Genomic DNA, 55,629 nt, shown 5'->3' with positions numbered 1-55,629 from the left:
GGAGTTCCCCGGCGAGCTGGCCAGCTACGCCGGCAATGAGCTGGCCCAGCTGGCGAAGGTGTCGCCCTCGACGGTGAGCCGCTTTATCCGCCGCCTGGGCTATGAGAACTACGAAGAAGCGCGCCGCCAGGTGCGCGAGGACAAGCAAAGCGGCTCGCCGCTGTTCCAGTCGGCGGCCCAGGCTTTTCAGCGCGGGCAGATGCTGGCAACCCACCGCGAGCGCTCGCTGGCCAACCTGACAAACACCCTGGACCAGCTGAGCGAGCCGCAGCTGAGCGAGATCGTGCAGGCCATCATCGCCGCGCGCCAGGTGCTCATCTTTGGCAGCCGCAGCAGCCATGCCTTTGCCCAGTACCTGCGTTGGCAAATCATCCAGGTGGTGCCCCAGGTCATCAGCCTGCCCGGCCCGGGCGAGACCCTGGCCGAATACACCGCCCAGCTGGGCAAGAACGACTGCGTCATCCTCTTCGGCATGCGCCGCCAGACCCGGCAGATGGCCGCACTGCTGGCCAGCGCCAGCAAGGCCGGCGCCTCGGTGCTGCTGGTCAGCGACCAGGCTTCCCCGCACTACGCCGCCGCCACCTGGTCCATCCAGTGCGATTGCCATGGCCCAGGCCTGTTGGACAACCATGTGGCCGTGATGGCCGTCTGCGACCTGCTGGCCACGATGGTGCTGGAGGCCGCCGGCGCGCCCGGCCGCAAGCGCCTGGCTGCCATTGAGCAGCAGCATGAGCAGCATCGGGAGTTTTGAGGCTGGCTGGGCTGCACCATGTAGCAAACCTGCAGAGAGCGAGAACTTGCGTATGGGCGATTGATCAGACAGCTGGCGAATGGACTCGTAGGGGTCGCCGGCCAAGGGCGCTGGCAGCGTCTGAAGTGCATGTGACATTAGGCTGACGGCAGCCAGCCGGATTAGACCTTCGTTTGGCCAGCGAGAAGGCTCACATCGGTGCGAGCTGGCTCATTCGCCGCTGGGTCATAATCGGCCGATCGCGAAGCCCCATGGGGCTCGATCAGCAGTTTCCTACACCAACTTCCTACCTGGAGCCCTAAATCTGATGGCTGCCATCTTCGCATTCAAATGCAGTTGCTGCGGCGACATCCATGAGGGGTCCCCCAGCATTGCCTTCAGGGCGCCGGATCATTACGCAAGCCTGTCGGATGAACAGAAGGCGTCCATCGGGGAACTCAGCAGCGACTTCTGCACAATCACTCACGACGACGGTACGGACTACTTTGTACGAGCAGTTCTAGAGGTACCGATTCATGGAATCGAGGAACCATTTCTCTGGGGGATCTGGGTCTCTCTCAGCCAAAAAAGCTTCGAACGCTATTACGAGACATACGAAGCTCCCGTTGAGGGAGAGGGATTCTTCGGCTGGGTTTGCAACAACATCAGTGTCTATCCGTACGCGTCGTACAGGCCCGCCGATGTTGTGGTTCAACTTGGCGGTCAACGTCCAAAGGTGATCCTTCACACAGGCGATCCCGAGGATGATCAACTCGTCATGGACCAGACTGAAGGCATTTCAGTGGCCCGTGCCCAAGAGCTGGCAGAAAAGGCAATGCACAACGGCTGAGACCTGCTTGAAAACCTCTTGAGCCAAGCTGCTCGATCAGGGCCGCTATTGAAGGCTGGCGACTTACCCTCAACGTCGTAAAGGGGCCGGCAGAAGCGATCGCCCTATTCTCAAAATACTGCCGCTTAGTCGATCGCCAGTTCCAACGCTGGCGGTTGCAGTTTTTGCGCCCTGATGCCCTCAGCCCTCACCTTATAGACCTCGGCTAATCTCGCTACAGCTATGTACGCTGCCGATGCATCAGCTGCTGCGGCCTTGCTTTCAGAAAACGCCCCCACCACCCTGATCCCCAACGCCACCCTGGATGGCACGTTGCTTGCTTTAGCTTGGCTGGTGCATGAAATTTCAATTTCACATGCACCATATTAGTGAAATACCTATACCAAACTTCGATGAACTGCCCAACACTGGCGCAGCGATCCGAATCGAGCAAGTACGACTCTTCTCAAGGAGCTTTCAATGGCTGGTGGACCTGCACTTTCCTCTGCACCCGACTCTCCCAAGGTGGCCGAACTCGACCAGGCCCTGGACAAGATAGGGGTGACCCGCTCGCACCACACGATCATCTTTTTGATCCTGATTGGCTGCCTGTTTGACAGCTTCGAGCAGAATGCGGTCGGCATCATCGGGCCCATGCTCAAGGAGCAATGGGGGCTGACGGCGTCGGACATCGGCATGCTCAACTCGGTGACCTTTGCCTGCGCGGCGATTGGCCGTATCGTCTCGGGCTATATCGCCGACCGCTATGGCCGCCGCGTGATGCTGTCGGTGGACTTGTTGCTGTTCACCATTGGTGCGGGCATCTGCGCGATGGCGCCCAACTTGGCGGTGATGGCACTGGGCCGGGCGGTGGTGGGCTTTGGCCTGGGGGGTGAGATTGCGATTGCGGTCACGATGCTGTCAGAGTTCTGCTCGTCCAAGTTCCGGGGCACGGCGGTTGGCCTGGTCAACGTGGGCGCGGGCGGGCTGGGCAATTTTCTGGCGCCGGCCTTTGGCCTGCTGGTGTTCTGGATCTTCCCCGGCGACAACGGCTGGCGCTGGCTCTTTGTCTGCCTGATGGTGCCGGCACTGCTGGCTGCGTTCTACCGCCGCTATATCCCCGAGACGCCGCGTTTTCTGCTGTCGCAAGGCCGCATTGCCGAGACCAATGCGGTGCTGACGCGCCTGGCATCGGGCAAGCTGGCGGGCGCTGCGCAAGCCAGCCACCCCTATATCAGCGATGACGGCAGCAGCACCACGGCGGCCAAGATCAAGGTGCGCATCACCGAGATTTTCCGGGGCGCGCTGGGCCGCCGCACCGTGCCGCTGTGCATCACCATCTGGATGACCTATGGCGCGCAGATTTCGGTGCTGACCTTGATGCCGACGATTCTGGTGGGCCTGGGCTACAGCATGTCCAAGAGCCTGCTGTTCACGATGGTGATGCAAAGCGGCAGCCTGCTGGGCGCGATTGCGGCCTCGGCGCTGGGCTTTCACTTTCCGCGCAAACGGGTGCTGACCGCCGGCGCCATCTGCGCCTGCCTGGCAGCACTGACGATTGGCTTTGCGGCCAAGAGCATTGTGGTGCTGCTGATGGCCGGGGCTACCTTCCAGTTCTTTGTGCTGCTGCTCAACACCACCATCTGGATCTATGCGCCCGAGCTCTACCCCACCCGTGTGCGCGCCTTTGGCACTGCCTTCATTCTGGCCACCGGTACGGCAGCCGGTGCGCTGATGCCGCTGGTAGCAGGCCGTCTGTTTGATGGCTTTGGCCTGGGCGGCGTGTTTGGCCTGGCCGCTGCGATGTACCTGGTGTTCATCATCAGTGTGCAATGCGTACCCGAAACCTATGGCCGCTCCCCCGATGCCGAGCCCCTGGCTGGCACGTCTGCCGCGGCCCAATCCTAGTTTTGCTGCATGCCCAAAATCCTGCTGATCAACCCCAATGCCTCCGAGGCCACCACCTCGATGATGGCCGACATTGCCCAGCGCTCGGCGCCTGCGCAGTGGCAGATTCTGCCCCGCACCGCCGGCAAGGGGCCGCCAATGATCGTCAATGCGACCGAGCTGGCGCAAGCCGCGCTGGAAGTGGAAGACTGCTGGCGCGAGGCGCCCAGCGACTGCGCTGGCACCATCATCAGCGCCTTTGGCGACCCGGGGCTGGAGCGGCTGCGGGCCTTGAGCGCCGTGCCGGTGGTGGGCATTGCCGAGGCATCGATGCTGGAAGCGGCCAGCGGCTGCCGGCGCTTTGGCGTAGCCACCGTGACGCCGGACCTGGTGGAGCCGATTGCCGGGCGGGTGGCTGCGGTGGGTTTGACCCATCTTTACACCGGCATCCGCCTGACCGAGGGCGACCCGCGCGCCCTGAGTGGCGATGCCCCGGCACTGGAAGCCGCATTGGCACAAGCAGTGCAGCGCTGTGTGGACGAGGATGGCGCGCAGGCCGTGATCATTGGCGGCGGCCCGCTGGGCCAGGCCGCCATTGCGCTGGCCGAGCGCCTGCACCTGCCGGTGATTGCGCCGATACCGGCGGCGGTGCGCAGGCTCGCGCAGCTGATGGGCTGAGCGCGCCTGCGATCTGCCAAGCGCCTGCTAATTGGTTCATTAGCCCGCAGTACGCAGTTGCCAGAACGGCAGCGCCTGCGGCCCGCACATGCCGGTTGCAATGCGCTGGGCCGTGGGCAGCGAGCCGGTCAGCCCCAGATGGCCATGGCCCACGGCCAGCCACAGGCCCTGGATCGCATCGATATGGCCCACCACCGGCACGGAGCCCGGCAGGCAGGGGCGGTGGCCCATCCAGTGCTGGGCTTCCAGGCCGGCCAGGGCAGGGAAGGCCTCGCGGGCAATGCGCTCGATGCCAGCGACGCGGCGCGGGTTGGGGGGCGCCGTCAGGCCAGCGATCTCGACCGTGCCGCCGACGCGCAGCCCGCCTTCCATCGGCGCGATAAACACTTTCTTGTCGGCCAGCACCACGGTGCGTTCCACCAGATGCTGGGCACCGCCAAACTGGGCGTGGTAGCCACGCTGTGATTCGATCGGCAGCAGCATGCCCAGCGGCTTGAGCAGCGCGGGTGCCCAGGCGCCAGCGGCCACCACCACATGTGGCCAGCGCTGCGCATCCAGCGCGGCTTCGCCGGTGCGCACGGCCCAGCCCTTGTCATCGGGGCGGATGGCTTTGACCTCCGCCTGCACCAGCTTGCCGCCGCGCTGCACAAAGGCATGTAACATGCTTTGCACATAGCGCAGCGGGTTCAGGATGGTGCCGTGATCCGCCAGGTAGCGGCCATGGGCATAGCCCTGGGGCGCATGGGGCTCCAGCGCCTCGATGCCGGCGCGGTCCAGCTCCTCGACCTGGTAGCCGTATTGGGCGCGCAGCTGCCAGCCAGTGGCATCCTTTTGCGCATAACCGGCATCGGGGTAGAGGTGCAGATGGCCGCGCCGCATGAAGAGCTCGGACACGCCCAGGTTCTGCGCCAGCGCCGCATGCGCATCGACGGCGCCCTGGTACAGGTCGTTGAGGCGCTCGGCCGCAGCGGCCACGCGCTTGGGCTCGGCCGATTGCGCAAAGGCCACCAGCCAGGATGCCGCCTTGGGCAGGTGCTTCCAGCCAATCGACAGCGGGCCGTCCTGGTCCATCAGCATGCCGGGCACGGTCTTCAAGATGCCGGGCAGGGCCAGCGGCGCGACCGAGCCGGGGCTGATCGCGCCCGAGTTGCCGTAGCTGCATTCCATGCCAGGCTCGCCCCGGTCGATCAGGGTGACTGCCACGCCATAGCTTTGCAGCGCCAAGGCCGTGGCCACGCCGACCACACCGGCACCCACCACCACCACCTGCTTGGGCGCCTGCACCGGGGCGCCCTGCTTGTTCGCTGTCTCTGTCATGTCATCCAATCTGCAAAACCGGCCCAGACCAAGGCGGCCTCGGGCGTGAATCGTGCCTGCGCCAGCTGCTGCTCGACCTCGCCGGCCTGCCACAGCGCAAACTGCGCCACTTCGCCATCCTGGTTGCGGGGTGCCATGCCGTCAGGCACGGTGGCGGCATACCAGTGGATGTCTTCGTACATATAGCCCAGGTCGCCGCCGCCATCGCTGTCGGGCTGGCGAAAGCGCAGCACGCCGCCATGGCGCAGGCCTTGCAGGTCGGCGATCTGCAGACCGGCCTCTTCCCAGGTCTCGCGGGCCAGCGCTTGCTCCAGGCTGTCCTGGGCCGAGACCATGCCGCCCATCAAGGTGTCCCAGTGCAGCGGGTAGTTGGCCTTGTTGGCCGCGCGCTGCTGCACCCACAGGCGCCCATCCGGGGCCATGCCCACCAGGTGCACCGCCAGGGTGGCAATGCCCAGCACGCGCACTGCCCCGCGCTCCACCGTACCAATGCGGCTGCCATCGACCGCCTGCACAGCCAGCTGCTCATTGCGCCAGGGGCCGCTGCGGCCCGCATCGCGCAACGCATCGGCCAGGCGCCCCATCAAGGTGGTGGCATCTTGCGTGGGCGATTCCAGCAGCCACACCGCCATGCCCGAGCGCTCGCGCTTGGACAGCAGTGCATCGCCGCCCAGGCGCCCTGCGATACCGGTCTCGATCAAGAAATGCTCGACCAGCGAGCCGACCGCCTGGCCGTTGACCCAGAGCGGCAGCCTGGCCTTGCGCGGTGGCGACTGCATGGCCGTGCGCGCAGCAGCCAGCCAGGCGGGCGGCTGGGGCGCAAACGGCGGGGGAGAAACAGGGGACATGGGGCACTATCAAAATAAAAGCAGATGGATGTTAGTCCATCTGCACCTGTGGGCCACCAAGCCCCGCCCCAAAACCCGATGCGGGCATCGGCTACGGGACTATCAAGGCAGCAGGATGCTGCTGCCCGTGGTCTTGCGCGCCTCCAGCGCGCGGTGCGCGGCCTGCACTTCGGACAGCGCAAAGCGCTGCGCGATGTGGATCTTGACCTGGCCCGAGCCGACGACGGCGAACAGGTCATTGGCCATCGCCTGGCAGGCCTCGCGCGAGCGCAGGTGGGTGAACAGCCCCTGGCGGGTAACATAGAGGCTCTTGGCCGCCAGGATGGCCGGCGCAAAAGGCGGCACCGGGCCGGAGGCGTTGCCAAACGAGACCATCAGGCCAAAGGCGCGCAGGCATTGCAGCGAGCCATCCCAGGTGTCCTTGCCGACCGAGTCATAGACGACCTTGACGCCCTTGCCCCCAGTGATGTCCTTGACCCGCTCGGCAAAGTTTTCCGTGCGGTAGTTGATGGCCACCTCGGCGCCATTGGCCAGCGCCAGCTGGCATTTTTCATCGGAACCGGCCGTGGCAATCAGGCGCAGGCCCAGCGCCTTGGCCCATTGGCAGGCGATCAGCCCCACCCCGCCAGCGGCGGCATGGAACAGCACAAAGTCGCCCGAATGCAGGCCTTCGGCCGGCTTGGCCTGGCGCAGCAGGTACTGGGCCGTCAGGCCTTTGAGCATCATCGCCGCGCCGGTTTCAAAATCAATGCTGTCGGGCAGCTGGCAGACATAGGTGGCGGGCATCACGCGCACTTCGCTGTAGCTGCCCGGCGGGTTGCTGGCATAGGCGACCCGGTCGCCCGGCTGCAGGTGCTGCACGCCATCGCCCACGGCCTCGACGACACCAGCGCCTTCCATGCCCAGGTTCAGCGGCATCGGCAAGGTGTAGAGGCCGGTGCGCTGGTAGACGTCGATGAAATTGAGCCCGATCGCATGGTGGCGGATGCGCACCTCGCCCGGGCCGGGCGCGCCGACGTCCACGTCGACCAGCTTCATCTCCTCGGGTCCGCCATTGCGGGCAATCTGTACTGCCAAAGACATGGAAATTCTCCTGTGTGAACTGGGATAGGGTCTGGCCAGGCTCCTGGTGCCGTCAGTCACCATGCTGCCACGCTTTCAGGCGGACCGCTGTCACGGGGATGTACAGTCTGGCGATGCAACAAAAACTGACACCTTCGACGATGGCGCTGCTGACCACCGCGCCACTGATGTGGGCCGGCAATGCCGTGGTCGGCCGGCTGGTGCATGAGCTGGTCTCCCCGATGCTGCTGAACTTTGTGCGCTGGCTGCTGGCCTTTGCGATCATGCTGCCGCTGGCCTACCCGCTGCTGCGCCGGGGCAGCCCGCTGTGGCCGCACTGGAAGCGCTGGTCCGTCATCGGCCTGCTGGGCATTGGCTGCTACAACGCCTTCCAGTACATGGCACTGAAGACCTCGGGGCCCATCAATGTGACCTTGGTCGCATCCAGCATGCCGCTGTGGATGATGGCTTTTGGCGCGCTGTTCTTCCAGACCCGCATCACCCGGCCGCAGATGCTGGGCGCGCTGTTTTCGGTCAGCGGCGTGCTGCTGGTGCTCAGCCATGGCGACTGGCAGCAGCTGAGCCAGCTGCGCCTGGTGCCGGGGGATCTGTTCATGCTGCTGTCCACCGCCTGCTGGTCGCTCTACAGCTGGCTGCTGGTGCGCACCCATGAGCCCGCCGGCATCAAAAGCCAGTGGGCGCTGCTGCTGATGGCCCAGCTGGCGTTTGGCCTGCTGTGGTCGGGCCTGTTTGCCGGCACCGAATGGGCGGTTGGCGCCAGCCAGCTGCAGATGAACAGCACCCTGCTCTGGGCGATTGCCTATATCGTCATCGGCCCGGCGATCCTGGCCTACCGCTGCTGGGGCATCGGCGTGCAGCGGGTGGGCCCGACGGTGGCGGGCTTTTTCACCAACCTGACGCCGCTGTTTGCCGCCGTGCTGTCGGCCGCATTTCTGGGCGAGCCGCCCCGGCTCTACCACGGTGTGGCCTTTGTGCTGGTCGTCGCCGGCATTGTGATCTCGTCGCGCCGGGCGTGATGCGGGCCCGCCGCGCCGCTTACAACCTGCTACCGATAGAACGCAGGCTTCACACTGGCGCCCTTGTGCAGGCGCACAGTGCATCCCATATGCGGTGACACCACCATCGCAAGGATGCCGAGATGAATGCGCAAGAACAAACCCTGATCGAGAACCTCTTCCAGCAACTGCGCCAGCGCGATGGCCAGCCCAAGGATGGCCAGGCAGAAGCCTGGGTACGCCAGCAGGCCCAGCAAACCCCGGATGCGCTCTATTGGCTGACCCAGCGTGGTCTGCTGCTGGAGCAGGCGTTGCAGCAGGCGCAGCAGCAAGAGGCGCAGTTGCAGGCACAACTGGTCGAGGCCCGGGCTGCTGCCGCCCCACCGGCCAGCGGCAGTGGTGGCAGCTTTTTAGGTGCCGGGCTGGACACGCATTTTGGCCGTACCCCCGATGCCAATCTGGCCAGCCGCAGCCCAGCGGGCTATGCGCCGAGTTATCCGCCCAACAGCGCTGCCCCTGCTGGCTATGCCGATACGCCCGCCCCGGCCAGCAGTGGGCGCTGGTTTGGTGCAGCCCCGGCAGCGCCTGCGCCCATTCCCGCCCCGATGCCTGCGCAGCCCAGTGCTGGATCGGCAGCAGGCGGCTTTCTGGGCCAAGCTGCTGCTTCGGCCGCCGGTGTGGCGGGCGGCATGCTGCTGTTCAATGGCCTGAGCCACCTCTGGAGCAACCCCGCCCAGGCAGCAACCACCCCCAGCCACGCGGCCGGCAGCAGCGGCCCGGCCGCAGACAGCGCCAGCACGGCCAGCGCCAGTTCCACCGGCAGCGGCGATAACAGCGGCCTGGACCAGCTCGCCCAGCAAGCCGGGCGCGACCATGTGGACTCCTCCGTCAACCGCTGGATGCCCGAGCAGGACAGCCGCAACAACAGCAGCGACAGCAACAGCCAGGACATCGCCGACTATGACAGCGGCGACGATGGCTTTGACTTCTTGGACGACGACCAGGCTTGATCACTGCCAGCCTCCATGTCAGACGTAAAAAAACCGCCCGGGCATCTGCCCGGGCGGTTCTGCTTTGGGTGACAGGTGCTTAGAAAGTACCTGTGTAGGAGCCGCCATCCGGCAGGATGTTCTGGCCGGTGATATAGGCGGCCTGCTGGCTGCACAGGAACGCGCAGATCGCGCCAAACTCATCGGCGGTGCCGTAGCGGCCGGCAGGAATCTGCTTTTGCTGCGCCTCGCGGATATCGGCTTCGCTCTTGCCGGTCTTGCTGGCAGTGGCGGAGATGGTGGCCGCAATGCGGTCGGTATCGAACTTGCCGGGCAGGATGTTGTTGATGGTCACGCCCTTGGCGGCAATGGCGCTGCGTGCCACACCGGCCACAAAGCCGGTCAGGCCGCTGCGCGCGCCGTTGGACAGGCCCAGGATGTCGATGGGCGCCTTCACGGAGCTGGAGGTGATGTTGACGATGCGGCCAAAACCGCGCTCGGCCATGCCGTCGATCAAGGTCTGGATCAGCGCAATGGGGGTGAGCATGTTGGCGTCCAGTGCCTTGACCCAGGCTTCACGGTCCCAGTCGCGGAAATCGCCGGGAGGTGGGCCGCCGGCGTTGTTCACCAGAATGTCAAAGCGCTGGCCAGGGCCGCCTTCGGCACTCAGCACGGCGGCACGGCCGGCTTCGGTGGTGATGTCTGCGGCCACGGCGATCACCTGGGGGGCCACGCGGCCCGGGGCGGCGGCTGCCCACATGGCGGCCATCACCTTGAGCTGGCGGGCGGTGTCCTTCAGCGCTTCTTCGCCGCGGGAGTTGATGACCACGTTGACGCCTTCATTGACCAGCGCCTGCGCGCAACCACGGCCCAGGCCTTTGCTGGCCGCGCAGACCAGGGCCCATTTGTTGGCAATTCCAAAATCCATATTCAAATCTCCTTGTGGGTACCGATGCTATGCGACAAATGGCAATGGCGTTGGGGCACATGCCCATGCCCTTTATGGCCTCTTGACTTGGTGGGTGAATACGTAGATGCCGGTCAGCACCAAGGCTGTGCCGCCCACCATCACCGGGGTCAGCGGCTCGCCGAGCAGCCACACGCCCATCAGGATGGTGGACAAGGGGCCAATCATGCCGGTCTGGGCGACCGTGGCCGCACCCAGGCGTTCGACCGCCAGCATCACCAGCAACACGGGCACGGCAGTACACAACGTGGCGTTCAAGACGGACAGCCAGATGACGGCCGCATCCACCTGGGCGGCCTGCAGCGGCCTGGTCAGCAGAAACTGCGCAATGCAGAACAGGCAGGCAAAGCTGGTGGCCAGGCCCACCAGGCGCAGGGCACCCAGGCGCTTCACATACTGGGCGCTGTAGACCAGGTAGACGGCATAGCTCACGGCGCTCAGGAACACCAAGGTGGCGCCCCAGCCGACCTGCTGGCCGGCGCCGTGGGTGTACAACTCCATGCCGAACACCAGCATCACGCCGGCATAGCTGATAGCCAGGCCCAGCAGCTGGCGGCCGCTGGCCACCTTGCGGTACAGCAGCCAGCCCAGCGCCAGCACCAAAGTGGGGTTGAGGTAGAGGATCAGCCGCTCCAGCCCCGCGCTGATATAGCTCAGCCCGGCGAAATCGAGGTAGCTGGAGAGGTAGTAGCCGCAAAAGCCCAGCGCGATGACGGCGAGCCAGTCACGCAGCGACAGCGCCGGTTTGCCCCGCCCGGCCCACCAGGCCATGATGACAAACAGCGGCAGCGCAAACAGCATGCGGTACATGATCAAGGTGACCGCATCGACCCCATGGCGGTAGGCCAGCTTGACGATGATGGCCTTGCCGCTGAAGGCGATGGCGCCGACGACGGCGCAGACCATGCCGGCGCGGCGCACGCTGGGCGTGAGCACCGCAGCCGGTGCAACAGAAACAGACAAGATAACTCTCCAACAATCAGTGCGGGTCCGCCGCGCCGTGGAACAAGCGATGGTGCATGCGGCGAATCGACCACCAGACGCCCAAGCCTATCACCGGGATGGCCAGCGCCGCCGTCGTTTCTGGCGACAGTGGCCACCCCCATTTCTGCAGGCCCTTGGCGAGATAGCTGATGAGGCCGGTGAAGTAGTAGGTGATGGCCGCCACCGACAGGCCCTCGACGGTGGACTGCATCTTGAGCTGCAGACCCTGGCGCTCATTCATCGCTTTGAGCACCGCCTGGCGGCCCTGCTTCTGGCTGATGTCGACCCGCGTCTGCAGCAGGTTGCTGATGCGCGAGACGCGCTGGGACAGGGCCTCCAGCCGCTGGTGCGCCGACACGCAGGTATTGCGCGCGGGGGTCAGGCGCCGGTCCATGAAATCGCCAATGGTCTGGTAGCTGCCCAGGCGCGTTTCCTGGATATCGCCCACCCGCTGGCGCACCAGTGCAAAGTAGGCGCTGCTGGCTGAGAAGCGCGAGTGGTGGGCGGCGTACTGGCTCTCGACCTGGGCGGCCAGGCGCGTGAGCTGGTCGAGCAGTTGCGGCTCGCTGGCGGCACCGGCGCTGCGGATGGCCGATGACAGCTCGGCCAGCTCGGACTCGGTGCTGGCGAGCTTTTCCATGGTCTCCCGCGCCGCAGGCAGGCCCAGCAAGGCGGCCATGCGGTAGGTCTCAATCTCGAGCAGGCGCTGCACCAGGCGGCCATTGCGCGCCGCCGACAGGCCCTGGTTCAGCACAAACAGGCGCGATGCGCCATCCGAGTGGATGGAGAAATCGGTATAAATCTGCGCCTTTTGGTCGGAGGCCTTGGATGCCACGAGCTTGTCCTCATACAGCCAGCGCTGCTCGACCTTTTTCTCCAGCGCGGGCGATGCGGGCAGCACCCAGGCGTTCATCGCCAGCAGGCAGCGGCCCGGCAGCCCGGCCAGCCACTGGGCGGGCACCAGGTCGCTGGCAGACGGCAGCTCGGCCTCATCGAGCGCCTCAGGGCGGATGGGCACCATCCAGGTCCAGGAGACAAACTCGGTGTGCAGCTCCCAGCGCAACCGGCCATTGCCCAGGTCCAGGCGCAGGTGGTTGGCCTCGGCATCGGGCACGGGCAGCTGCAGATCGCGCAGCAGCTGGTGCAGCCACTGGCGGCTGGCTGCGCGCTCGGCGGCATCGGCCCACATCACCGTGCAGAACACGGCGGTGTGGTCGGGCAGCGCTTCAGGCGGGCGGGAATGGACTTCGTTGTGCAGCGCACGGCGCAGGTCGTGCTGCTGCAGCAGGGGCAGGTTTTTCATGAAGGACAAAATGCGGCAATCACCAGACGGCAAGCCGTCGAACTGCCGCAATTGTCGTGCCAAGCCAATACTTGTGCAGGCGCCAGCGCAAAAGCGGCGCACCTGCCGCTGCGGGCAAGGGCCGCTTTATAGCCTTACTGCGGCACCTCAAAGCTCAAGGTGGCGGTGTGGCGCACCTCGTCGTACTGCTTGTCGCCCAGCTTCACGCTGCCGTTGTTGACCCGGGCCGTGACCTCCATCACATAGAGGCCGGGGAAGGATGGCATAAAGCTCACCGTGCCATCCTTGGCGGGGGCCAGCACGCGGCGCCAGCCTTCGCTGGTGTCCACATTCACCTGGCTGGCTGCCACCGGCCGGCCCTTGAACATCAGCTGGTAGGTGTTGCCCTGGGGCGTTGTCGGCACCAGTTCCAGGTCATGGACGGCCCGGGTCTCCTGGCGGCCAAAGCGGGCCTGGTAGTAGGTCAGCACACCATCGCTGCCGGCACGGGTGGCCGCAAAGCGCTGGTCGGCCGGGGCACCCTCTTCCTTGGCCAGGACATAGGGGTCGGCCGATGCAGGCACGGTCTTGCCCTCTGCCACCACCTGGCGCGGCTCGCTCAGTTCGCTGAGTTGTCCTGGCGTCTTGTGCAGCTCGCCCACTTGGGCGCGCGTCTGGCCGTTCTCAGTTTGCAGCCACAGGTAATCGGCATGGGCGGGCAAGACAGCGCCGATGCTGGCAGACACGGCCAAGGCCGCTGCCAGCAATGGGCGAAACAGGGTGGATGGTTGGGTTTTATTGGACATAAGCTCCTCCTCTTGGGCTGGATGGGATGGCTGGCGGGTTCCCGGCGGCGGCGTGCGCAGCGGCGTGCACATCGGTATGCGCCATGGCACGCGCGGGGAAAGCTGGCTCTGGGGTTGGCCATCGCGGGGCGCTGCGGGCAGGCCCCGATGCAAACAGGATGGGGACTAGCCATGCAAGGCCCGCCCATCCGCTTGCGGATCGCAACGCGCAGCCTAACGCAGTTTGTGCGCTGCAAAACCCGAACACTGCCGTTTTTGGACAAGGCCGGGCGCTGCCAAGGTGCGTTGGCAGCTCAGCCTGCAATTAGAGCTTGGGCGTGTACTTCAGGGTCAGCATCGCATTGCGCGGATCGCCATAGGTGCCGCCGGTGTAGCCGACAAAGCCCGGCAGGATGTAGTGCTTGTCAAACACGTTGTTCACGTTGAGGGCAACACTGACCTCGGGCGTCGCCTGGTAGGCCAGCCGCAGGCTGGTGATGGTGTTGCCGGCAACCTGGAAGGAGCGGTCATAGCTCAAGGTATGGCTTTGCGCGACGACGCCAGCGCCCACACTCATGCGGTGCCAATCGCCAGGCAGCTGGTAGGACAGCCAGGCACGCAGCATGTGCTTGGGCGTCCAGGTGCTGAAGACCTGGCCCTGGTTGGTCGGGTCGTTCAGGAACTTGCTGGTGTTGAAGGTGTAGCCCACCATGGCTTGCAGGCCGCGTGCCACTTCGCCGCTGACTTCGGCCTCCACCCCCTGGCTGCGCACCTTGCCGGCCGAGGTGGAGCAGTACCAGCCGTCGCAGGCATAGCCGGAGGCCAGGTCGTTGACGGCGCGGTTCTTGTGGTCGTAACGGAACAGCGCCAGCGAGGTGTTGAGCTTGCCGTTCATCAGCGCGCCCTTGATGCCCAACTCGTAGTTGGTGCCGGTGATCGGATCGAGCACCTTGCCCTCCACCGTGCGCTCGGATTGGGGCTCGAACACGCTGGTATAGCTGCCGTACAGCGACCATTCGGGGGTGAGTGCATACACCAGGCCCGCATAGGGCGTGATCTCACCGGAGGTGGTGGTGAGCTGGCGCTCGTCGTTGAGCGCATTGGTGTAGAGCGAGTCATACCAGCTGGAGCGAGCGCCCACAATCGCCGTGAGCGGCTCGGTCAGGCGGGTGCGCAGGCTGCCATAGATGCCCTTTTGCCGCACATCGTAGGCAGACTTCCACTGCCGGCCACCGGCGGCCAGCAGGCTGGCCAGGCTGGGCTCGGGCCGGTGGTGGTCGATGTTGAAAATATCGGCCCCGGCCGTGAAGGTGCGGGCATAGACATCGTTGGAGCGGTATTTGGAATAGTTGGCGCCCACTGTCACATCGTGGTGCAAGCCCGCCAGCTCAAAGCGGCCGTTGACGAAGGCATCGAAGGCGACCTTCTTCAGGTCGAAATCGGTGTACCAGTCGTCATAGGTCACATCGCCACCACCGGCTGCCACCGTGCCGGTCATGCGCTGGTGCAAGGAGGCATTTTGCTCGCGCACCTGCAGCGCCGAGACCTTGAGCTTCCAGTCGTTGTTGATGCGGTGGTTCAGGTCGGCATAGACCGTCGTCTGCTTCACGTTCGAGCGGTTCCAGTCGGAGCCGGTGAAGGTCGAGCGCGGCAGGTCGGGCATGCTGCCATCGGCGTACAGCGGCAGGCCCATGATGAAGGGGCGGCCCTTGCTGTCGAGCTGGCTCACGCCCAAGCCGACCGTTGTGTCAGGGCTGATGTCGTAATCCAACGCGGCATAGAGCGAGCGTGTGCGCTCATTCACATAGTCGACAAAGGAGTGGCCACGCGACTCGTCCACCACCAGCCGGCCCCGCAAACTGCCCTCGTCGTTCAGTGGGCCGCCGGCATCGAGCTGCAGGCCGTAGCGGTCCCAGGAGCCGGCACGGGCGGTGACAGTGATGGTCTTCTCACGCTGGCCGCGCTTGCGCACCAGGTTGACGGCGCCCCCGGGGCTGCCGGTGCCCTGCAGCAGGCCCGAGGCACCGCGCAGCACCTCCAGCCGGTCATAAAAGACCATGCCCTCGGTTCCCCAGTTGCCCAGCGAGTAATGGTTGCGCGGAATGGCCGCGCCATCGTACTGCCAGGCATCGATCTGGAAGCCGCGCGCGGACAGCACCATGCCCTGGCCCACGCCCTGCACTCCCATCGTGCCGGTCACCTTGTTCATCGCATCGCGCAAGTCGCTCACGCCCTGCTCATCGAGCTGCTTGCGCGTCATCACGCTGATGGACTGCGGAATGTCCTTGAGCGACTGGTCGCCCTTGTTGAGGCTCACGGCCGAGGCCGCCAGCGAGCCCGAACCTTCGCTGGTCGCGTTGCGCTCGCCTTGCGCGGTGACCGTCACGGTCGGCAAGGTGCTGGTGTCGGATGCCGAGGGCATTGCCTTGATGACCATGGCCTCGCCTTGGCGCACTGCCATCAGGCCGCTGCCGGCCAGCAGGCGGTCGGCCGCCTGCTGCGCGGTGAGCGTACCGGAGACGGCGGGGGCTGTCTTGCCCTCCACCAACGCGGGGGCAAAGCCGATGGACACGCCGGTGGCTGCCGACAGCGCCTGCAGCGCCGGCCCCAGCGGCTGGGACGCAATCGACAGGCTGCTGGCCTCGTTGGCCTGATGGGCCGGTGTGGCCGATTGGGCATAGGCAGCCTGCGGCATCGCCAGCACCAGCGCGGCGGCCAGCGCCAGCGGTGCGGGGTGGAAGCGGGCGATTCGGGATACCGCGCGAGTGTGCAACGCTGAGCGCAAAGAGAAGGACAAACGGGTTGGGGACATGGTCAGGCAAAGCAGTAAATAAATCTCATTACCTTCTATGACGCACCGTAGGCGCAGAACTGCACCCCGCTTGTCGCATTTTCTGGAATTATTTTTCCAGGCAGGCTCTGCCACCCTCACCCAGGCCCGAGTTCAGCCGGCCTAATGTCTGGCCACAATCTCGGCCCGGCCATCGGCGCTCGGCACCAGGCGCACCGGCAGCACCAGGGTCAGCATATGGGCGAACTCGGCCGGCTTGGCGGTCGCGTAGCTGCCGCCCATCGGCAGTGCGGCGACGGCCGGGTCGTGCACCACCAGGCCGGTAGGGCCGTAACGCTCCATCTCCTGCAAGGCCTGGGCAAGGGGGGTGTGGTCAAAGCGCAGCAGGCCCTTGCGCCACAGGCCCACGCTGTCGGGGGCAACCTGGCCCACCGGCGACAGCAGACCATTGGCCGCCACCTGGGTGGCTTGGCCAGCGGTCAGCAACTGCGCGGCCGCTGGCGTTTGCACGGCGGCCACGCGCACCCGCCCCTCCTGCACCTCCACCCGCACCTGGCCCGCATCGATGCCATCCTGGCCAGGGTCTCCATCGGCGGTCCAGCTTTCGCGCCTCAGATGGGAATAACTCTCATTATCACCGACAAGCCCTTGCCCTCCTGGGCCGCAGACATAGAAAAAGGCATCCGAAGATGCCTTTTGCAGGGTGCAGCGGGGCTGCGGGCGATCAGTCTTCCTCGACGAAGGCTTCCTCGCGCTTCTTGCTCACCGCTGGCAGGCAGACCACCACCAGCAGGATGGCAGCTGCGATCAGCAGGCCGGCAGAGATCGGACGGGTGACGAACACCGACCAGTCACCCCGCGAGAGCAGCAGCGCACGGCGCAGGTTTTCTTCCATCATCGGGCCCAGGATGAAGCCCAGCAGCAACGGAGCAGGTTCGGTACCCAGCTTGTGGAACACATAGCCCACGAAACCGAAGATACCCACCATCCACACATCCCAGCTGTTGTTGTTGGTACCGTACACACCGACAGCGCAGAACAGCACGATCGATGGGAACAACCAGCGGTAAGGCACGGTCAGCAGCTTGATCCAGACGCCGATCAGCGGCAGGTTCAGGATGATCAGCATCAGGTTGCCGATCCACATCGAGGCAATCAGACCCCAGAACAGTTCCGGGTTGCTGGTCATCACCTGGGGACCAGGCTGGATGTTGTGGATGGTCATCGCACCCACCATCAGTGCCATCACGGCGTTGGGTGGAATACCCAGGGTCAGCAGCGGAATGAACGAGGTCTGCGAGCCGGCGTTGTTGGCCGATTCAGGCGAGCACACACCACGGATATTGCCTTGGCCGAAAGGAACTTCACCAGGACGCAGCTTGGTCTTCTTCTCGATCGTGTAGGCCGCAAAAGCCGACAGCATCGCACCGCCACCAGGCAGGATACCCAGGGCCGAACCCAGCGCCGTACCACGCAGCATCGCGGGGAACATCAGCTTGAAGTCTTCCTTGGTGGGCAACAGGCCGGTCACCTTGGCAGCAAACACTTCGCGCTCATCGTCAGGCTTGGACAGGTTGGCGATGATTTCACCGTAGCCGAACACACCCATGGCGATCACGACGAAGTCGATACCGTCGGTCAGCTCAGGAATGTCGAACGAGTAACGGGCCACGCCGGAGTTCACGTCGGTACCCACCAGGCCCAGCAGCAGACCCAGCACAATCATGCCCACAGCCTTGAGCAGCGAGCCCGAAGCCAGCACCACGGCGCCAATCAGGCCCAGGGTCATCAGCGAGAAGTACTCGGCAGGGCCGAACATGAAGGCCACTTCGGTCAGCGGAGGTGCGAACGCAGCCAGAATCACGGTGCCCACGCAGCCGGCAAAGAACGAGCCAATGCCCGCTGCCGCCAGTGCCGGACCGGCGCGTCCCTTGCGGGCCATCTGGTAGCCGTCGATCACGGTCACAACCGATGATGATTCCCCCGGGAGATTCACCAGAATCGCCGTGGTAGAGCCGCCGTACTGGGCGCCGTAGTAAATACCGGCCAGCATGATCAGCGCGGCCACGGGAGGCAGCGCGTAGGTGGCAGGCAGCAGCATGGCGATGGTGGCCACCGGGCCGATACCAGGCAACACGCCGATCAGGGTACCCAACAGACAGCCGACAAAGCAGTAAATCAGGTTTTGAAAGGTGAAGGCAACACCGAAACCGGTGGCCAGGTTGTCAAACAATTCCATGGTCCTGGCCCCTCTTAACCGGTAATAAAGCTAGGCCACACGGGGAACTGAAGGTTCAGTGCCCAGACGAAAGCGACGTAACTGCCAACGGCCAGGATGGTGGCCAGAATGAAGACCGACTTGGCACGGAACTCCGAACCCGCCATGCTGGCGATGAAGACCAGTGCGTAGATGGCGACGATCAGGCCCATGGCCGGGATGCCGATGCTGGGCACGCCCACGAGCAGGATGCCGAAGGAAAAGTTGGCCAGCAAGATGAAGAACACCTGCTTCCAGGCCCATTTGCCGATCGGGTCCCCATCTGCAGGGCCTGCCGTCAGGCCCTTGAAGGCCACGGCTGCACCGATCAGCGTCAGCAGGACGCCGAGAATCAACGGGAAGTACCCCGGACCCATGCGAGCACCTGTACCGATCGAGTAGTTCTGGGCGCCAACGGCGAACCCAATACCCACTGCCATGTACATGATGCCCGCCCAGAAGTCTTTCTGGCTTTTGAGCTTCATTACCTTTGTCTCCAAACAATTTTAGGGATGCAGCGCATTGTCAACGCTGACGGGCAGCTGACGCATGTGGATTCCACTTACGATTCCACACAGGAAAACCCCTATGGTGACAGTGGGCCCTGCAGCGCCGAAACCCAAGCTGGGCGCGGCTTGCAGCCCGGTGCCAGCCCTGTCACTGCTGAAGACTGGACAGGGTGATCCCTTAGTCTGGAGGCGCCTCGCCCGCGCCCTGGCGTTGGGGCAGCGGGCGGCGCAGCCGCTTTTTAGCGGTCGCCCATTTCGATGGGCGGCGTGTTGGCCATCACCTCTTCGATGGTGGTCAGGCCTTCGGACACGCGCAGCGCACCCGCCAGGCGCAGCGGGTGCATGCCGTCCTTCACTGCCTGGCGGCGCAGCACCGACATCGATGGCGAGGCGTGCACCTGGTCCTTGAGCGCCTCGGATACGGTGAGCAGTTCGTACAAGCCCATGCGCCCACGAAAGCCGGTGTCACGGCACTCCTCGCAGCCCACCGGTTTGTAGGGGCGGTAGTCACGCTTGATCTTCCAGGGCTGGATGGCGCTGGTCAGCGCCTCAGTCGATGCCTCCTCATCGGGCTGCTTGCACTGCGGGCACAGGGTGCGCACCAGGCGCTGGGCCAGCACGCCCAGCAAGGTGGCATTGATGAGGTATGGCGGCACACCCAGTTCCATCAAGCGGCTGATGGCGCTGGGCGCATCGTTGGTGTGCAGGGTCGAGAACACCAAGTGGCCGGTCAGCGCGGACTGCACCGCCATTTCGGCGGTTTCCAGATCGCGGATTTCGCCGACCATGATGATGTCCGGGTCCTGGCGCATCAGCGCGCGCAGGCCTTCGACAAAGCTGAAATCGAGCGCCGGCTGCACCTGGGTCTGGTTGAAGGCCGGCTCGATCATTTCGATCGGGTCCTCGACGGTCGAGACATTGACCTCTTCGGTGGCCAGGCGCTTCAACGTGGAGTACAAGGTGGTGGTCTTGCCCGAGCCGGTCGGGCCGGTGACCAGAATGATGCCGTGCGGGCGCTCGACCAGTGTCTCCCAGCGCTGCGCATCGTGCGGGGTAAAGCCCAGCGCCGACAGGTCCTTGACGGTGTTTTCCGGGTCAAAGATACGCATCACCATCTTTTCGCCAAAGGCGGTGGGCAACGTGGACAGGCGCATTTCCACCTCGTCGCCCAAGGTGTTGCGGGTCTTGATGCGGCCGTCCTGCGGGCGGCGCTTTTCGACCACGTCGATGCGGCCAAGCAGCTTGACGCGCGAGACGATGGCGTTGTGCACCCCGAGTGGCATCTGGTAGACCTTGTGCAGCACCCCGTCAATGCGGAAGCGGATCACCGACTGGTCGCGGCGCGGCTCCAGATGGATATCGCTGGCGCGCTGCGCAAAGGCAAACTGCCACAGCCAGTCCACCAGGCGAATGATGCCCTGGTCGTTGGCATCGAACTGTTGGTTGCTGTTGCTGAGGTCGACCAGCTGCTCGAAGTTGCCGAGCGAACTGAGCGAGCCGCCCAGCTTGCTGGCGGCCTTGACCGATTTGGCCAGTGCAAAGAACTCGCTGCGGTAGCGGTCGATGTCCTTGGGGTTGGCCAGCACCCGGCGCACCTTGCGCCGCGCCTGGCGCTCGACCTCGCCGACCCACTCGTCAATCCAGGGCTCCTTGACCGCAATCACCACCTCGTGCGGCGTCACCTGCACCGGCAGAATGCCGTGGCGCTGCGCATACGGCGCACCCATGGTTTCAGCCACCTTGGCGGCATCGACCTTGAGCGGGTCGATCTTGTAATACGGCAGGCCACAGTGCTTGGCGACGAACTCGGTGAGCAGCTCCACATCGAGCGCCTTGCCGTCTTGCAAGCGTGGCACGACCACGCTGGCCAGGCGCACGATCGGGTGCTGGCTGCTGGCCGCATGGCTGCAACGGTCAATGGTCGCCTGGGCCAGCTCGGGGCTGATCCAGCCATCGGTCTGCAACCAGTGGATGACCTGGGTGAGTTCCAGCGGACGCTGCATCAGCGCGGGCAGGCCGCTGCGCGCAGTGGGCGCCGATGCCGGCGCGGGTGCGCCAGGCGTGGCGGGCACCGAGGCCGGGCCACTGGACCTGGACGGCGCAGGACCGTCTTCGACATGGCCGGGCACAAAGACCGCCGAGCGCCGGATCGGTGTCGCAGCGCCGGGCATGCCGCTGCCACCCGCACTGCTGGATGAACGGCTCCGGGTGGCGGTATCGCCGGGCGAGGCATCGCCCCGGCTCTGGTGGTGTTTGCTGGGCTGGTCAGGCGCTGCCATGGTCGATTCCCTCTGTCTTTTTATCTTCTGGCTTTATACCTGATCGCTCCATGGACGCCAGGTAAAGTCAGTCCAGCAGCGGCTGCACAGGTTTAAAAACCTTTAACCACTTGAGCGCCGGCAAGCCGGTCTGCTGCTGCACCAGGTCGGCACGCTGGCTGAGCAGCTCGCGGCTGGGGCGGCTGGCGCTGCGCTGGGCCAGCACGACGGTATTGCCCTCCTTGGTCGCCGCAAAGCGCCAGACGGCCTCAGGCCCAAAGGCTTCCTGGATATGGGCAAGGCTGCGGGCAAAGCTGTTGGTGCGGCCAAACAGGTTGACGGTCATGCAGCCGTCCTCGGTCAGCAGGTTGCGGCAGTGCTGGTAGAAGTCGGGGCTGTCGAGCACGGGGGCTGCCGCCTCGTGGTCGTACAGATCGACCTGCAGCGCATCGACGGTCTGCAGGTACTGGGGCTTCTGGATTTCCACCCCCGCATCGCCCAGCACGACCTGGAGCTTGTCGCTATCCGGCGGCAGTTTGAACCACTGGCGGCAGACCGTGATCACCTGGGGATTGAGCTCGATCGCGGTGGTGCTGGCCATGCCCAGCTTCTGCGCACAGAACTTGGTGGCAGCGGCAGCGCCCAGACCCAGTTGCATCGCGCGGCGCTCGGGCACCGTGGCCCAGTCCATCAGCAGCAGCCAGGCCATCATGCGCTGCACATATTCCAGGTCGATGTCGAACGGCTTCTTGATGCGCATCGAGCCTTGCACCCACGGCGTGCCCAGGTGCAGGTAGCGGGTGCCGTCAAAATCGGAGATCGTGACTTCAGGCAGCGGCTGCGCCAGCTGCGAAGATTTTTTTCTAGTCGTCATGCGGGGGATTATCTGCCGTTGTCCACTGCGGTTCTGTGCGTTTGCCTGTTGCAGCCAGCGGGGCGCGGATTCAGCGCAGCGCGCCGCCGCGTTGCCTGGGTAATTGATAGTTTTTGAATATTTAAAATGATCGTTGATAGCCATCTGTAGCATGCAGACGACGCAGAGAAGCCGGGCCGGGGATGCCTGGCTTTAGACTGCGCGATTGATTTTTCTGGAGCCTCCATGTCTCATGCCATCAAACAACGTCTGTTGTCATCCTTCATCATGTCCTTGCTGCTTTCGGGGCTGATGAGCGCCTGGGTCACCTGGCTGAACCTCGGGCTGGTCGGGGAATTCGTCTCCCGCTGGCTGCATGCCTATCTGCTGGCCTGGCCTGCCGCATTCACCATTGTGGTGCTGCTGGCCCCTGCGGTGCAAAGCCTGTCCTGGCGCATGCTCGGCGGCAGCCCCGGCGCGCCCCGCGCTGCCCAGGCGGGCATGCCAGCGGCAGAGGCTCAGGCCAGCAATCCGCTCTGACGCATCACATCGCGCCAGCCAGCGAGCTTGCGCTCAAAGCTCCATGACGCATTGGCCGGGCTGCTGGAGGGCAGCCGGTAGCTGGGCAGGCCCAGCACGGCCTGCACCCGGGCCGCATGGCGGAAGCTCTCGCCGCCGTTATGTGCAGCGGCCACCAATTGCGGACACTGCTTTTTGAGCGCCCCAAAATCGTTGAGCTGGGCATTGCGGATGCTGGTGTCCAGGCTGCCTTCGCGCTCGCAGGCGGCATAGACGTCCCACAGGCCCAGACCGCGCTCCAGCAGCCAGGCGCAGCGCCCGGCATAGGTGCTGGGCTGCGGATGCTTGGGCCACAAGGCCGCCAGCAGCGGCCACATGTGGTTGCGCGGATGGGCATAGTACTGCTGCAGCTGCAGTGATTGCACACCCGGAAAACTGCCCAGTATCAATACCTTGGTGTCCGGGCCCACGACGGGGGCGAGCCCGCACAGCAGCGCATCAGCCATGTTGCGGCTCCTTTTTTCCATGCGGCAGCAAAGGCTGCAGACGGGGCAGCACCCGGGCGGCATTGGCACTGGTGATCCGTTGCCAGTCTGTCGCGGTCAAGGCCTCATCGGCAGGGGCCTGGGCCCGCAGCGCCACCATCACCTGCGCGATGCGCGGAATCTCGGCCGGCTGGTTGCGGCCCTGGGCCTGGCCGGCGGCGCGCTGCTCGGCCGTGGTGTAGAGCCAGTGCGGCGGAATATCGGGGGCATCGGTTTCGACGACGAGGGCCTCCATCGGCAGCTGCTGGAGCAGGCGGCGCAGGTGCAGCGCGCGGTCATAGGTGACGGCACCGCCAAAGCCCAGTGCAAAACCGCGCTCGACAAACTGCTGCGCCTGCTGCAGGCTGCCGTTGAAGGCGTGCGCTATGCCGCCCTGGACCGGCCAGCGGCGCAGGGCACGCAGCAACTGGTCCGACGAGCGGCGCACATGCAGGATGACGGGCAGGTCAAAGCGCCGCGCCAGCTGCAGCTGCTGCTCGTAAAACCAGGTCTGCCGTTCGGCATCCAGCCCGGACACGAAAAAATCCAGGCCGATCTCGCCGATCGCGACCAGACGCGGGTCATCGCGGCAGTCTTCGAGCATGGTGGCCAGGGCCTCGATGTCGCCTTCGGCAGCACGTCCGGTGTAGAGCGGATGGATGCCCAGCGCATAGCTGTCGCCCCAGCGGTGGGCGAGGTCACGCACGGTGGCCCAGTTGCTGCGCTCCACGGCAGGAATCACGCAGTGCGCCACGCCGGCCGCCTGCGCAGCGGCGCGCAGTGCATCGCGGTCTGCGTCGAACTCCGGCGCGTCCCAGTGGCAGTGGGTGTCAATCCAGAAGGGCATGCGGCTCCAGCGCGCTTTTACCGCTCAAACTGCCCGTTCACCATGCGCACCGCGCGGTCGCAGCGCTGGGCCAGCTCACCATCATGGGTGACCATGACGAAGGCCGTGCCCCGGTCGCGCGCCAGTTGCAGCATCAGCGCAAACACGGTGTCGGCGGTGGCGCGGTCCAGGTTGCCGGTGGGCTCGTCGGCCAGCACGCAGGCGGGCTGGGTGACCAGCGCGCGCGCAATGGCCACCCGCTGGCGCTCGCCACCCGAGAGCTCGGCGGGGCGGTGCAGCACGCGGTCCTTCAGGCCCACCGAGGCCAGCACCTCCCGGGCACGCTCGGTGCATTCGGCATAAGGCATGCGGCGGATGCGCAGCGGCATGGCCACATTGTCCAGCGCGCTGAACTCGGGCAGCAGATGGTGGAACTGGTAGATGAAGCCCAGGTGCTGGTTGCGCAGCTCGCCCTGGCGCGCGGCACTGAGCGTATCGAGCCGCTGGCCCAGGAGGCTGACGGTGCCGCTGCTGGGCGCATCCAGCCCGCCGAGCAGATGCAGCAACGTGGATTTGCCCGAGCCCGAGGCGCCAACGATGGCCAGGGTTTCGCCTGCCCGCACCTGCAGGTCGATGCCATGGAGCACCTGCACATCGAGCAGGCCTTCGGAAAAGCGCTTGGTCAGGCCCGAGGCCTCCAGGACGATGGACGAATCATTCATAACGCAGCGCCTCGGCGGGGTTCACGCGGCTGGCGCGCCAGCTGGGATACAGGGTGGCCACAAAGGCCAGGATCAGGGAAATGATGGTGATCGGCACGATGTCGCTGCGCTGGGGCTCGCTGGGCATCTGGCTGATCAGGTAGATATCCTTGGGCAGGAAGCTGGTGTGCAGCGCGCGCTCGATGGCCGGCACGATCACATCGATATTGCAGGCCACCAGCAGGCCCAGAGCCAGACCGGCCAGGGTGCCGATCACGCCCACCAGCGCGCCCTGCACCACGAACACGCCCATGATGCTGCGCGGGCTGGCGCCCAGGGTGCGCAGGATCGCGATGTCGGCGCGCTTGTCGGTCACCGTCATCACCAAGGTGGTCACCAGGTTGAAAGCCGCCACCGCGACGATCAGGGTCAGGATGATGAACATCATGCGTTTTTCCACCTGGACGGCGGCAAACCAGGTCTTGTTCTGCTGCGTCCAGTCGCGGATCAGCAGGTGGCCGCTCAGGCTGTGGGCCAGCTGCTGGGTCACCTCAGGGGCCTGGTGCAAGTCCTTGAGCTTCAGACGCACGCCGGTCGGGCCTTCGAGGCGGAACAGGCGCTCGGCATCCTCATGGTGCATCAGCACCAGGGTGGAGTCGTACTCGTAGTGGCCGGAGTTGAAGGTGCCCACGACCTGCATCTGCTTGAGGCGGGGCACGGTGCCGGCCGGGGTGACCTGGCCGCTGGGCACGATCAGGGTGACCTGGTCGCCCTGGCCCACACCCAGAATGCGCGCCAGCTCGGAGCCCAGCACGACATTGAAGCTGCCCGGTGTGAGCGCCTGCAGACTGCTTTGGTCGATGCCGGTGGTCATGTCGGTGACCTCGGGCTCCAGCGCCGGGTCAATGCCGCGCAGCAAGGCGCCGCGCATGTCTTCGCCCCGGGCAACCAGCGCCTGGGCCGAGACAAAAGGCGCCGCGCCAATCACATGGGGGTTGGCCTTGGCCTCGGCAATGGTGCGGGCCGGATCGGGCAAGGCATCGCCGCCAGGCGTGAAGATCTCGATATGCGAGACCACGCTGAGCATGCGGTCGCGCACCTCCTTTTGAAAACCGTTCATCACCGACAGCACGATGATCAGCGCCGCCACCCCCAACGCAATGCCTAGCATGGACACGCCCGAGATGAACGAAATAAACCCATTGCGCCGGGTTGCCCGGCCCGCACGGGTGTAGCGCCAGCCCAGCGCCAATTCATAGGGAATCTGCATAAATCGTTCTAAAAATATATTCGGTGCTTGGTCACCGCCCATACAGCGCCATAAACCACTGCACCGCAAACCGCATTGTGGCATCGCCGACAATAGACCCATGTCGGAAAACCAGCATTTGATCATCTCCTACGCAGCCACGGACGAGCCGGGCTGCCAGCAAGCCCTGCAGACCCTGGCGCTGCCGCAGCTGCAACGCCTGCTCAAGCAATGGTCTGCGCGCACCACCGACAGCGGCGCGCTGGAAGATTTTGCCCCGCCGCATGAACGGGCCCTGGCCCAGGCGCTGGGCCTGCCCCGCCAGGCGACACCGTGGGCAGCCCTGCATCAGCTGCAAAACGGCCAGGCTCCGGGCGGTGACGCCTGGGCCTTTCTCACTCCCTGCCACTGGCAGATCTCACCCGACCAGGTGCGCATGAGCGCGCTGTCGGCCGCGCAGATGAGCGATGAGGAATCGCGCAGCCTGCTGGCGATCATGGCGCCCTGGTTTACCGAAGACGGGATCGAACTGGTCTACGACCGGCCCGACCGCTGGCTGGCGCGCGGCCCGGTGTTTGCGCAGCTCGACACCGCGGCACTGGATCGCATTGCACTGCGCGATGTGCGCCCCTGGCTGCCCAACAAGGCGCAAGCCGCCGCGTTGCAGCGCCTGCAGACCGAAATGCAGATGCTGCTCTACACCCATGCTTTCAGCGATGCCCGCGAGGCCAGCGGCCGCGCGCCCATCAATTCGTTCTGGGTGCATGGCGCGGGTGCCCTGCCTGCCGGCTACCAGCTCCCAGCGGACCGCCCCGTGCTGAACACCACGCTGCGCGACAGCGCGCTGGAGGGCGACTGGGCCCGCTGGAAGCAACACTGGCAGCAGCTGGACGCAACGCTCGCAACGGCCGGCCTGGCCAAGCTAACGCTGTGCGGCGAAAAAAATGCCATCACCCTGGAGCCGCAGGCCCGGGGCTGGTTATCGACCATCAAGCAATGGCTGGGCAATCCCCAGCCAGCTGCGCTTCTGAGTTCCTTATGAAAATTCTGGCGAGAGATATTCCCCCGCGTACCGTCTGGGCGCTGGAGCAGGCGGGTGTGCACCCGCTGCTGGCCCGGCTGTTTGCGGCGCGGGGCGTGCAGGCGGCGGACGAGCTCGACGACGGCCTGGGGCAGTTGCTGCCGCCTGCAGGCTTGCTGGGCACGCGCGAAGCGGCCCTGCTGCTGGCCGATGCCATTGGCCAGCAGCTGCGCATCTGCGTGGTCGCCGACTACGACTGCGACGGCGCCACCGCTTGCGCCGTGGCCTTGCGCGGCCTGCGCATGCTGGGCGCCCGGCAGGTCAGCTACCTGGTGCCCGATCGTGTCGTCGATGGCTATGGCCTGACCCCGGCGATTGCCGAGCGCGTGCACCAGCAAGGCGCGCAGGTGCTGGTCACCGTGGACAACGGCATCGCCAGCGTGGACGGCGTGGCGCGCGCCAAGGCGCTGGGGATGACCGTGATCGTCACCGACCACCACCTGCCTGCGGCCACCTTGCCGGCGGCCGATGCCATCGTCAACCCCAACCAGCCCGGCTGCGGCTTCGCCAGCAAGGCGATGGCCGGTGTCGGTGTGATGTTCTATGTGCTGATGGCGCTGCGTGCCGAGCTGCGCGAGCGCGGTGCCTTTGCCGATATGGCCCAGCCGCGCCTGGACAGCCTGCTGCCGCTGGTGGCGCTGGGCACGGTCGCCGATGTGGTCAAGCTCGATGCCAACAACCGCCGGCTCGTGGCCCAGGGCCTGCGCCGCATCCGCGCCGGCCATATGCCGCCCGGTTTGGGCGCGCTGTTCTCGGCCGCCAGCCGGCGTGCCGCCACCGCCAGCACCTTTGACTTTGGCTTCGCCTTGGGCCCGCGCATCAATGCGGCCGGCCGCCTGGCCGATATGACCATCGGCATCGAATGCCTGCTGACCGACGACACCTTGCTGGCCGACACCCTGGCGCGCCAGCTCGATGCCATCAACCGCGAGCGCCGCGATATCGAAACCGGAATGCGCGAACACGCGATGCTGCTGGCCGAGGCCCTGTTTGAAGAAGGCACCGAGCCGCCACCGGCCGTCAGCGTGTTTGACCCGGACTTCCACGAGGGCGTGGTCGGCATTGTCGCCTCGCGCATCAAGGACAAGCTGCACCGCCCGACCTTTGTGTTTGCTGCCAGCAGCGCACCGGGCCATGAGCATGAGCTGAAGGGTTCGGGCCGTTCGATACCCGGTTTCCATCTGCGCGATGCGCTGGACCTGGTGGCCAAGCGCCACCCGGGCGTTCTCATCAAGTTCGGTGGCCATGCGATGGCAGCGGGCTGCACGATTGCGCTGGACGATTTTGAGGTGTTTGAGCAAGCGCTGGCCCAGGTCGCGCAGGAATGGCTGGATGAGCGCACGCTCACGCGCCAGCTGGAGACCGACGGTCCGCTGCCCGTACAGTTCCGCCATGCCGAGACCGTGGACACGCTCAACAGCCAGGTCTGGGGCCAGGGCTTTGCGCCACCGACCTTCAGCGAAGAGCTGGAGATCGTCAGCCAGCGCCTGGTCGGTGAAAAGCATTTGTCGCTGAAGCTGCGCCACCATGGCGAGATGGTGGACGGCATCTGGTTTGGCCACACCGAGCCCTTGCCGGCCAAGGTGCTGCTGGCCTACCGGCTGGACATCAACGAATGGCAGGGCCAGCGCAAGCTGCAGTTCCTGGTCGAAGGCGCGCAGTTGCCCGGCGGAGCAGGGTCCAGCGCTTGAGGGACCACAAGACTTTACGAAAAGTTAAGGAAATAGCGGGAAAACGGATGCGCCGGGGCCCCGCAATTTTCTAAAATATGCGCCAGGGGCTCTTTGCAAAACGCCCTGCTGCGGTCTGAACGCGGGGTCGGGCAATCCGCGCGCATCCCCCTTGGGCGAGGATTTTGCAGAGGATTTCCAGAGAAGCCGAGGGCAAAATCTCCTTTCTGCCCAGGCGTCCTGGCCACCGCTGGCGGATGGCGCTGGCAGGCTTGCCCGGGCCTAACGGCCCCGGCGCCGGCGCTTTCAGACGTCGGTGGTTTTGATCGTTAATTTAATATCAGTCACAAGCTAGATATTCTCCAAATAGCTGTGATGCACCTGAACATTCCATGAGCAATATTTCCGTGGCCGTGCTGGGCGCCGGCATGGTGGGCGTCGCCAGCGCGTTGGCGCTGCAGAAAAAGGGCTTCCGCGTGACCTTGCTGGACCGGTTGGCCCCTGGTGAAGAGACCTCGTACGGCAACGCGGGGGTGATCGCGCGCAGCTCGCTGATGCCCTTCAACAACCCCAGCCTCTGGGCCAATCTGCCGGTGCTGCTGAAGAACCAGAGCGCCGGCTTTCGCTACCAGGCCCGGTTTCTGCTGCAGAACCTGGGCTGGGCCGCGCGCTTTGTCGCCCGGGCCCGCAGCCCGGTGTTTGAGGAGACCACGACGGCGCTGGACAGCCTCATCCGCCTGTCGATGAACGAGCATGCGCAGTTGCTGCGCGCCAGTGGCGCGGCCCACCGCATGCGCGACAACGGCTGGATGTTTCTCTACCGCCAGTCCGGCGCCTTTGCCGGTGGCGCGCTGGCGCGCGAACGCATGGCCCACTTCGAGGTCGCCACCGAGGTGCTGGAGCGTGACCATATCCGCCAGCTGGAGCCGGCACTCAACCCCATCTTCGAGCGCGCGCTGTGGATCAAGGACACCTGGTCGGTGGACAGCCCCGGCGATGTCGTCAAGGCCTATGCCGAGCTGTTCCGCAAGCAAGGCGGCCAGTATGCGCAGGCCCGCATCAAGACCGTGGAGCCACTGGCCGGCAGCCGCTGGCGCATCCGCGCCGACGGCGCGCAGGATGGCCTGGAGGCCGACCGCGTGGTGGTGGCGCTGGGCCCCTGGAGCCGCCAGTTCATGGCGACCTTGGGTGTGAAGGTGCCGATGGCCTATGAGCGCGGCTACCACATGCACTTTGCGCCACCCGCGTCCTGCAATATCTCGCGCCCGGTCTACGACACCGCTGGCGCCTATGTGCTGAGCCCGATGGAGCAAGGCCTGCGCCTGACCAGTGGCGTGGAGCTGACCGATATTGACGCCCCCGCCAACCCGGTGCAACTGGGCCTGGCCGAAGCCGCAGCACGCCAGGCGATTGACATGGGCCAGGCGCTGGAGCCCGCACCCTGGATGGGCAGCCGCCCCACCCTGCCTGACAGCCGCCCCATCATTGGCGCGATGCCGGGCCAGCGCAATCTCTGGCTGGCCTTTGGCCACCAGCACATCGGCTTCAGCACCGGGCCGGGCACCGGCGCGATTCTGGCAGCGCTGATGCGCGGCGACGATGCACCCGTGGATGCGCGGCCATTCCGCGCCGAGCGTTTCCTCAAGGGTTGAAACAAAGGCTGACGCCCTGATGCGCCCACCCCCGGGCCGCATGGCCGGGCTTGTCAGGCGTGATGGGGATCAGGCCGGCAGTGCGGCCCAGCGCTGCGCCAGCAGGCTCACGACATCGTGCACCGGGAGGCCCGTCGCGCGTGCCACCGCATCGCGGTAAACGGGCATGTTGGTGCACTCCAGCACGATCGATTTCAGCTGCGGATGGGCCTGGCGCAGCGCAACAGCGGCGGCGACCACATCGCGCTCGGCCTGGGCGATGTCCATCTCCCGTTCATTGCCGAGGATGCGCGTGGCAAATTCTCCGTCCGGCGCCACGCCTTGCACGGGGGTGCCTTCAGGCACGCCGGCGGCGGCCAGAATGCGCGGCGTCAGGCTGGCCGCGGCGATGGTGACGATGCCAGGCTGCGGCAACTGTGCGCACTGCAGCAGGCTGGAGCTGACCACCGGTACATCAACACTGCTGGCCAGCAGCTCCTGGTAGGCGGCCAGAAAGCCGCAGCTGGTGGTGATCAACGCGGCCCCCTGCGCCTGCATCGCACGGGCGGCATCCACAAAAGGCTGCACAAAACGGGGATCGGCCTCGCGCACGATCTTGGCCGGCGACGCGCCTTGCACCTTGTGCATCCGCACGGGGATGCCCAGCGCTGCCCAGGTCTGCAGGTTGCCGATGTCGCCGGGCGGGCGCGGAAACTGGGTGTCCAGCATCAGGATGCCGATAAACGGCGGGGACGCATCAGCAGCAGTAACAGCAACGTTGGGCGGCATCGCAGAGACTCAGTCGAGCAGGGGCAGCGCAGGCAGCGCGCCACGGCGGTCGATCTTGCGGCTCAGCACCACCGAGGTGTAGGTCTGGCGAATGCCTTCGATCAGGCCGATGCGGTCCAGCAAGGCATCGAGCTTCTCGTTGGAGTCGCAGCGCAGAAAGATCATGTAGTCATGTTGGCCGGAGACGGCCGAGACCTCTTCGACCTCGGGAATGCTTTCGAGCACCTGCATGACGGCCTGGGCAGTCTTGGGCATCACGCTGATGCCGCAGTAGGCGCGCACAGCCGATTGCTCCAGCTTGGAGCCCAGGCGCACGCCGTAGCCGGCAATGACGCCTTCCTTCTCCAGCCGCGCAATGCGGGCCACGACGGTGGTGCGCGCCAGGTTGAGCTTGCGCGCCAGCTTGGCCGTGGACTCGCGGGCGTCGGCCTGCAACAGCGCCAGCAGCTTGCGGTCAATATCGTCGAGTCGAAAATCCATGGTTGTCCTCCCTGCTGGTTATACGGCGTGGCCGATGATGCGGCCCAGAAAGCTGCGTGTGGCCTCGTGCTGCGGGTTGTCGATCACCTGCGACGGTGGGCCCTCCTCCACCACCACGCCGTCGCGCATGAAGACGACCTTGTCAGCCACCTCGCGGGCAAAGGCGATCTCGTGGGTCACCAGGATCATCGTCATGCCGTCGCGCGCCAGCGACTGGATGACCTGCAGCACCTCGCCGACCAGCTCGGGGTCCAGCGCAGAGGTCGCCTCGTCAAACAGCATCACACTGGGCTGCATGGCCAGCGCGCGGGCGATGGCCACACGTTGCTTCTGGCCGCCCGAGAGCTGGTCGGGCATCATCTGCGCACGCTCGGCCAGGCCCACCTTCTGCAGCAGGGCCGTGGCGCGGGCCTCGGCCTCGGCCTTGCCAATGCGCAGCACGGTGACCGGGCCCTCCATGACGTTTTGCAGCACCGTCATGTGCGGGAACAGGTTGAAATGCTGGAACACCATGCCGGTGCGCGCGCGAAAGCCCGCCAGCACCTTGTCCTTGGGCAGCTGGGTCTGCTTGCCGCTGAAGGCCAGCGACTGTGCATCGACGCGGATGTCGCCGCCATCGGGCACGGTCAGCAGGTTGATGCAGCGCAGCAGGGTGGACTTGCCCGAGCCCGAAGGCCCGATCAGCGCCACCACCTGGCCCCGGTTCACGTCGAGGCAAATGTCCTTGAGGACATCGAGCTTGCCAAACGACTTCTTCAGGCCACGAATACAAATGAGCGGTTGGTCTTGCATCTCAGGCCTCCTTGGTGGCCGATGTGCCATGCTCCAGGCGCTTGGCCCACAAGGTCACAGGGAAAAGAATCACGAAATAGGTGATGGCGATGAAGGTGTAGACCTCCAGCGGGCGGTAGGTGTCATGCGCAATGACCTGGCCCTGGTAGAGCAGATCGGGCACGGCCAGCACCATCAGCAAGGAGGTGTTCTTAAGCTGCAGGATCGACTGGTTGACCAGTGGCGGAATCATCTTGCGGAAGGCCTGGGGCAGGATCACGCGGCGCATCACCTGGCCGCGCGTCATGCCAATGGCCTGGCCCGCTTCGGTCTGGCCGATATCGGTGGAGATGATGCCGCCCCGGATGATTTCGGAATAGAAGGCACCGCCGTACAAGGACAGGCACAACGCAGCCGCCACGGGCGCACTCATCTCGATGCCGGTGAGCACCGGCAGCGCGTAGTAGAACCACACCAGCTGCACCAGCACCGGCGTGCAGCGGAAGACCTCAACAAAGGCGCGCAGCGGCGCGGTCACGATCTTGTTGCTGGACAGACGTCCCAGGCCCGCGACCAGGCCGACCGCAAGGCCGCCCAGGATACAGATCACCGTGAACAGCAAGGTGTAGCCCACACCGCCGACCAGCAGCATGCGGTACTTCCACAGGAAGCTAAAGTCCCACTCGTACATAAATCAATCTACCTTTAACGCATACACCCCGGATGCAGCACGCGGCTGCAACCGGGGTGTTTCACATGGGATAAGAGCGTGTTTACGATCCAGGCGCCCATGTGGACCCACCATCAGAACTTGACTTCCTTGGGGAAAGAATCGGCCTTCACGCCGGCGAGCTTTTCCATGTTCTTGAGCACCACGGACTGGATCTCGCCCTTGGCGCGGGCCTCATCCAGCCAGGCATTGACGGCGTTCTCGAAGTCCTTGTTGGGCTCCTTGCGCAGACCTACATTGGTGTTTGCCGTCTCGACCGGGGTCGGCACATAGACCGTGCCCACGTCCGGGCGCTTGGCCACCAGCGGCTGCGACAGCAGCACCACCAGCACCTGGCAGTCGGAGCGGCCGGTCTGCACCGACATCGTGGCCGCGCCCGAGCTTTCCAGGCGCGAGATATTGGCCTTGGGCAGTGCGCGGGTGGCAAACTGGTCCTGGTTGGAGCCGATATCGACCACCACCTTGGCATCGGGCGTATTCAGCTGTTCCCAGGTCTGCACCGGCGCATGGCCTTTTTTGCAGACGGCCGTGAAGGTGTTGTTGAGCAAGGGCTTGGAGAAGTTCACCACTTCCATGCGCTGGGGGGTGGGCGCCATCGCGAACATCAGGTCGATCTTGTTGGCCTGCAGGTCCAGCACGGCATTGCCCCAGGTGGTCTCGACGAATTTCACGTTCACGCCGAGCTTCTTGGCCAGGCTCTCGCCAAAATCGGGGCCAAAGCCTTCCCACTTCTGCGTGACCAGGTCCTTGTTGAAATAGGGAATGGCACCGGCGACGGTGCCCACGCGCAGTTCCTTGGTGCGCTTGACGCGGTCCATCGTCGACTCAGCGCCTTGCGCCAGTGCCGCACCAGTCACCGATACCCCTGCGACCACCAAGGCGGCTGCACCCATCAACTTTTTGACAGAAAACATCTACGTATCCTCTAGACGCAGCGAAAACGGGCTGCGCGACCGTGAAAAACCGACAGTGTATTCCTGTTAAAAACCCTAGTAAAAAACACAAAACGTCGAGATGCACTGTTATTTTCGTCAAATCGGCGAAACAATGACAATTTAAGGGTTAATACTGACATTTCAGAGACACTACGCCCGGCAGCGGCGGGGATAGCCCGGATGCTGCGCCGGGTCTGACACGCTGCGCACACCACGCGGCCTACAATGAAAGCAGGTATTGCCGCGCTGCTGCGCTGTAAATTGCCTGCCCCTTCCTTGCCACTAGCCAAATTCATGCCAGACATGCTGAACGCCGATCTGCACTGCCACTCCACGTTTTCCGATGGCACTCTGAGCCCGGAAGCGCTGGCCCAGCGTGCCCGCGAGCGGGGGGTGCAGCTGTGGGCGCTGACCGACCATGACGAAGTCAGCGGTCTGGACCGGGCGAGCGCTGCGGCCGCGCAGCAGGGCCTGGCATTTCTGAGCGGTGTGGAGGTGTCAGTGAGCTTTGGCGAAACCACCGTGCATATCGTCGGCCTGGGTTTTGACTGGCACCACGCCGGCCTGCGCGCAGGTCTGGCCCGCACGCGGGGCGGCCGCGAGCAGCGCGCCCGCGAGATGGCCGCCGGCCTGGAGAAGGTCGGTATCGGCGGCGCCTATGAAGGTGCGCTGCGCTATGTGGGCAACCCGGATTTGATTTCGCGCACGCATTTTGCCCGCTTTCTGGTCGAAACCCGGGTCTGCCGCGATCCGGCGGAGGTGTTCCGCCATTACTTGGTCGAGGGCAAGCCCGGCTTTGTGCCCCACCGCTGGGCGCGGCTGCAGGATGCCGTGCAGTGGATCGTGCAAGCGGGCGGGCTGGCCGTCATCGCCCACCCTGCGCGCTACCACCTCAATGGCGGGGAAGAGCATGCGCTGTTCTCCTCGTTCAAGGACTATGGCGGCCAAGGGGTGGAAGTGGTCACCGGCAGCCACTTTCCGCACGAATACGCCATCTACGCAGACCTGGCCAACAGCTTTGGCCTGTATGCCTCACGGGGCTGCGATTTCCACAGCCCGGGCGAATCGGGGACCGATTTCGGTGCCCTGCCCCCGCTGCCCAGCGGCGTCCCACCCGTGTGGCAGGCACTGGAGGGGCGCATCCTGCACCCGAGCGCGCCGCAGCACACCGCTGTTCATTGAGCCAGCCCCAACCGCCACACCCACGATAACCAGCGCACCACCAACACATCCATGGCCCAATACTTCGAGGTTCACCCCGACAATCCCCAACCCCGCCTGCTCAAGCAGGCCGCCGCCATGCTCAAGGACGGCGGCATCCTGGCAGTGCCCACCGACTCCAGCTACGCCTTTGTCTGCGCGCTAGACAACAAGCAAGTGGTAGACCGGCTGCGCCGCATCCGCCAGATCGATGACAAACGCATGCTCACGTTGCTGTGCTGCGATCTGTCCCAGCTGTCGAGCTATGCGATGGTGGACAACCACCAGTTCCGCATGCTCAAGCTGGGCACGCCCGGACCGTTCACCTTTATTCTGGCCGCCACCAAAGAGGTGCCCCGCCGCATCAGCCACCCTTCGCGCAAGACCATTGGTCTGCGCGTGCCCGACAACAAGGGCCTGTTGATGCTGCTGGAGTTGCATGGGGAGCCGCTGCTGTCCACCACCTTGATTCCGCCGGGCGAGACCGAGCCGCTGAATGACCCCGAAGAAATCCGCGAGCGCTTTGAATCGCAGATCGAACTGGTGGTCAATGCGGGGCCCTGCCCGCTGGAGCCGACGACGATCGTCGACCTGACGCCGATGGGCACCGGGGGTGCGCCCGTGGTGGTGCGCGAAGGCCGCGGGCCACTGGCGCAACTGGGTCTGTAAGCGGGCCGCCACACACGGCTGGCGTACTGGGGCGGGCCCTGCTGAGGCGGCCTGCGCAAACGTTTGCCACGGCCATTGCCATCGCTGCGCAGAGGCCACCGGCAAATCTGATAGGCTCGCCACTGCCTGGTGCGCTGTGGCGCGCCCTTTCCCACTTTACTGATGACCCGCCTTCTCCGTGAACGCTGACCTGATACAAACCGTTCTGATCTATGCACTGCCGGTGCTGTTCTCCATCACCGTGCACGAGGCAGCGCATGGCTATGCTGCGCGCCATTTCGGGGACAACACGGCGGCCATGCTGGGCCGCCTGACGCTGAACCCGCTCAAGCACATCGACCCCATCGGCACCATCCTGATGCCGCTGATGCTGTATTTCATGACCTCGGGCGCCTTTGTGTTTGGCTACGCCAAACCCGTGCCCGTGGCCTTTGGCAACCTGCGCAACCCCAAACGCGACATGATCTGGGTGGCGCTGGCCGGCCCTGCGACCAATTTTGTGCAGGCCCTGCTCTGGGCTGTGGTCTACGGCATTCTGGTCGCCTCCGGCGTCGATGAGCGCTTCTTCCTGAAGATGGCGCAGGCCGGTGTGCTGGTGAACCTGGTGATGTGGGCCTTCAACCTGTTTCCACTGCCTCCGCTGGATGGCGGGCGTGTGCTGGTGGGGCTGCTGCCCTACAAGCAGGCGGTGGCCGTCTCCAAGATTGAACCTTATGGATTTTTCATCGTCATGGGTCTTGTCATTGCAGGGGTCGTCAGCACCTTCTGGATGCGCCCCCTGATGAGCCTGGGCTACGCCGTTGTCAGCGTGGTGCTGATGCCCTTCAGCTGACCGCCTGCACCGCCCGCCCTGCGCAGCAACGCATATTGATGGATCGTTATGACTAAGACACGTTATCTCACGGGTATCACCCCCTCTGGAACGCCCCACCTGGGCAACTACGCCGGCATGATGCGCCCGGCCATCGCCGCCAGCCGTGCCGGCGATGTCGAGAACTTCTATTTCCTCGCCGACTACCACGCGCTGATCAAGTGCCAGGATCCCGAGCGCGTCAACCGCTCGACCTTGGAAATCGCAGCGAGCTGGCTGGCCGCTGGCCTGAACCCCGAGCACGTGACCTTCTACCGCCAGTCGGATATCCCGGAGATTCCCGAGCTGACCTGGTTTCTGACCTGCGTGACCGGCAAGGGCGTGCTCAACCGCGCCCATGCCTACAAGGCCGCGCAGGACAAGAATGCCGAATCCGGCAAGGAAGGCGATGACGGCGTCACCGCAGGGCTTTTCATGTACCCGGTGCTGATGGGCGCAGACATTCTGGTGTTCAACGCGAACAAGGTGCCAGTGGGCCGTGACCAGATCCAGCATATCGAGATGGCCCGTGACATGGCCTCGAGCTTCAACCACCTGTATGGCGAGCATTTCGTGCTGCCCGAGGCAGCAGTGGACGACCATGTGGCGACCCTGGCCGGCCTCGATGGCCGCAAGATGAGCAAGAGCTACGACAACACGATTCCGCTGTTCTCCACGCAGGCCCAGCTCAAGAAGTTGATCGGCAGCATCGTGACCGACTCGCGCGCCCCCGGCGAGCCCAAGGAAGTGGAAGGCTCGGCACTGTTTCAGATGTACCAGGCGTTTGCCGCCCCCGAGGAAACAGCGGCCTTGCGCCAGGCCTATGCAGACGGCATTGCCTGGGGAGATGCGAAGGCCTTGCTGTTCGAATGCATTGACCGTGAGCTCGCTCCGTTGCGTGAGCGCTACAACTACCTGATGGCGCACCCCCAGGAAGTGGAGGCCATTTTGCGCCAAGGTGCAGAAAAAGCACGAACATATTCAGGCCCTTTACTACATAAGTTACGTGCCGCTGTTGGCCTGCGGCCACTGACCGCGGCCAGCCATGCCGATACGCCGAAGGCGGCAACCCGGCAGGCGGGCGCTGCATTCAAGCAGTACCGCGACAAGGACGGCAAGTTCTACTTCAAGCTGGTGCGGGCCGATGGCGCCGTGCTGCTGCAAAGCCTGGGATTCGATGCGCCCAGGGACGCGGGTGCGATGATTGCACAATTGCAGGCGCAGCCACAGAGCCTCCCCGAGGCCATGGACAACCTGCAATTGGGTGACAGCTGCTCCCTGTCGGATGTGCAGTTGGCGCTCAAAGAGATAGCCGAGAGTTAAGAGACTGCCTATACTGCATTTGCAACTAATTGTTGAAGCTGTCACCGCCGTGGCAACTTACCCGTTTAACGCAGTGTGGAGCGAGTGATTCAATTTGCTTTTATTATTGAGCCATCGAATAAAAGCAAGCTATTGAGCTTTGTGGGAGTGAGCTGTTATGAGAATTGTGGCACTGGATGATGATCTGGTGGTGTTGGATATGCTCTCCAAGACCATGGAGGCGGAGGGCCACGCCTGTACGACCCATTCCTCTGGCGCCTCGCTGATCAAGGACATGCGCCGCGAAACCTACGACCTGCTGATCCTGGACTGGCAATTGCCGGACACCACGGGACCGCAGGTCGTGCGCTGGATACGGGAGAACGTCAACCAGGAGTTGCCGGTGCTCTTCATCACCAGCCGCCATGGTGAGGCGGACATCGTCGAGGGACTGGAGGCTGGAGCGGACGATTTCATGATCAAACCGCTGCGGGTGGCCGAGCTGGTCGCGCGCGTGCGTGCGCTGCTGCGCCGCGCCTACCCTGCGGCCACCAAGGGTACGCTGGAGTTTGGCCGCTACAAGTTCCTGTCCGATTCGCGGGCCTTGGAAGTGGACGGCAAGCTGGTGGAGTTGAAGAACCGCGAGTACGATCTGGCGCTGTTCCTGTTTCAGAACATGGGGCGCCTGCTGTCGCGTGACCATTTGCGCGAAATCATCTGGGGCCAGAATTCCGATGTCATCTCGCGCTCGCTCGATACCCATGTATCGCGGCTGCGCACCTTGCTGGATCTGCGTCCGGAGAACGGGTTCATCATCACCGCAGTGTATGGAGTGGGCTATCGGTTTGAGGCCGTCAAACCGCTGTCCGAGACGCAGCCCGACTGAATGTCTGCAGGGAAATGCAGCGCGTCATACGGCCAACACGCCACACGTGTTGGCCGTATTTACGCTGATGCATCCCGACCACCTGCCCGGCCTGGCCGCCGGGCTTGAAGGAGAGCCATCTTGTTTCGTTCCCGTCTGCCGTTGTCTACTGCCATCTGGCTGGCCATTGGCGTGGCCGCCCCTGGTCTCGCGCTGGCGGCGTCGGCAGACCAGTTGCCCGATATCCGCCATACGGTCGTCAGCGGCGACACGCTTGAAGGCGTGGCCCAGCGCTATCTGAAGGACCCGCAGCAGTGGCGCGCCGTCGGCACGCTCAATGGCGTCAAGGATCCATTGCGGCTGCGGGTGGGCTCGGTCATCGTCATTCCTGCCCACATGGTGGGCTACCAGGAAGTGACGATCACCCATGTCAAGGGTGTTGCACGCGTGCGCTCGCCGCAGTCCGGCAGCGACTGGCAGAGCGCAGCGTCGGGCACGATCCTGACCGAGGGCGATGAGCTGCAGGTGCCTGCGGGCAGCTATGTGAGCCTGCGCTTTGCCGATGGCAGCTCGGTGCGCATCAATGAGAACTCGCAGCTCAAGCTCAGCGAGCTGCGCAAGAACAGCCGCACCGACGAGCAGCAATCGGTGCTCGATCTGAGCCAGGGCGGTCTGGAATCCCATGTGACGCCCGTGGTGGACCAGCGCCGCAAGCGCAAGTTCGAGATCAAGACGCCGATGGCCACCACCAGCGTGCGCGGCACGGTGTTCTCGGTCAACGTGACCGATTCCGGCAAGGCCATCACCGCCGTCGACAAGGGCGTGGTGCAGGTGCAAGGTTACACGGCAAAGCGCCAGCCGGCGCAGCAGGCCCTGGTACCGGCGGGAACGGGTGTGGCAGTGCAGGCAAGCGGCCAGGTGGGCACGCCGGTGGCCCTGCTGGAGGCACCCAGCCTGGAGCGCAACCCCGCCGTTTTTGAAGACGCCAATTTTCTGACGCTGCAAGTGGGCGAGGTGCCGGGTGCTCGGCAGTATGCCGTGCTGCTGGCACTCGACGCGGATCTGTCCCGCGTGATCCTGCGCCAAAGCCATGCCAGCCCCAGCTTCCGATTCGAGGCCGTACCGGACGGCACCTACTACCTGAGTGCACGCGCCATCGACGCGCAGGACATACCAGGCAAGCCGGCGGTGCAGACCATCAAGGTCAAGGCGACTCCCATCCCGCCGCTCTATTCCAGCCCTGCCCCGGATGGCTTGATCGGCTTGTCCGATGGCGAGCTGCTCTGCACCGAGGGCGGCTCGGGCATTGCGGGCTACCGCATCCAGGTCTCTGCCAGCCGGGATTTCTCGCAACCCTTGCAGGACTCCGGCGTGGTGGACAACTGCCAGGCCAGCGTGACCGGCCTGGGCGAGGGCCACTATTTCTGGCGTGCGGCCAGCGTGCGCCGGCTGGCGGACGGCAGCCTGGACCAAGGCCCGTTTGCGCAGCCACAGGCTTTCAAGACCGGCAGCAACCCAGCGGCACTGGGCGCCGATGCGCTGAATGCGGCAGAGCCCAGCGCCCCGAACCTGCTGCAGCTGTCCTGGCCGGCCGAGCCCAACCAGCGTTTCAACCTGCAGCTGGCCAAAGACGAATCCTTTGCCAGCCCGCTGGCCAGCACGCAGCTCGACCAGCCGCAGTGGACATCGGACCCCCTGGTCGCGGGCAACTACTATGTGCGCATCCAGGTGCTGGACCCTTCGGGCCTCAAGAGCCGCTACTCCGATCCGCGCAAGCTCACTGTCGAGCCCTCGGTCGTCACCGGCGCGGGTACCGTCCTCAGAACCGGTGAAGGCAAAGCTGTTCTCAGCCCGCGCTAAGGGTACGCCGACCTGGACAGCGCCCCTGACGGTGCGCTGTCCGCGTTCACTGAACCGCCCATGGCCGCTCCCTCTTTTTCATTAAGCCGGACCCAGCTGCGCTGGCTGGAGTGGCTGACGCTGTCTGCGCTGCTGCTGGGCCTGGTGGCCTGGGCCAGCCTGCGCGAGCAGCCCCGTGTCATCAACACCTTTGTGCAGGACCTCACCGGCTGGCTCAGCGCGCCTGTGCCCCGCGATGACATCGTCATCGTTGCGATTGACGATGCGAGCCTGCAAAGCGTGGGCCGCTGGCCGTGGCGCCGCTCCGTGCATGCGCAGCTGATAGATCGCATCGCCGCCCAGCACCCCAAGGCCCTGGGCGTGGACGTGCTGTTCAGCGAACCCGACCTGCAGCACCCTGAGGACGATGTCCAGCTGGCACAGGCGATTGCGCAGGCAGGCCATGTCGTGCTGCCGGTGGACTGGCGCATGGCCAATGTGGACATCGGCGCCGAACTGCCGCTCGCTCGCCTGCGCGAGGCGGCGCGCCAGCTCGGGCATGTGAACGTCACCGTCGATGACGACGGAGTGATACGCCGCTACTCCGGCGCGCAAGGCGAAGACACCGGGCCCTGGCCCCATTTCAGCATTGCCATGCTGTGTGCCAGCGGCCAGAGCCATGCGCTGTGCCAGGGCACGCGCCCCCCCGAGCCCGGAGAGCAGTGGGTGCAGCGCTCGCCCGAGATCTTCAACTTTGCCCGAGGAGACCGGCCCTACACCATGTACTCGGCCGAAGATGTGCTCACGGGACGCATACCTGCCGACAGCTTTCGCGGCAAGTATGTGCTGCTGGGCGCCACCGCCTCGGGCCTGGGCGATTACTTTGCCAGCCCCGCGCGGCCCGCATCGCGGCATATCGCGGGCGTGGAGCTGATCGCCCATGCGCTCGACTCCCAGCTGTCCAACCAGCATGTGCATGCCGTATCGCTGAGGAGCAATATGGCCGTCAACCTGGCCGCGATTGTGCTGGCGCTGCTGGCCATTGCACTGCTGGGGCCGATGGCCGGCCTGCTGGCGCAGATGACCGTGGCTGCGGGCCTGCTGGCGCTGTGCCTGGCACTGCGCAGCTGGGCCGGCTTGCAGCTGGCGCCCGGGGCGGCACTGGTGGGCCTGCTGGTCATCTACCCGATCTGGAGCTGGCGGCGCCTCAGCGCGGCCGCGCGTTTCCTGCAGCAGGAGATGCACAACCTGCGCGCTGCGCTGGACACCACCAGCGCCCCGCAGCGCAATGGCCTGCTGATGGACGACTTTCTGGAGCGGCGCATCAAGGCGGTGGAGACCGCCACCGACACCCTGCGCCAGATGCACGGCTTTGTGCGCGATACGCTGCGCCAGATCCCCTCGCCCACCTTTGTGGTCGATCCGTTGGGCATGGTCAGCCTGCACAATGCCGCCGCCGTGCGCTACCTGCAGAACCTGGGCGTGCCCAGCCAGGGGTTGATCGCGATCCAGTCGGCGCTGCAGGGCATGCGCACCAAGGACTCGGGCCAGGTGCTGTCGTTTGCCAGCGCCGAGCAGCTGCGCGCCCTGCCGCCCGAGTGCGAGGTGCTCGACCGCGAGGACCACCCCTGGCTGCTGCTGGCCGAGGCCTTTCGTGCGCCGGCGCCTGCGGGCTGGCTGTTGATGCTGGTGGACCTGACCGAGCTGCACAAGGCGCAGCAGCAGCGCGACCAGGCGCTGCGTTTCATCTCGCATGATTTCCGCTCACCCCAGTCCTCGATCATCACCTTGCTGGAGATGTACAAGGAATTCCCCGGCCAGATGAGCGAGGCCGAGCTGCACCGCAAGATCAACCGCCTGGCGCACCAGTCGCTGGAGATGGCAGAGAGCTTTGTCCAGCTCGCCTCGGCCCAGTCGCAGGCCATGCAGCCGCAGCTGCTCAACCTCGATGTATTGCTGCAAGAAGCCGTTGACGACTGCTGGGCCAAGGCCTCGGAGAAGAAAATCCAGGCACGCTACCTGCCCGGAGCGCTGGAGGCCGCCGAGACCGACATCGTCTGCGTCGGAGACCGGTCCTTGCTGCAGCGCTGCTTTGTCAACCTGCTGGGCAACGCGATCAAGTACAGCCCCAGCGGCACGGTGGTGGAGGCCAGCATTGCCGATGATGGCGAGTACTGGCAGGTGGAAGTGCGCGACCAGGGCTTTGGCATGACGCAGGAGCAGCTGGACAAGCTCTTTCAGCCGTTCCAGCGCTTCCACCAGAACAGCCAGCCGCAAATCTCGGGCATCGGCCTGGGCCTGAGCTTTGTGCAGACGGTGGTGCTGCGCCACCAGGGTTTTGTCAGCGTCACCAGCGGGGTCAACGAGGGCTCGTGCTTCAGCCTGCACATTCCGAAGGCGCCGGCCACCTACCCAGGCGTGCAGCAGCCGCAGTCCTAGCCGCTTGGGGCCTGGGGCCTGGGCTCAGTGCAGTTCTTTGCCCCGGAGTTCCGGGATCAGCCACACCGTCGCCAGCGCATCGAGCACATAGATGGCAGCCAGCAGGCCAATGGCCATCTGGAACGAATACTGGGCCGCAATGGCGCCGATCACCACCGGACCTGCGCCACCGACGGCGCGGCCAATGTTGAACAGCACATTCTGGGCGGTGGCCCGGGCCTCGGTCGGGTAGGCCTCGCTCATCAAGGCGCCAAAGCCGCCCATCATGCCGTTGACGAACATGCCCATCACGGCACCGGCCCAGAGCATGGTGATGGGGTCGTTGAGCTGCGAGTAGAACAGCACCATCAGCGCCGCCCCCGCCTGGAACAGCAGAAAGCTCGGCTTGCGGCCAATGCGGTCGGCCAGTTGGCCAAAGATCCAGATGCCGGCCATCATGCCCAGGATGGTGACGGCGGTCCACAGCGCGGACTTGGTCAGGTTGAAGCCCAGCTTGTTGGCCAGGAAGGCGGGCATCCAGATCATGATGCCGTAGTAGCCAAAGTTCTGCACCGAGGTGAGCACGGCAATGCCGGCACTGATGCGGGTGGTGGCGCGGTCCTTGACCAGCAGCTTGAAGCACTGCAGCACGGACTGCTTTTTCTCCTGGCTGCGCACAAACACCTCGGGCTCATGCAGACGGTTGCGGATGAACCAGGCCACAAAGGCCGGAATCACGCCCACCAGGAACATGCCGCGCCAGCCGATATGGGGCAGCAGCAATGGCGTCAGCAAGGCGGCGCCCAATACCCCCACCTGCCAGCCCAGCGCCACATAGGATGAGACACGCGCCCGGTAGCGCGCCGGCCAGGCCTCCGCTGCCAGCGCCATGCCAATGCCGAACTCGCCGCCCAGGCCGATACCGGCGATGGTGCGGTAGACCAGCAGGTCCCAGTAACCCTGCGCAAACGCACACAGCCCGGTAAACACGGCAAACAGCACGATGGTCCAGGTCAGCACGCGGATGCGGCCATAGCGGTCGCTGAGCATGCCAAACACGATGCCGCCCACGACAGCGCCGATCAAGGTCCAGGTGACCAGCGATCCGGCCTGCGCCGTCGTCAGCCCCAGATCCTCACGGATGGCGCTGAGCATGAAGCCCAGGATCAGCAGGTCAAAACCGTCCATGGCGTAGCCCACGGCCGAACCAGCCAAGGCCTTCCAGCCATAGCGGTTGACGGTATCGGAAGAGGAGGAGGCAGTGCCTGTAGCGGCAGACCCGGCAGCGGATGAAGACATGAAATGCGCTTTGTAGTAGGTTTTATGACCGCTGCGCACACAAAAATGCCGCACGGATGGCGGCATGGTTGCTCAGCAGCGGGCGCTATTGTGCGCGATATCTATACGCTCTGCGTAGGGCCTGCGCAGTCCACATATTGACTAGTCGGTAAAAAATGGGGCGTTGGGCGCCCCACCTTCAGGCCAGGAACAGCTCCTGCAGATCGCTCAGAAAGTCGAATCCACGCTCTGTGGGGGTGACTTTCTGGAAATCCAGCTTGATCAGCCCCTTGGCCTCGGCCTCGTGCAAGGCCTTGGCGATGGCGCTGAGCGGCAGGCCCGTGCGGTCCAGGTAGTCCTGCAGCGCAAAGCCCTCGCGCAGGCGCAGCGCATTGAGCATGAACTCGAACGGCAGATCGGCGCGCTTGACCTCGTCGTCCTGCGCCAGCGCATTCCCCTGCAGCGCCTGGGCCATGTAGCGGGCCGGATCACGCAGCCGCACCTGGCGCACCACGCGGTGGGCAAAGCTCAGCTTGCTGTGGGCGCCCGCTCCAATGCCCAGGTAATCCCCAAACAGCCAGTAGTTGCTGTTGTGCACGCAGGCATGGCCCGGCTTGGCATAGGCCGACACCTCGTAGCGCTGCATGCCGGCCTGCGCGGTGCGCGCCGTGATCTGGTCCAGCATCGCATAGGCCACATCGTCCTCCGGAACGGCCGGCGGGTACTTGGCAAAAAAGGTGTTGGGCTCGATGGTCAGGTGGTAGATCGAGATGTGCGGCGGCGCAAAGCCCAGCGCCGTATCCAGGTCCCGCGCCAGGTCCTGGGCAGTCTGGCCCGGCAGCGCATACATGATGTCCAGGTTGAAGGTCTCGAAGCTGCTGGCGGCCTCTTCAACCGCTGCCATTGCCTGCGCACCGTTGTGCACGCGGCCGATGGCTTCCAGAAAGCGGTCGTCAAAGCTCTGCACGCCAATCGACAGACGGGTGATGCCCGCACCGCGAAACGCCCGAAAGCGGTCCTTCTCGAAGGTGCCGGGGTTGGCCTCCATCGTGATCTCGCAACCGGCCTCCACACGCAGACGCGCACGGATGGCCGAGATCAGCCGGTCAATCGATTCCGGCGAAAACAGGCTGGGGGTGCCGCCCCCCAGAAAAATGCTGTGGATGCTGCGCCCCCAGATGAGCGGCAAGGCCTGCTCCAGGTCGGCAATCAGCGCATCGATGTAGCGCTCTTCGGGCACCGCATGGCGGCCGTCGCGCGCCTCATGCGAATTGAAATCGCAGTACGGGCATTTCTTGATGCACCAGGGCAGATGCACATACAGCGACAGCGGCGGCAGGCTGGGCAGCTGCAAGGTGCCCGGGCGCATGTAGTGCTGGATATCGCGCTGCACCACCTGCTCTGGCGCTTGCGCCGATTGCAGCGGAATATGCACCGCCATCTCAGTCCTTGGGCGCCGCCGCCACCAGCGGCGAGCCGGCCAACCAGCTGTCGCGCAGCAATGCCATCATCTGGCGCGACGAGCGGCCACGGTGGCTGTGCGCATGCTTGACCTCGGTGGCCATTTGCCCAAAGGTCATGCCCAGCTCGGGGATCAGCAGCACCGGGTCGAAGCCGAAGCCGCCCTCGCCCAGCGGCGCGGTGGTGATTTCGGCAGCCACCCGGCCCACCGCGACCAGCGGCTCCGGATCCTTGGGGTGGCGCACCGCCACCAAGGTGCTGACCATGGCCGCACGGCGGTCGGTCACGCCCTGCATCTGTTCCAGCAGCGCGCGCACATTGTTGGCATCGCTTTTCTGGTAACCGAACTGGGTGCAGTAGTAGGCGGTATCCACCCCCGGCAGACCGCCGAAGGCCGCCACGCACAGACCGGCATCATCGGCAATGGCGGGCAGGCCGGTGTGCTCGGACGCAAAGCGGGCCTTGGTCAACGCATTTTCCAGAAAGGTGCCATAAGGCTCGGGCGCTTCGCCCTGCATCAAATCGCCCTGGGGGACCAGGGTGACGCCCAGCGGCTCGAACATGGCCTGCAGTTCGGCGAGTTTGCCCGGGTTGTTGGAAGCGAGAACGATTTTCATGGATCGACACCAGCGGCCGCGGCAGGCTCACCTGCGCAGCCCGCTGCTTTTTGGAGAAAAGTAAAAACAGGCATGGCGGCCTTGCGCCGCCATGCAGGACAGGCTGAATTATCGGCGGAGCGACAAAACGCAGTGCATGCCGGGCTTATGCGGCGGGCGCATCCGGCCGAGGCTCGGCCTTGCCACCGGCATCGGGCTCGACCGGTGGCGGCAAGGTGTCACTCACCGGCTCGTCCGACTCGAAGCGCTCGGCACCGGGCATTTCCCACTCCATCGCTACCGCCGTGACGTTGTCGCTGGTGGCGCCGGCCTTGCGCAGGGCCGCATCGATCAGGTCGGGGATGGCGCGGGAGACCGACTTGTTGGCCAGCTCGCGCGCAATCACCGTCTCGGAGACGCTGCTCCACAGCCCGTCAGAGCACAGCATGATGCGGTCGCTGCGGTGCATCTCGGTGGGACCGGCCACATCAAAGAACGGGCGCGAAGGGCTGCCCAGGCAGGTGAACAGCACATTGCGGTTGAAGCGGTCGGGGTTGATGCTGGTCACCCCGGAACCACGCAACTCCATGTAGGAATGGTCACGGGTGCGCGCCAGTACCTTGCCGCTGCGCACCAGGTACAGGCGCGAGTCGCCACAATGCACCCACCAGATATTGCCATCCTGCACCACCGAGGCCACCAACGTGGTGCGGGGCGGGTCTTCCATCTGGTTGGCGATCGCGTATTTCAGGATATTGTGGTGCGCCGACAGCAGCGCATTCTCGAGGAATTCGGCCGGGTCCTCCAGCTTGGGGCGCGCCAGTCGCTGAAAATCGAGCGACACGGTCTGCAACGCCAGTTGCGCGGCCACTTCCCCTTCCGGATGCCCTCCCATGCCATCGGCCACGACAAACAGACAGGCTTCCTTGGTATAGCTATACCCCATCCTGTCTTCGTTTTTTTCCCGCCCGCCCTTGCGGCTGAGCTGGAAGACCGAGAACTTCATTTGGTTTGGCCTCCGCCCACGCGCTTTTTGGTATCGCTGACCAGCGAATCAATCGACATACGAACCTTCTCGGAGACAGTCAGTTTGGTATAGCGGCGCTCATCTTCGCGCGCCAGCTCTTTTTGCAACAGGAACACCGACTGAGGCCGGGCCTGGGGATCCAGTGCCATGCACCACTCCACCAGTTCGATCAGGTTGTCCGAGTAAACGCCGCGCACCTTGGACATGGCCAGGCTCAGGCGGTCCTTTTCCTGGCGCTTGGGTGCGTCGTTGGGCGGAATGCCCTGCATGCAGGCATAGATGCAGGCGCCAATCGCATAGATATCGGTCCAGGGGCCCAGCGCCATGTCACGGCGGTACATCTCGGGGGCGGCAAAGCCGGGCGTGTACATCGGACGGACAAAGTTGCCTTCCTTGCTCAGCACTTCGCGGGCCGCGCCAAAATCGATCATCACCGCCTTGTTGTCGTCGGTGATGAAGATGTTGGCCGGTTTGATATCGAGGTGCAGCATCTTGTGCTGGTGCACGATGCGCAGACCGCGCAGCACCTCGTCGAACAGCGAGCGGATCGTGGACTCGCGGAAGACCTTGGCTTCCTTCAGATCGCGGGCGGTCACGACGAAATCCTGCAAGGTGGCCCCTTGCAGGTAGTTCATCACCATGTAGACGGTGTCGTTCTCGCGGAAGAAGTTGTAGACACTGACGACCGAGGAGTGCGAGATCTGGGCGAGCGCGCGGCCCTCTTCAAAGAAACTCTTGAGGCCCAATCGGTACAGAGACAGCTTGTCGGGCTCGATGCTCGGGGACAGCGAACCCGGCGCACGGGTGGCCAGGCTGGACGGCAAATACTCCTTGATGGCGACCTGCTGGCCATCGGGCGCCAGCGCCAGATAGACCACCCCGAACCCCCCTGCCGATATGCGCCGCACGATACGGTAGCCACCGATGACGGTATTGGCTGGCAGCGGCGCTGGCTTTACTTTTGACATAGTTTGATGAACAACGCAGGTATATGAGAAGCCTGATAATGAGCGCGATTGCAAGCAACCTCATACAGTCCTATGCCAGTTTACAGCATGACAGGCTATGCCTCTGTCCAGCAAAGCATCCCACCTGACGGTGACAACAATGCTCCCTCCCTCTGGCGCGTCGGACTGGAAATTCGCTCGGTTAACAGCCGTTTTCTCGATTTATCTTTTAAGCTTCCGGAAGACCTCAGAAGCTGCGAACCTCAGTTACGCTCTCTGGTAGATAATAGTCTGAAGCGTGGCAAGGTGGAAGTGCGGGTACTGATCAACAGTGAACACGCGTCCAGCGTGCCGGTCGCATCGCCCCGCCTGCTGCAGCAGCTGGGCAGCTTCCAGGACACCGTCAAGGCCTGGATGCCGGCAGCCCAGCCCTTCTCTGTCGCAGAAGTGCTACGCCTGAGCGGCAGCGGCAGCATCGAGTTGCCCGAGAACTGGGCTGAGAACGTGGCCGCGCTGTGCCAGCAAGGCCTCAAGACCCTGCTCGACGCCCGCCAGCGCGAAGGCAAGCGGCTCGCCGACATGCTCCAAGACCGCATCAAGCAGCTGCGCCAGCTGGCCGACCAGGCCGAGCCGCTGATTCCCGAACTGGTCAAGCAGCAAAAGCAGCGCTTTTTGGAGCGCTGGCAAGAAGCGATGGCGCTGAGCGCCGGCAGCGTCTCACCAGAAGCAGCCCAGGATCGTGCGCTGACCGAGGCCACGTCTTTTGCGATCCGCATCGATGTGGCAGAAGAAGTGACACGCCTGCGCTCGCACCTGGAAGAGATCAGCCGTCTGCTGACCAAGGGTGGTGATATCGGCAAGCGCCTCGACTTCCTGATCCAGGAGCTGCACCGCGAGGCCAACACCTTGGGCTCCAAATCTGCAGCGCTGGACCTGACCCGCATCAGCGTCGACATGAAGGTGCTGATCGAGCAGATGCGCGAACAAGTGCAAAACATCGAATAAGAAGCCAGAACTCCCATGGAATACCCCGGAAACCTCTTTGTCGTCTCTGCCCCCAGCGGTGCAGGCAAGTCGTCCCTCGTCAAGGCCCTGCTGGAGCTCGACTCCCAGGTCTTTCGCTCCATCTCCCACACCACGCGCTCGCCGCGCGGCCAGGAAAAGCACGGCCGCGAGTACTACTTCGCCTCACGCGACGATTTCGAGCGGATGATTGCCTCCAACGCATTTGTCGAGTGGGCCAATGTGCATGGCAACCTGTACGGCACCTCCAAGAAAGCGATCGAAGAGCGCCTGGCCAAGGGCACCGATATCGTGCTGGAGATCGACTACCAGGGCGCTTTGCAGATCAAGCAAAGCTTTCCCCATGCCGTGTTAATCTTCATCCTGCCGCCCAGCTGGGAAGAGCTGCGCTCGCGGCTTGAGAACCGCGGCGAGGATGCCTCCGACGTCATCGAAAAGCGCCTCACGAACGCCAAAGAGGAGATGGCCCAGGTCCACAAATTCGACTTCGTTATAATTAATGAATTGTTCGAACGCGCGCTGTTCGATTTGAAGGCCGTTGTACATTCACAACGCTTGCGCTATTCGGCCCAAAAGCGCGTTCGCAGCGAAATTTTCTCGTCACTCGACATCCCTGTTACCCTGGAGAACTCCTGATGGCCCGCATCACCGTAGAAGACTGCCTCGATAAAGTCCCCAACCGCTTCCAACTGGTTCTGGCCGCTACCTACCGTGCGCGCATGCTGAGCCAGGGCCACACCCCCAAGATTGAAAGCCGCAACAAGCCAGCCGTCACCGCGCTGCGCGAAATTGCCGCCGGCAAGGTGGGCCTGGAAATGCTGAAGAAGGTTCCGGGCTAAGTCCCTGCACCTTGCGCCAAATGGCACCGAATGTCGGTGCCATTTTTCTTGGTATTCACACAAATTTGTCATCGCACGCTACAGTTAAGGCGTGAAGTCCGTGACCATCCCCTCCGCACCTGCCCAAGTCTCTGGCGTCATCGCTACCGCCGCAGCCAAGCCTGCCATGTCGTATCCGGTCGTGGTGAGTGCCTACGCCGAATTTTTGGAGAAGCTCGACTACCTCGGTGAGGCCGACCTGGCCCTGGTCGAGGAAGCATTCGAGTTTGCCGCCCAGGCCCATACCGGCCAGTTCCGCAGCAGCGGTGATCCCTACATCACCCACCCGATTGCGGTGGCGGAAATCTGCGCGAGCTGGAAACTCGACGCCCAGGCGCTGATGGCGGCGCTGATGCATGACGCGATGGAAGACTGCGGCGTCACCCGCGATGACATTGCCCGCCAGTTTGGCGACACGGTGGCCGAGCTGGTCGATGGACTGACCAAGCTGGACAAGCTCCAGTTCAACTCGCGCGAAGAGAACCAGGCCGAATCGTTCCGCAAGATGCTGCTGGCGATGGCGCGCGATGTGCGCGTCATTCTCGTCAAGCTCGCCGACCGCACGCACAACATGCGCACGATGTCCGACATGCCGCGCAGCAAGTGGGGCCGCATCTCGACCGAGACCATGGAAATCCATGTGCCGATCGCCAACCGCCTGGGCATCAACCGGGTCTACCGCGAGCTGCAGGACCTGGCCTTCAAGCACCTCTACCCCTGGCGCCATGACACCCTGGTCAAGGCGCAGGGCCGCTCGCGCAACCGGCGCAAGGATGTGGTCCAGAAGATCCATGCCGAGGTCGATTCGGCCTTTGCCAAGTCCGGTATCAAGATCCGCCTGGGCAACCAGGAAAAAACGCTTTACGCCATCTACAAGAAGATGGATGGCAAGCGCCTGTCGTTCGCACAGGTGACCGACTCCTACGCGGTGCGCGTCATCGTGCCCAACCTCATCGACTGCTATACCGCGCTGGGCGTGCTGCACCAGGTCTTCCGCCCGGTGCCTTCCAAATTCCGCGACTACATCGCCAACCCCAAATCGAACGGCTACCAGTCGCTGCACACCACCCTGGTCGGCCCCTCGGGCGTGAGCATGGATTTCCAGATCCGCACCGAGGACATGAACCTGGTCGACGAATACGGCGTGCTCACCCACTGGATGATCCAGGCGCGGGCCATGCCCAATGGCGAGCAACCGGGCAACAAATGGGTGCAATCGCTGCTCGACATCCAGGACGAGACCCGCGACGCCCATGAGTTCTGGGACAACGTGCGGGTGGACCTGTTCCCCGACTCGGTCTATGTGTTCACGCCGAAGAACCAGATGCTCACCCTGCCCCGGGGCGCGACCGTGCTGGACTTTGCCTATGCCATCCACAGCAATGTCGGCGAGCGCACACAGGGCGCACGCATCAACAACGAACAGGTGCCGCTGAGCACGGTGCTCAAGAGCGGCGATGTGGTGGAGGTATCGACCTCGCCCGATGCAGCGCCCCACCCTTCGTGGCTGTCCATCGTGCGCACCGGCCGGGCCAAATCCAAGATCCGCTATTACCTCAAGACCCAGGGCCAGAATGAAACCGCTGCGCTGGGCGAGCGCCTGCTGCTGCAAGCGCTGCGCGCCGAAGGCATCCCCCAGCTTCCCGAGGACAAGGCCGTCTGGGAACGTCTGCTGACGCGCCTGGAGGCACGCAACAAGGTGGAGTTGTTCAACGACATCGGCCAAGGCAAGCGCATTGCGGTGTTTGCCGCCAAGCAGGTGGTGGACCTGCTGGCCGAGCAAGGCCAGCGCCCCGATGCGGTGCTGCTGAGCCAGGAGCGTTTCAAAACCGGTACCAGCACGACCACCACTGCCCTGGTGCTAGACGGCTCGCCCAATGCTGCGGTCAAGTACGCCAAATGCTGCCGCCCGGTGCCGGGAGACCCGATTGCCGCCCACCTCGACCGCAATGCCGGCCTCGTGGTGCACAACGCGCAATGCGCCGTCTGCAAGCGCCTGCTGGCCAAGGATGCCGAGCATTTTGTCGATGTGGAGTGGGCCGATGAACCGGCCAGCGAGTTCGATACCGGCGTCGTGGTCACGATCAACAATGGCAAGGGAGTGCTGGGCAAGATTGCGGCAGAGATCGCGGCGATGGGCTCGGACATCACCCACATCACGATGGACGACGAAGTGGCGATGGACACGATGGCGCTGCGCTTTGTGTTGACCGTCAGGGACCGCGCGCAGGTGGAGCTGCTGCTGCGCCAGCTGGTCAAGCTGCCGTATGTGCTGCGGGCACACCGGGTGCTGCCGGCCGCCTGATGGAGGCCCGGCAACGTTCGGGACGCTCTCGCCACAACAGCGCGCCTTGATGGCGCGCTGTTGTTTTGGGGCTCCGCTCTTTCAGGAAGTCCCCGGTTCCGGGTACTGCACATCCAGCACTTCTAGCACCCGCACACCGCCCGGCGTGGGCAACTGCACCTCGTCGCCAATGCGGGCCTTGAGCAGCGCGCGCGCAATGGGCGCCACCCAGCTGACCTGGCCCCGGCTGGCGTCGGCCTCGTCAATGCCCATGATGGTAATCGCCTCCTCGCTGCCTTGCTCGTCGCAGTAGTGCACCGTCGCTCCGAAGTACACCTGGTCGCTGCCATGGTGCACGCCCGGGTCCACCACCTCGGCCGCTTCCATGCGCTTGGTCAGAAAGCGGATGCGCCGGTCAATCTCGCGCAGGCGCTTCTTGCCATACAGGTAGTCGCCATTTTCCGAGCGGTCTCCATTGCTGGCGGCCCAGTGCACCACCTCCACCACCTTGGGCCGTTCGTCATCGATCAGCTGCAGCAGCTCCTGCTCCAGCGCGCGGTAGCCCCCGGGCGTGATGTAGTTCTTGCCGCCAGCGATTGTCGGCAGTTGCGGCAGATCGTCATCGTCGTCGTTGTCCGTCTCTTTGGTAAAGGCCTTGTTCATGCCGCTATTTAAACAAAGATTGAGGAGGCTCCCTGCCAGAAAGAAAAAAGCCTGCCACCGCCATGGCAGGCTTGCCTTCAGCGGAAAGACTTCTGTGCTTACACGGCCTGGCCCACAGGGGCCTGCGCGGCGCCACCCAGCTCTGGCGGGTGGGTGACGATGCTGCGCAGCGCGGGCCGGGGCTGGGCCAACGCAGCCAGGTCGGGTCGGGGGCGGGCAAAGCCGGTGTTGTGCAGGCCCAGCTTCTCGACCGCAGCGGCCATCGCCAGCAGGCGGCCGTCCTGGTGCAGCGGGCCGATCATCTGCAGGCCAAAAGGCATGCCCGCCTCGTCACGGCCGCAGGGCAACGACAGCGCCGGGTTGGTCGCCAGGGTCACCACATAGGTCAGGCTCAGCCATTCGTAGTAGTTGCGCTGGGTGTGGCCATCCACCTCCTGCGCATAGAGCTGCGTCCAGGGGAAGGGCGACAGCGGCGTCACCGGCGCCAGCACCAGGTCGTATTGCTCAAACGTGCGCTGGAACAAACGCTGGATGCGGGTCTGCGCCAGGTGCGCCCAGGCCCGGTCGCCCAGGCTGATGCTGGCGGCCATCTCCACATTGGCCAGCACATTGGGGCCCAGGGTTTCGGGGGCCGTTCGGTAGGTATCGGCAAACGCGGCGACAAAGCTCTCGGCGCGGATGATGTCAAAGCAGCGGTGCGCCTCTTCCAGATTCCAGGGCAAGGCGTCCATGCAGGCCACCTCGCCAGCCAAGGCCTGCACCCGCTGGCGAAAGGCGCGGCGCACCACAGGGTCCACCGCGCAGGTGCCAAAGTCCTCGGTGTAGGCCACGCGCAGGCCGCGCAGGTCCATCTCGGGCACAGGCCAGACGGGTGCATGGCGCACGCCCATGCTCAGCGGATCCATCGGGTGCGGGCCCATGCTGGCCTGCATCATCAGCGCGGTATCGGCCACATCACGGCCCATGGGGCCGAGCACCGAGATCGCCGACCAGCCCAGCGGGCGGTCATCATTGGCAATCAGGCCCGGCGACGGGCGCAGGCCGACCACGCCACACAGCGCCGCCGGAATGCGCAGTGAGCCGCCGGTGTCCGAGCCGGTGCAGAGCGGAAACATGCCGGTCGCCAGCGCTGCGGCCGAGCCGCCCGATGAGCCACCGGCATTCAGATCCGGGTTGAAGGGGTTGCCGGTAGCGCCCCAGACCGGGTTGCGGCTGTTGGCACCGGCGCCCATGTCTGGCGTATTGGTCTTGGCCGTCACGATCGCGCCCTGGGCACGCAGCCGGGCCACGAAGGCATTGTCTTTGACGGGCACATGGCCTCGCAGCCGCACATTGCCGCTGGTCGTCAGCAGGCCTTCGGTAGCCTGCAAGTCCTTCACGCCCAACGGCAGGCCATGGAGCAGCGGCAGCTGGCTGCGCCGCCCCACCTGCGCTTCTGCCAGCTGGGCAGCGCTGCGGGCCCGCTCGAAATCGGTCGCGCAGAGCGCATTCACCGCCGGGTTGATGGCCTGCATGCGGGCGATGCAATCATCGAGCAGTTCGACCGGCGAGATCTGCCGGCTCTGGATCAGACTGCGCAACTCAACGGCGCTGTGTTCTACCAGACTCATTGCGTGGCCAATCCCAGTTTGTCGATCAAAGGCTTCCAGACGGCGATGTCGCGCTCGGCAAAGCCCAGCACATCGGCAGGCTGGCTGCGCATCAGGGTCACGCCCATCTTGTCCATGCTGTTGGCATAGACCGGGTCGCTGTAGCACTGGTTGGTGGCGTCGTTCAAGGTCTTGATCACCTCTGGCGGCGTGCCCTTCTTGGCCACCACCGCAATCCAGGACGGCCGCGCCAGCACGGCCGGCCCACCGGCCTCGGCAATCGTCGGCACCTCGGGCAATACGGCCGAGCGCTGGCTGGCAAACACCGCCAGCGGTACCAGCTTGCCGGCCTTGACCTGGGGCGCTGCCGTGTTCAGCACCAAGGTCATCGCCTGGATCTGCTGGCCCATCAGCGCTGTCAGGCCAGCGCTCTCGCCGACAAAGGGCACATGGGTGGCGGGCCAGTGCATCGCATCGGTCAATGCGGTGGTCAGCAGATGCGCGGGGCTGCCCTTGCCGGGCGAGCCAAAGTTGAGCCCGCCGGCCTGGGACCGGGCCACCTTTTCCAGATCAGCCAGCTTGCTGATGCCCGCCCCCGCCGGCACCACCAGCACCAGCGGCGACGAGCCAATCATCGCCACGCCGGCAAAGTCCTTCAGCGGGTCATAGGGCATCTGCGTGTGCACATAAGGGGTGATCGTCATCTGCGACATGCCGATCGTCATTGCAAACGAGCCATCGGCCGCCTGGCCCTTGAGGTAGTTGATGGCCAGGATGCCGTTGGCACCGGGC

52 protein-coding genes (2 of these 52 running past the window's edge) are annotated in these 55,629 nt (G+C 64.7%); 22 read left to right on the top strand and 30 right to left on the bottom strand.

Going from position 1 to position 55,629, the window contains the following annotated elements:
- From ACHWUQ_RS01600 to ACHWUQ_RS01580, 5 genes are all read left to right on the top strand, one after another.
- Positions 1-751, top strand: partial view of a MurR/RpiR family transcriptional regulator gene (locus ACHWUQ_RS01600; protein ID WP_312834176.1) — the 3' portion only. The gene continues 95 nt to the left of window position 1, outside the view; only the last 751 of its 846 coding nucleotides appear in the window; its start codon lies off the left edge, out of view; its stop codon occupies positions 749-751.
- Between the two features lie 307 nt (positions 752-1,058).
- Positions 1,059-1,580, top strand: a complete 522-nt coding sequence (locus tag ACHWUQ_RS01595; RefSeq protein ID WP_394680146.1) for a DUF2199 domain-containing protein — start codon at positions 1,059-1,061, stop codon at positions 1,578-1,580.
- Between the two features lie 222 nt (positions 1,581-1,802).
- Entirely contained in the window at positions 1,803-1,949 is a 147-nt protein-coding gene (locus ACHWUQ_RS01590) for a hypothetical protein (RefSeq protein ID WP_369458974.1), read from the top strand.
- Between the two features lie 90 nt (positions 1,950-2,039).
- Entirely contained in the window at positions 2,040-3,467 is a 1,428-nt protein-coding gene (locus tag ACHWUQ_RS01585) for an MFS transporter (RefSeq protein WP_394680145.1), read from the top strand.
- Positions 3,468-3,476: 9 nt separating this feature from the next.
- Positions 3,477-4,124 (top strand): aspartate/glutamate racemase family protein, encoded by a 648-nt coding sequence (locus tag ACHWUQ_RS01580; RefSeq protein ID WP_394680144.1) that lies wholly within the window; start codon positions 3,477-3,479, stop codon positions 4,122-4,124.
- A gap of 39 nt (positions 4,125-4,163) precedes the next feature.
- On the opposite strand, the gene ACHWUQ_RS01575 is transcribed toward ACHWUQ_RS01580, so the two are convergent.
- From ACHWUQ_RS01575 to ACHWUQ_RS01565, 3 genes are all read right to left on the bottom strand, one after another.
- Positions 4,164-5,441: an NAD(P)/FAD-dependent oxidoreductase gene (locus ACHWUQ_RS01575; RefSeq protein ID WP_394680143.1), complete on the bottom strand. Its 1,278-nt coding sequence runs from the start codon at positions 5,439-5,441 to the stop codon at positions 4,164-4,166.
- Positions 5,438-6,289, bottom strand: a complete 852-nt coding sequence (locus tag ACHWUQ_RS01570; RefSeq protein ID WP_394680142.1) for an NUDIX domain-containing protein — start codon at positions 6,287-6,289, stop codon at positions 5,438-5,440. The genes ACHWUQ_RS01575 and ACHWUQ_RS01570 overlap by 4 nt, the downstream gene beginning before the upstream one ends.
- Positions 6,290-6,391: 102 nt before the next feature.
- Complete coding sequence (locus ACHWUQ_RS01565; protein ID WP_239811111.1) at positions 6,392-7,372, bottom strand: quinone oxidoreductase; 981 nt, start codon at positions 7,370-7,372, stop codon at positions 6,392-6,394.
- Positions 7,373-7,485: 113 nt separating this feature from the next.
- On the opposite strand from ACHWUQ_RS01565, the gene ACHWUQ_RS01560 reads away from it, so the two are divergent.
- A complete protein-coding gene (locus ACHWUQ_RS01560) occupies positions 7,486-8,388 on the top strand; it encodes a DMT family transporter (RefSeq protein WP_239811110.1) in 903 nt (300 codons plus the stop codon).
- A 122-nt stretch (positions 8,389-8,510) separates the two neighbouring features.
- On the top strand, positions 8,511-9,377 hold the full coding sequence (locus ACHWUQ_RS01555) for a DUF2076 family protein (RefSeq protein WP_394680141.1): 867 nt from the start codon (positions 8,511-8,513) through the stop codon (positions 9,375-9,377).
- A gap of 79 nt (positions 9,378-9,456) precedes the next feature.
- Here the strand turns inward: ACHWUQ_RS01555 and ACHWUQ_RS01550 are convergent, their stop codons facing one another.
- The 10 genes from ACHWUQ_RS01550 to ACHWUQ_RS01505 all read right to left on the bottom strand — a co-directional run bounded on the left by ACHWUQ_RS01550 (position 9,457) and on the right by ACHWUQ_RS01505 (position 22,063).
- Entirely contained in the window at positions 9,457-10,284 is an 828-nt protein-coding gene (locus tag ACHWUQ_RS01550; RefSeq protein ID WP_394680140.1) for an SDR family oxidoreductase, read from the bottom strand.
- A 72-nt stretch (positions 10,285-10,356) separates the two neighbouring features.
- Entirely contained in the window at positions 10,357-11,229 is an 873-nt protein-coding gene (locus ACHWUQ_RS01545; RefSeq protein WP_312529200.1) for a DMT family transporter, read from the bottom strand.
- Between the two features lie 73 nt (positions 11,230-11,302).
- On the bottom strand, positions 11,303-12,610 hold the full coding sequence (locus ACHWUQ_RS01540; RefSeq protein WP_394680139.1) for a DUF3422 family protein: 1,308 nt from the start codon (positions 12,608-12,610) through the stop codon (positions 11,303-11,305).
- Between the two features lie 134 nt (positions 12,611-12,744).
- On the bottom strand, positions 12,745-13,395 hold the full coding sequence (locus ACHWUQ_RS01535) for a hypothetical protein (protein WP_394680138.1): 651 nt from the start codon (positions 13,393-13,395) through the stop codon (positions 12,745-12,747).
- 304 nt (positions 13,396-13,699) lie between these two features.
- Complete coding sequence (locus ACHWUQ_RS01530) at positions 13,700-16,186, bottom strand: TonB-dependent siderophore receptor (protein ID WP_394680137.1); 2,487 nt, start codon at positions 16,184-16,186, stop codon at positions 13,700-13,702.
- Between the two features lie 141 nt (positions 16,187-16,327).
- Positions 16,328-16,684 carry a hypothetical protein gene (locus ACHWUQ_RS01525; protein WP_312529037.1) on the bottom strand — a complete coding sequence of 119 codons (357 nt, stop codon included), beginning with the start codon at positions 16,682-16,684 and terminating at the stop codon, positions 16,328-16,330.
- Positions 16,685-16,889: 205 nt separating this feature from the next.
- A complete protein-coding gene (locus ACHWUQ_RS01520; protein WP_239811102.1) occupies positions 16,890-18,404 on the bottom strand; it encodes a tripartite tricarboxylate transporter permease in 1,515 nt (504 codons plus the stop codon).
- Between the two features lie 14 nt (positions 18,405-18,418).
- Positions 18,419-18,907: a tripartite tricarboxylate transporter TctB family protein gene (locus tag ACHWUQ_RS01515; protein ID WP_312529039.1), complete on the bottom strand. Its 489-nt coding sequence runs from the start codon at positions 18,905-18,907 to the stop codon at positions 18,419-18,421.
- A 263-nt stretch (positions 18,908-19,170) separates the two neighbouring features.
- Positions 19,171-20,934 (bottom strand): ATPase, T2SS/T4P/T4SS family, encoded by a 1,764-nt coding sequence (locus tag ACHWUQ_RS01510; protein ID WP_312451777.1) that lies wholly within the window; start codon positions 20,932-20,934, stop codon positions 19,171-19,173.
- Positions 20,935-21,277: 343 nt separating this feature from the next.
- Positions 21,278-22,063, bottom strand: coding sequence for a spermidine synthase (locus ACHWUQ_RS01505; RefSeq protein WP_394680136.1), 786 nt, complete (start codon positions 22,061-22,063; stop codon positions 21,278-21,280).
- A gap of 225 nt (positions 22,064-22,288) precedes the next feature.
- On the opposite strand from ACHWUQ_RS01505, the gene ACHWUQ_RS01500 reads away from it, so the two are divergent.
- Positions 22,289-22,582, top strand: a complete 294-nt coding sequence (locus tag ACHWUQ_RS01500; protein ID WP_394680135.1) for a DUF2798 domain-containing protein — start codon at positions 22,289-22,291, stop codon at positions 22,580-22,582.
- Here ACHWUQ_RS01500 and ACHWUQ_RS01495 read toward each other — a convergent pair.
- The 4 genes from ACHWUQ_RS01495 to ACHWUQ_RS01480 are packed head-to-tail and all read right to left on the bottom strand — an operon-like array spanning position 22,561 to position 25,882.
- Positions 22,561-23,067 (bottom strand): DNA-deoxyinosine glycosylase, encoded by a 507-nt coding sequence (locus ACHWUQ_RS01495; RefSeq protein WP_394680134.1) that lies wholly within the window; start codon positions 23,065-23,067, stop codon positions 22,561-22,563. The genes ACHWUQ_RS01500 and ACHWUQ_RS01495 overlap by 22 nt on opposite strands.
- Positions 23,060-23,932, bottom strand: coding sequence for a TatD family hydrolase (locus tag ACHWUQ_RS01490; RefSeq protein WP_394680133.1), 873 nt, complete (start codon positions 23,930-23,932; stop codon positions 23,060-23,062). The genes ACHWUQ_RS01495 and ACHWUQ_RS01490 overlap by 8 nt, the downstream gene beginning before the upstream one ends.
- Before the next feature lie 17 nt (positions 23,933-23,949).
- Positions 23,950-24,633, bottom strand: coding sequence for a lipoprotein-releasing ABC transporter ATP-binding protein LolD (gene lolD, locus ACHWUQ_RS01485; protein ID WP_239811096.1), 684 nt, complete (start codon positions 24,631-24,633; stop codon positions 23,950-23,952).
- Positions 24,626-25,882 carry a lipoprotein-releasing ABC transporter permease subunit gene (locus ACHWUQ_RS01480; protein ID WP_312410407.1) on the bottom strand — a complete coding sequence of 419 codons (1,257 nt, stop codon included), beginning with the start codon at positions 25,880-25,882 and terminating at the stop codon, positions 24,626-24,628. Before ACHWUQ_RS01480 ends, lolD begins: the two co-directional genes overlap by 8 nt.
- A gap of 100 nt (positions 25,883-25,982) precedes the next feature.
- Here ACHWUQ_RS01480 and ACHWUQ_RS01475 point away from each other — a divergent pair, with 100 nt between their 5' ends.
- The 3 genes from ACHWUQ_RS01475 to ACHWUQ_RS01465 all read left to right on the top strand — a co-directional run bounded on the left by ACHWUQ_RS01475 (position 25,983) and on the right by ACHWUQ_RS01465 (position 30,264).
- Complete coding sequence (locus ACHWUQ_RS01475; RefSeq protein ID WP_312529043.1) at positions 25,983-26,903, top strand: phosphoglycerate mutase; 921 nt, start codon at positions 25,983-25,985, stop codon at positions 26,901-26,903.
- Positions 26,900-28,633, top strand: a complete 1,734-nt coding sequence (gene recJ, locus ACHWUQ_RS01470; protein ID WP_394680132.1) for a single-stranded-DNA-specific exonuclease RecJ — start codon at positions 26,900-26,902, stop codon at positions 28,631-28,633. Before ACHWUQ_RS01475 ends, recJ begins: the two co-directional genes overlap by 4 nt.
- Before the next feature lie 371 nt (positions 28,634-29,004).
- A complete protein-coding gene (locus ACHWUQ_RS01465) occupies positions 29,005-30,264 on the top strand; it encodes an NAD(P)/FAD-dependent oxidoreductase (protein ID WP_394680131.1) in 1,260 nt (419 codons plus the stop codon).
- 69 nt (positions 30,265-30,333) lie between these two features.
- On the opposite strand, the gene ACHWUQ_RS01460 is transcribed toward ACHWUQ_RS01465, so the two are convergent.
- The 5 genes from ACHWUQ_RS01460 to ACHWUQ_RS01440 all read right to left on the bottom strand — a co-directional run bounded on the left by ACHWUQ_RS01460 (position 30,334) and on the right by ACHWUQ_RS01440 (position 33,927).
- Positions 30,334-31,032, bottom strand: a complete 699-nt coding sequence (locus ACHWUQ_RS01460; protein WP_394680130.1) for an aspartate/glutamate racemase family protein — start codon at positions 31,030-31,032, stop codon at positions 30,334-30,336.
- Between the two features lie 9 nt (positions 31,033-31,041).
- The gene (locus ACHWUQ_RS01455) at positions 31,042-31,512 is read right to left on the bottom strand and encodes an Lrp/AsnC family transcriptional regulator (protein WP_021026316.1); all 471 of its coding nucleotides are present in this window, start codon (positions 31,510-31,512) and stop codon (positions 31,042-31,044) included.
- Positions 31,513-31,530: 18 nt separating this feature from the next.
- Positions 31,531-32,304, bottom strand: a complete 774-nt coding sequence (locus ACHWUQ_RS01450) for an amino acid ABC transporter ATP-binding protein (RefSeq protein WP_312834153.1) — start codon at positions 32,302-32,304, stop codon at positions 31,531-31,533.
- A 1-nt stretch (position 32,305) separates the two neighbouring features.
- Entirely contained in the window at positions 32,306-32,974 is a 669-nt protein-coding gene (locus ACHWUQ_RS01445; protein WP_230772003.1) for an amino acid ABC transporter permease, read from the bottom strand.
- Between the two features lie 113 nt (positions 32,975-33,087).
- Positions 33,088-33,927 carry a transporter substrate-binding domain-containing protein gene (locus ACHWUQ_RS01440; RefSeq protein ID WP_312410431.1) on the bottom strand — a complete coding sequence of 280 codons (840 nt, stop codon included), beginning with the start codon at positions 33,925-33,927 and terminating at the stop codon, positions 33,088-33,090.
- Between the two features lie 315 nt (positions 33,928-34,242).
- Between ACHWUQ_RS01440 and ACHWUQ_RS01435 the strand changes: the two genes are divergently transcribed.
- The 7 genes from ACHWUQ_RS01435 to ACHWUQ_RS01405 all read left to right on the top strand — a co-directional run bounded on the left by ACHWUQ_RS01435 (position 34,243) and on the right by ACHWUQ_RS01405 (position 43,112).
- Positions 34,243-35,130 carry a 3',5'-nucleoside bisphosphate phosphatase gene (locus tag ACHWUQ_RS01435; RefSeq protein ID WP_394680129.1) on the top strand — a complete coding sequence of 296 codons (888 nt, stop codon included), beginning with the start codon at positions 34,243-34,245 and terminating at the stop codon, positions 35,128-35,130.
- Between the two features lie 51 nt (positions 35,131-35,181).
- Positions 35,182-35,817 carry an L-threonylcarbamoyladenylate synthase gene (locus ACHWUQ_RS01430; protein ID WP_239811087.1) on the top strand — a complete coding sequence of 212 codons (636 nt, stop codon included), beginning with the start codon at positions 35,182-35,184 and terminating at the stop codon, positions 35,815-35,817.
- Between the two features lie 178 nt (positions 35,818-35,995).
- Positions 35,996-36,649: a site-2 protease family protein gene (locus tag ACHWUQ_RS01425; protein WP_239811086.1), complete on the top strand. Its 654-nt coding sequence runs from the start codon at positions 35,996-35,998 to the stop codon at positions 36,647-36,649.
- A 48-nt stretch (positions 36,650-36,697) separates the two neighbouring features.
- Positions 36,698-37,990 (top strand): tryptophan--tRNA ligase, encoded by a 1,293-nt coding sequence (locus ACHWUQ_RS01420; RefSeq protein ID WP_312834152.1) that lies wholly within the window; start codon positions 36,698-36,700, stop codon positions 37,988-37,990.
- Between the two features lie 157 nt (positions 37,991-38,147).
- On the top strand, positions 38,148-38,855 hold the full coding sequence (locus tag ACHWUQ_RS01415; protein WP_239811084.1) for a response regulator transcription factor: 708 nt from the start codon (positions 38,148-38,150) through the stop codon (positions 38,853-38,855).
- A 120-nt stretch (positions 38,856-38,975) separates the two neighbouring features.
- A complete protein-coding gene (locus tag ACHWUQ_RS01410) occupies positions 38,976-40,694 on the top strand; it encodes a FecR domain-containing protein (protein WP_394680128.1) in 1,719 nt (572 codons plus the stop codon).
- Positions 40,695-40,754: 60 nt separating this feature from the next.
- On the top strand, positions 40,755-43,112 hold the full coding sequence (locus ACHWUQ_RS01405) for a CHASE2 domain-containing protein (protein ID WP_394680127.1): 2,358 nt from the start codon (positions 40,755-40,757) through the stop codon (positions 43,110-43,112).
- A 24-nt stretch (positions 43,113-43,136) separates the two neighbouring features.
- Here ACHWUQ_RS01405 and ACHWUQ_RS01400 read toward each other — a convergent pair whose 3' ends face one another.
- The 5 genes from ACHWUQ_RS01400 to ACHWUQ_RS01380 all read right to left on the bottom strand — a co-directional run bounded on the left by ACHWUQ_RS01400 (position 43,137) and on the right by ACHWUQ_RS01380 (position 48,421).
- A complete protein-coding gene (locus ACHWUQ_RS01400; RefSeq protein WP_394680180.1) occupies positions 43,137-44,279 on the bottom strand; it encodes an MFS transporter in 1,143 nt (380 codons plus the stop codon).
- A 289-nt stretch (positions 44,280-44,568) separates the two neighbouring features.
- Positions 44,569-45,810, bottom strand: coding sequence for a radical SAM family heme chaperone HemW (gene hemW / locus ACHWUQ_RS01395; protein WP_239811081.1), 1,242 nt, complete (start codon positions 45,808-45,810; stop codon positions 44,569-44,571).
- A gap of 1 nt (position 45,811) precedes the next feature.
- Positions 45,812-46,447, bottom strand: a complete 636-nt coding sequence (locus ACHWUQ_RS01390; RefSeq protein ID WP_394680126.1) for a non-canonical purine NTP pyrophosphatase — start codon at positions 46,445-46,447, stop codon at positions 45,812-45,814.
- A gap of 145 nt (positions 46,448-46,592) precedes the next feature.
- Positions 46,593-47,432, bottom strand: a complete 840-nt coding sequence (locus tag ACHWUQ_RS01385) for a PP2C family protein-serine/threonine phosphatase (protein ID WP_394680125.1) — start codon at positions 47,430-47,432, stop codon at positions 46,593-46,595.
- Positions 47,429-48,421, bottom strand: coding sequence for a serine/threonine-protein kinase (locus ACHWUQ_RS01380; protein ID WP_239811078.1), 993 nt, complete (start codon positions 48,419-48,421; stop codon positions 47,429-47,431). The genes ACHWUQ_RS01385 and ACHWUQ_RS01380 overlap by 4 nt, the downstream gene beginning before the upstream one ends.
- 72 nt (positions 48,422-48,493) lie before the next feature.
- Here ACHWUQ_RS01380 and ACHWUQ_RS01375 point away from each other — a divergent pair, with 72 nt between their 5' ends.
- From ACHWUQ_RS01375 to ACHWUQ_RS01360, 4 genes are all read left to right on the top strand, one after another.
- A complete protein-coding gene (locus tag ACHWUQ_RS01375; protein ID WP_394680124.1) occupies positions 48,494-49,405 on the top strand; it encodes a YicC/YloC family endoribonuclease in 912 nt (303 codons plus the stop codon).
- Between the two features lie 15 nt (positions 49,406-49,420).
- A complete protein-coding gene (gene gmk, locus ACHWUQ_RS01370) occupies positions 49,421-50,059 on the top strand; it encodes a guanylate kinase (protein ID WP_239811076.1) in 639 nt (212 codons plus the stop codon).
- Positions 50,059-50,262, top strand: coding sequence for a DNA-directed RNA polymerase subunit omega (gene rpoZ, locus ACHWUQ_RS01365; RefSeq protein WP_239811075.1), 204 nt, complete (start codon positions 50,059-50,061; stop codon positions 50,260-50,262). Before gmk ends, rpoZ begins: the two co-directional genes overlap by 1 nt.
- Positions 50,263-50,353: 91 nt before the next feature.
- Positions 50,354-52,606, top strand: coding sequence for a RelA/SpoT family protein (locus ACHWUQ_RS01360; RefSeq protein WP_394680123.1), 2,253 nt, complete (start codon positions 50,354-50,356; stop codon positions 52,604-52,606).
- An 81-nt stretch (positions 52,607-52,687) separates the two neighbouring features.
- Here ACHWUQ_RS01360 and greB read toward each other — a convergent pair whose 3' ends face one another.
- From greB to ACHWUQ_RS01345, 3 genes are all read right to left on the bottom strand, one after another.
- Complete coding sequence (gene greB, locus ACHWUQ_RS01355) at positions 52,688-53,248, bottom strand: transcription elongation factor GreB (protein WP_312410462.1); 561 nt, start codon at positions 53,246-53,248, stop codon at positions 52,688-52,690.
- A 98-nt stretch (positions 53,249-53,346) separates the two neighbouring features.
- Positions 53,347-54,858 (bottom strand): amidase, encoded by a 1,512-nt coding sequence (locus tag ACHWUQ_RS01350; RefSeq protein WP_394680122.1) that lies wholly within the window; start codon positions 54,856-54,858, stop codon positions 53,347-53,349.
- Positions 54,855-55,629, bottom strand: partial view of a tripartite tricarboxylate transporter substrate binding protein gene (locus ACHWUQ_RS01345; RefSeq protein WP_239811072.1) — the 3' portion only. Its footprint extends 179 nt past the window's final position; only the last 775 of its 954 coding nucleotides appear in the window; its start codon lies beyond the right edge, outside the window; its stop codon occupies positions 54,855-54,857. The genes ACHWUQ_RS01350 and ACHWUQ_RS01345 overlap by 4 nt, the downstream gene beginning before the upstream one ends.

Source organism: uncultured Comamonas sp., assembly GCF_964277875.1.
Taxonomy (GTDB): domain Bacteria; phylum Pseudomonadota; class Gammaproteobacteria; order Burkholderiales; family Burkholderiaceae_C; genus Comamonas; species Comamonas sediminis.
This window is presented reverse-complemented; position numbering and strand designations above follow the sequence as displayed.

Bases quoted from the DNA above. Each gene is read 5' to 3' on its own strand.
- ACHWUQ_RS01515 (WP_312529039.1), bottom strand. From the start codon at position 18,907: ATGAAGCTCAAAAGCCAGAAAGACTTCTGGGCGGGCATCATGTACATG.
- ACHWUQ_RS01405 (WP_394680127.1), top strand. From the start codon at position 40,755: ATGGCCGCTCCCTCTTTTTCATTAAGCCGGACCCAGCTGCGCTGGCTG.
- ACHWUQ_RS01455 (WP_021026316.1), bottom strand. From the start codon at position 31,512: ATGGATTTTCGACTCGACGATATTGACCGCAAGCTGCTGGCGCTGTTG.
- ACHWUQ_RS01385 (WP_394680125.1), bottom strand. From the start codon at position 47,432: ATGAAGTTCTCGGTCTTCCAGCTCAGCCGCAAGGGCGGGCGGGAAAAA.
- ACHWUQ_RS01500 (WP_394680135.1), top strand. From the start codon at position 22,289: ATGTCTCATGCCATCAAACAACGTCTGTTGTCATCCTTCATCATGTCC.
- ACHWUQ_RS01585 (WP_394680145.1), top strand. From the start codon at position 2,040: ATGGCTGGTGGACCTGCACTTTCCTCTGCACCCGACTCTCCCAAGGTG.
- ACHWUQ_RS01530 (WP_394680137.1), bottom strand. From the start codon at position 16,186: ATGTCCCCAACCCGTTTGTCCTTCTCTTTGCGCTCAGCGTTGCACACT.
- ACHWUQ_RS01580 (WP_394680144.1), top strand. From the start codon at position 3,477: ATGCCCAAAATCCTGCTGATCAACCCCAATGCCTCCGAGGCCACCACC.
- greB (WP_312410462.1), bottom strand. From the start codon at position 53,248: ATGAACAAGGCCTTTACCAAAGAGACGGACAACGACGACGATGACGAT.
- ACHWUQ_RS01380 (WP_239811078.1), bottom strand. From the start codon at position 48,421: ATGTCAAAAGTAAAGCCAGCGCCGCTGCCAGCCAATACCGTCATCGGT.
- ACHWUQ_RS01575 (WP_394680143.1), bottom strand. From the start codon at position 5,441: ATGACAGAGACAGCGAACAAGCAGGGCGCCCCGGTGCAGGCGCCCAAG.
- ACHWUQ_RS01350 (WP_394680122.1), bottom strand. From the start codon at position 54,858: ATGAGTCTGGTAGAACACAGCGCCGTTGAGTTGCGCAGTCTGATCCAG.
- ACHWUQ_RS01440 (WP_312410431.1), bottom strand. From the start codon at position 33,927: ATGTTTTCTGTCAAAAAGTTGATGGGTGCAGCCGCCTTGGTGGTCGCA.
- ACHWUQ_RS01545 (WP_312529200.1), bottom strand. From the start codon at position 11,229: ATGGTCTGCGCCGTCGTCGGCGCCATCGCCTTCAGCGGCAAGGCCATC.
- ACHWUQ_RS01520 (WP_239811102.1), bottom strand. From the start codon at position 18,404: ATGGAATTGTTTGACAACCTGGCCACCGGTTTCGGTGTTGCCTTCACC.
- ACHWUQ_RS01445 (WP_230772003.1), bottom strand. From the start codon at position 32,974: ATGTACGAGTGGGACTTTAGCTTCCTGTGGAAGTACCGCATGCTGCTG.
- ACHWUQ_RS01535 (WP_394680138.1), bottom strand. From the start codon at position 13,395: ATGTCCAATAAAACCCAACCATCCACCCTGTTTCGCCCATTGCTGGCA.
- ACHWUQ_RS01430 (WP_239811087.1), top strand. From the start codon at position 35,182: ATGGCCCAATACTTCGAGGTTCACCCCGACAATCCCCAACCCCGCCTG.
- ACHWUQ_RS01490 (WP_394680133.1), bottom strand. From the start codon at position 23,932: ATGCCCTTCTGGATTGACACCCACTGCCACTGGGACGCGCCGGAGTTC.
- ACHWUQ_RS01475 (WP_312529043.1), top strand. From the start codon at position 25,983: ATGTCGGAAAACCAGCATTTGATCATCTCCTACGCAGCCACGGACGAG.
- ACHWUQ_RS01565 (WP_239811111.1), bottom strand. From the start codon at position 7,372: ATGTCTTTGGCAGTACAGATTGCCCGCAATGGCGGACCCGAGGAGATG.
- gmk (WP_239811076.1), top strand. From the start codon at position 49,421: ATGGAATACCCCGGAAACCTCTTTGTCGTCTCTGCCCCCAGCGGTGCA.
- ACHWUQ_RS01495 (WP_394680134.1), bottom strand. From the start codon at position 23,067: ATGGCTGATGCGCTGCTGTGCGGGCTCGCCCCCGTCGTGGGCCCGGAC.
- ACHWUQ_RS01420 (WP_312834152.1), top strand. From the start codon at position 36,698: ATGACTAAGACACGTTATCTCACGGGTATCACCCCCTCTGGAACGCCC.
- ACHWUQ_RS01570 (WP_394680142.1), bottom strand. From the start codon at position 6,289: ATGTCCCCTGTTTCTCCCCCGCCGTTTGCGCCCCAGCCGCCCGCCTGG.
- ACHWUQ_RS01460 (WP_394680130.1), bottom strand. From the start codon at position 31,032: ATGCCGCCCAACGTTGCTGTTACTGCTGCTGATGCGTCCCCGCCGTTT.
- ACHWUQ_RS01555 (WP_394680141.1), top strand. From the start codon at position 8,511: ATGAATGCGCAAGAACAAACCCTGATCGAGAACCTCTTCCAGCAACTG.
- rpoZ (WP_239811075.1), top strand. From the start codon at position 50,059: ATGGCCCGCATCACCGTAGAAGACTGCCTCGATAAAGTCCCCAACCGC.
- ACHWUQ_RS01560 (WP_239811110.1), top strand. From the start codon at position 7,486: ATGCAACAAAAACTGACACCTTCGACGATGGCGCTGCTGACCACCGCG.
- ACHWUQ_RS01480 (WP_312410407.1), bottom strand. From the start codon at position 25,882: ATGCAGATTCCCTATGAATTGGCGCTGGGCTGGCGCTACACCCGTGCG.
- ACHWUQ_RS01465 (WP_394680131.1), top strand. From the start codon at position 29,005: ATGAGCAATATTTCCGTGGCCGTGCTGGGCGCCGGCATGGTGGGCGTC.
- recJ (WP_394680132.1), top strand. From the start codon at position 26,900: ATGAAAATTCTGGCGAGAGATATTCCCCCGCGTACCGTCTGGGCGCTG.
- lolD (WP_239811096.1), bottom strand. From the start codon at position 24,633: ATGAATGATTCGTCCATCGTCCTGGAGGCCTCGGGCCTGACCAAGCGC.
- ACHWUQ_RS01400 (WP_394680180.1), bottom strand. From the start codon at position 44,279: ATGGACGGTTTTGACCTGCTGATCCTGGGCTTCATGCTCAGCGCCATC.
- ACHWUQ_RS01550 (WP_394680140.1), bottom strand. From the start codon at position 10,284: ATGGATTTTGGAATTGCCAACAAATGGGCCCTGGTCTGCGCGGCCAGC.
- ACHWUQ_RS01435 (WP_394680129.1), top strand. From the start codon at position 34,243: ATGCCAGACATGCTGAACGCCGATCTGCACTGCCACTCCACGTTTTCC.
- ACHWUQ_RS01505 (WP_394680136.1), bottom strand. From the start codon at position 22,063: ATGACGACTAGAAAAAAATCTTCGCAGCTGGCGCAGCCGCTGCCTGAA.
- ACHWUQ_RS01375 (WP_394680124.1), top strand. From the start codon at position 48,494: ATGCCAGTTTACAGCATGACAGGCTATGCCTCTGTCCAGCAAAGCATC.
- ACHWUQ_RS01450 (WP_312834153.1), bottom strand. From the start codon at position 32,304: ATGCAAGACCAACCGCTCATTTGTATTCGTGGCCTGAAGAAGTCGTTT.
- ACHWUQ_RS01415 (WP_239811084.1), top strand. From the start codon at position 38,148: ATGAGAATTGTGGCACTGGATGATGATCTGGTGGTGTTGGATATGCTC.
- ACHWUQ_RS01390 (WP_394680126.1), bottom strand. From the start codon at position 46,447: ATGAAAATCGTTCTCGCTTCCAACAACCCGGGCAAACTCGCCGAACTG.
- ACHWUQ_RS01510 (WP_312451777.1), bottom strand. From the start codon at position 20,934: ATGCAGCGTCCGCTGGAACTCACCCAGGTCATCCACTGGTTGCAGACC.
- hemW (WP_239811081.1), bottom strand. From the start codon at position 45,810: ATGGCGGTGCATATTCCGCTGCAATCGGCGCAAGCGCCAGAGCAGGTG.
- ACHWUQ_RS01595 (WP_394680146.1), top strand. From the start codon at position 1,059: ATGGCTGCCATCTTCGCATTCAAATGCAGTTGCTGCGGCGACATCCAT.
- ACHWUQ_RS01590 (WP_369458974.1), top strand. From the start codon at position 1,803: ATGTACGCTGCCGATGCATCAGCTGCTGCGGCCTTGCTTTCAGAAAAC.
- ACHWUQ_RS01540 (WP_394680139.1), bottom strand. From the start codon at position 12,610: ATGAAAAACCTGCCCCTGCTGCAGCAGCACGACCTGCGCCGTGCGCTG.